48 protein-coding genes and 6 pseudogenes (1 of these 54 running past the window's edge) are annotated in these 57671 nt (G+C 60.0%); 32 read left to right on the forward strand and 22 right to left on the reverse strand.

Annotated elements, in window-relative coordinates; translation table 11 throughout:
* The 3 genes from C8J43_RS22220 to C8J43_RS19430 all read left to right on the forward strand — a co-directional run.
* Positions 1–189: hypothetical protein (locus tag C8J43_RS22220; protein WP_207893459.1), on the forward strand; the 189-nt coding region annotated here is incomplete at its 5' end.
* Between the two features lie 815 nt (positions 190–1004).
* Positions 1005–1688 (forward strand): ParA family protein, encoded by a 684-nt coding sequence (locus tag C8J43_RS19425; RefSeq protein ID WP_082451467.1) that lies wholly within the window; start codon positions 1005–1007, stop codon positions 1686–1688.
* Positions 1685–2035 carry a hypothetical protein gene (locus C8J43_RS19430; RefSeq protein WP_133032273.1) on the forward strand — a complete coding sequence of 117 codons (351 nt, stop codon included), beginning with the start codon at positions 1685–1687 and terminating at the stop codon, positions 2033–2035. The genes C8J43_RS19425 and C8J43_RS19430 overlap by 4 nt, the downstream gene beginning before the upstream one ends.
* Positions 2036–2118: 83 nt before the next feature.
* On the opposite strand, the gene C8J43_RS19435 is transcribed toward C8J43_RS19430, so the two are convergent.
* Entirely contained in the window at positions 2119–3210 is a 1092-nt protein-coding gene (locus C8J43_RS19435; RefSeq protein ID WP_133032274.1) for a hypothetical protein, read from the reverse strand.
* Between the two features lie 150 nt (positions 3211–3360).
* On the opposite strand from C8J43_RS19435, the gene C8J43_RS19440 reads away from it, so the two are divergent.
* On the forward strand, positions 3361–4596 hold the full coding sequence (locus C8J43_RS19440) for an integrase (RefSeq protein ID WP_133032275.1): 1236 nt from the start codon (positions 3361–3363) through the stop codon (positions 4594–4596).
* Positions 4597–5659: 1063 nt separating this feature from the next.
* Here C8J43_RS19440 and C8J43_RS19445 read toward each other — a convergent pair.
* Positions 5660–5948, reverse strand: a pseudogene (locus C8J43_RS19445) (L-rhamnose/proton symporter RhaT); the annotation flags it as partial.
* 143 nt (positions 5949–6091) lie between these two features.
* Positions 6092–7288, reverse strand: a complete 1197-nt coding sequence (locus C8J43_RS19450) for a GGDEF domain-containing protein (protein WP_133032276.1) — start codon at positions 7286–7288, stop codon at positions 6092–6094.
* Between the two features lie 309 nt (positions 7289–7597).
* On the opposite strand from C8J43_RS19450, the gene C8J43_RS19455 reads away from it, so the two are divergent.
* On the forward strand, positions 7598–8266 hold the full coding sequence (locus C8J43_RS19455) for an OmpW family outer membrane protein (protein ID WP_165899698.1): 669 nt from the start codon (positions 7598–7600) through the stop codon (positions 8264–8266).
* 529 nt (positions 8267–8795) lie between these two features.
* Here the strand turns inward: C8J43_RS19455 and C8J43_RS19460 are convergent.
* The 3 genes from C8J43_RS19460 to C8J43_RS19470 form a co-directional block, all read right to left on the reverse strand.
* On the reverse strand, positions 8796–9158 hold the full coding sequence (locus tag C8J43_RS19460) for a hypothetical protein (protein ID WP_133032278.1): 363 nt from the start codon (positions 9156–9158) through the stop codon (positions 8796–8798).
* Positions 9159–10188: 1030 nt separating this feature from the next.
* The gene (locus C8J43_RS19465; protein ID WP_133032279.1) at positions 10189–11115 is read right to left on the reverse strand and encodes a LysR family transcriptional regulator; all 927 of its coding nucleotides are present in this window, start codon (positions 11113–11115) and stop codon (positions 10189–10191) included.
* Positions 11116–11730: 615 nt separating this feature from the next.
* Complete coding sequence (locus tag C8J43_RS19470; RefSeq protein ID WP_133032280.1) at positions 11731–12210, reverse strand: hypothetical protein; 480 nt, start codon at positions 12208–12210, stop codon at positions 11731–11733.
* Positions 12211–14160: 1950 nt separating this feature from the next.
* Between C8J43_RS19470 and C8J43_RS19475 the strand changes: the two genes are divergently transcribed.
* The 4 genes and pseudogenes from C8J43_RS19475 to C8J43_RS19490 all read left to right on the forward strand — a co-directional run.
* A complete protein-coding gene (locus tag C8J43_RS19475) occupies positions 14161–15561 on the forward strand; it encodes a methyl-accepting chemotaxis protein (protein WP_133032328.1) in 1401 nt (466 codons plus the stop codon).
* A gap of 178 nt (positions 15562–15739) precedes the next feature.
* Complete coding sequence (locus C8J43_RS19480) at positions 15740–16276, forward strand: hypothetical protein (protein ID WP_133032281.1); 537 nt, start codon at positions 15740–15742, stop codon at positions 16274–16276.
* A gap of 26 nt (positions 16277–16302) precedes the next feature.
* Positions 16303–17511 (forward strand): HD-GYP domain-containing protein, encoded by a 1209-nt coding sequence (locus C8J43_RS19485; protein WP_165899699.1) that lies wholly within the window; start codon positions 16303–16305, stop codon positions 17509–17511.
* Between the two features lie 297 nt (positions 17512–17808).
* Positions 17809–17981: pseudogene (locus C8J43_RS19490) on the forward strand (transposase); the annotation flags it as partial.
* 67 nt (positions 17982–18048) lie between these two features.
* Here C8J43_RS19490 and C8J43_RS19495 read toward each other — a convergent pair.
* A pseudogene (locus tag C8J43_RS19495) lies at positions 18049–19182 on the reverse strand (IS3 family transposase).
* A 60-nt stretch (positions 19183–19242) separates the two neighbouring features.
* Between C8J43_RS19495 and C8J43_RS19500 the strand changes: the two are divergent.
* Together C8J43_RS19500 and C8J43_RS19510 are read left to right on the forward strand one after the other, a co-directional pair.
* A pseudogene (locus C8J43_RS19500) lies at positions 19243–19688 on the forward strand (IS5 family transposase); the annotation flags it as partial.
* A gap of 56 nt (positions 19689–19744) precedes the next feature.
* A pseudogene (locus C8J43_RS19510) lies at positions 19745–20698 on the forward strand (IS481 family transposase); the annotation flags it as partial.
* A 266-nt stretch (positions 20699–20964) separates the two neighbouring features.
* Here the strand turns inward: C8J43_RS19510 and C8J43_RS19515 are convergent.
* A complete protein-coding gene (locus tag C8J43_RS19515) occupies positions 20965–21435 on the reverse strand; it encodes a MarR family transcriptional regulator (protein ID WP_207893460.1) in 471 nt (156 codons plus the stop codon).
* Positions 21436–21497: 62 nt separating this feature from the next.
* Here C8J43_RS19515 and C8J43_RS19520 point away from each other — a divergent pair, with 62 nt between their 5' ends.
* From C8J43_RS19520 to C8J43_RS22045, 6 genes are all read left to right on the forward strand, one after another.
* Positions 21498–23000, forward strand: coding sequence for an FAD-dependent oxidoreductase (locus C8J43_RS19520; RefSeq protein ID WP_133032283.1), 1503 nt, complete (start codon positions 21498–21500; stop codon positions 22998–23000).
* On the forward strand, positions 22993–23499 hold the full coding sequence (locus C8J43_RS19525; protein ID WP_133032284.1) for a DUF4405 domain-containing protein: 507 nt from the start codon (positions 22993–22995) through the stop codon (positions 23497–23499). The genes C8J43_RS19520 and C8J43_RS19525 overlap by 8 nt, the downstream gene beginning before the upstream one ends.
* Before the next feature lie 78 nt (positions 23500–23577).
* Positions 23578–24030 carry a MarR family transcriptional regulator gene (locus C8J43_RS22595; protein WP_133032285.1) on the forward strand — a complete coding sequence of 151 codons (453 nt, stop codon included), beginning with the start codon at positions 23578–23580 and terminating at the stop codon, positions 24028–24030.
* A 107-nt stretch (positions 24031–24137) separates the two neighbouring features.
* Positions 24138–25514, forward strand: coding sequence for an FAD-dependent monooxygenase (locus C8J43_RS19535; RefSeq protein ID WP_133032286.1), 1377 nt, complete (start codon positions 24138–24140; stop codon positions 25512–25514).
* A 261-nt stretch (positions 25515–25775) separates the two neighbouring features.
* The gene (locus tag C8J43_RS19540) at positions 25776–26705 is read left to right on the forward strand and encodes an alpha/beta hydrolase (protein ID WP_207893461.1); all 930 of its coding nucleotides are present in this window, start codon (positions 25776–25778) and stop codon (positions 26703–26705) included.
* A 155-nt stretch (positions 26706–26860) separates the two neighbouring features.
* Positions 26861–27037 carry a hypothetical protein gene (locus C8J43_RS22045; RefSeq protein ID WP_165899700.1) on the forward strand — a complete coding sequence of 59 codons (177 nt, stop codon included), beginning with the start codon at positions 26861–26863 and terminating at the stop codon, positions 27035–27037.
* A gap of 185 nt (positions 27038–27222) precedes the next feature.
* On the opposite strand, the gene C8J43_RS19545 is transcribed toward C8J43_RS22045, so the two are convergent.
* Positions 27223–28137, reverse strand: a complete 915-nt coding sequence (locus C8J43_RS19545) for a LysR family transcriptional regulator (protein ID WP_133032287.1) — start codon at positions 28135–28137, stop codon at positions 27223–27225.
* A gap of 112 nt (positions 28138–28249) precedes the next feature.
* Here C8J43_RS19545 and C8J43_RS19550 point away from each other — a divergent pair, with 112 nt between their 5' ends.
* The 6 genes from C8J43_RS19550 (at position 28250) to C8J43_RS19575 (ending at position 32362) form a co-directional block, all read left to right on the forward strand.
* Entirely contained in the window at positions 28250–29077 is an 828-nt protein-coding gene (locus C8J43_RS19550) for an SDR family NAD(P)-dependent oxidoreductase (protein ID WP_133032288.1), read from the forward strand.
* An 81-nt stretch (positions 29078–29158) separates the two neighbouring features.
* Positions 29159–29587, forward strand: a complete 429-nt coding sequence (locus C8J43_RS19555) for a luciferase family protein (RefSeq protein ID WP_133032289.1) — start codon at positions 29159–29161, stop codon at positions 29585–29587.
* Between the two features lie 439 nt (positions 29588–30026).
* Positions 30027–30752: an HAD-IA family hydrolase gene (locus C8J43_RS19560; protein WP_133032290.1), complete on the forward strand. Its 726-nt coding sequence runs from the start codon at positions 30027–30029 to the stop codon at positions 30750–30752.
* 130 nt (positions 30753–30882) lie between these two features.
* Complete coding sequence (locus C8J43_RS19565; RefSeq protein WP_165899701.1) at positions 30883–31401, forward strand: GNAT family N-acetyltransferase; 519 nt, start codon at positions 30883–30885, stop codon at positions 31399–31401.
* Positions 31402–31514: 113 nt separating this feature from the next.
* Complete coding sequence (locus tag C8J43_RS19570; protein ID WP_133032292.1) at positions 31515–31997, forward strand: hypothetical protein; 483 nt, start codon at positions 31515–31517, stop codon at positions 31995–31997.
* Positions 31998–32089: 92 nt separating this feature from the next.
* A complete protein-coding gene (locus tag C8J43_RS19575; RefSeq protein WP_133032293.1) occupies positions 32090–32362 on the forward strand; it encodes a hypothetical protein in 273 nt (90 codons plus the stop codon).
* Positions 32363–32563: 201 nt separating this feature from the next.
* Here C8J43_RS19575 and C8J43_RS19580 read toward each other — a convergent pair whose 3' ends face one another.
* On the reverse strand, positions 32564–33430 hold the full coding sequence (locus C8J43_RS19580; RefSeq protein ID WP_133032294.1) for a LysR family transcriptional regulator: 867 nt from the start codon (positions 33428–33430) through the stop codon (positions 32564–32566).
* An 88-nt stretch (positions 33431–33518) separates the two neighbouring features.
* Here C8J43_RS19580 and C8J43_RS19585 point away from each other — a divergent pair, with 88 nt between their 5' ends.
* Complete coding sequence (locus C8J43_RS19585) at positions 33519–34493, forward strand: quinone oxidoreductase (protein ID WP_133032295.1); 975 nt, start codon at positions 33519–33521, stop codon at positions 34491–34493.
* A gap of 295 nt (positions 34494–34788) precedes the next feature.
* Positions 34789–35805 carry a hypothetical protein gene (locus tag C8J43_RS19590; RefSeq protein ID WP_133032296.1) on the forward strand — a complete coding sequence of 339 codons (1017 nt, stop codon included), beginning with the start codon at positions 34789–34791 and terminating at the stop codon, positions 35803–35805.
* Positions 35806–35873: 68 nt separating this feature from the next.
* Here C8J43_RS19590 and C8J43_RS19595 read toward each other — a convergent pair whose 3' ends face one another.
* Together C8J43_RS19595 and C8J43_RS19600 are read right to left on the reverse strand one after the other, a co-directional pair.
* Positions 35874–36374 (reverse strand): hypothetical protein, encoded by a 501-nt coding sequence (locus C8J43_RS19595; RefSeq protein WP_243645690.1) that lies wholly within the window; start codon positions 36372–36374, stop codon positions 35874–35876.
* A 338-nt stretch (positions 36375–36712) separates the two neighbouring features.
* A complete protein-coding gene (locus C8J43_RS19600; protein WP_133032298.1) occupies positions 36713–38902 on the reverse strand; it encodes a TonB-dependent siderophore receptor in 2190 nt (729 codons plus the stop codon).
* 341 nt (positions 38903–39243) lie between these two features.
* Here C8J43_RS19600 and C8J43_RS19605 point away from each other — a divergent pair, with 341 nt between their 5' ends.
* Positions 39244–40575, forward strand: coding sequence for a glycosyltransferase (locus C8J43_RS19605; RefSeq protein WP_243645691.1), 1332 nt, complete (start codon positions 39244–39246; stop codon positions 40573–40575).
* Here C8J43_RS19605 and C8J43_RS19610 read toward each other — a convergent pair.
* Complete coding sequence (locus C8J43_RS19610; protein WP_133032299.1) at positions 40493–41485, reverse strand: phosphatase PAP2 family protein; 993 nt, start codon at positions 41483–41485, stop codon at positions 40493–40495. The two genes, C8J43_RS19605 and C8J43_RS19610, sit on opposite strands and share 83 nt — an antisense overlap.
* 249 nt (positions 41486–41734) lie before the next feature.
* Between C8J43_RS19610 and C8J43_RS19615 the strand changes: the two genes are divergently transcribed.
* From C8J43_RS19615 to C8J43_RS19635, 6 genes and pseudogenes are all read left to right on the forward strand, one after another.
* Positions 41735–42757, forward strand: coding sequence for an IS110 family transposase (locus C8J43_RS19615; RefSeq protein WP_133032300.1), 1023 nt, complete (start codon positions 41735–41737; stop codon positions 42755–42757).
* 390 nt (positions 42758–43147) lie between these two features.
* Positions 43148–44278, forward strand: coding sequence for a serine hydrolase domain-containing protein (locus tag C8J43_RS19620; protein WP_133032301.1), 1131 nt, complete (start codon positions 43148–43150; stop codon positions 44276–44278).
* Between the two features lie 243 nt (positions 44279–44521).
* Complete coding sequence (gene istA, locus C8J43_RS19625; protein WP_133032302.1) at positions 44522–46033, forward strand: IS21 family transposase; 1512 nt, start codon at positions 44522–44524, stop codon at positions 46031–46033.
* Positions 46020–46748, forward strand: a complete 729-nt coding sequence (istB, locus tag C8J43_RS19630; protein WP_133032303.1) for an IS21-like element helper ATPase IstB — start codon at positions 46020–46022, stop codon at positions 46746–46748. Before istA ends, istB begins: the two co-directional genes overlap by 14 nt.
* A gap of 173 nt (positions 46749–46921) precedes the next feature.
* A pseudogene (locus C8J43_RS22600) lies at positions 46922–47026 on the forward strand (NAD(P)H-dependent oxidoreductase); the annotation flags it as partial.
* 246 nt (positions 47027–47272) lie between these two features.
* Positions 47273–47737, forward strand: coding sequence for a hypothetical protein (locus C8J43_RS19635; protein WP_133032304.1), 465 nt, complete (start codon positions 47273–47275; stop codon positions 47735–47737).
* Between the two features lie 332 nt (positions 47738–48069).
* Here C8J43_RS19635 and C8J43_RS19640 read toward each other — a convergent pair whose 3' ends face one another.
* The 9 genes from C8J43_RS19640 to paoC form a co-directional block, all read right to left on the reverse strand.
* Positions 48070–49425 carry a S41 family peptidase gene (locus C8J43_RS19640; protein WP_133032305.1) on the reverse strand — a complete coding sequence of 452 codons (1356 nt, stop codon included), beginning with the start codon at positions 49423–49425 and terminating at the stop codon, positions 48070–48072.
* Between the two features lie 278 nt (positions 49426–49703).
* Complete coding sequence (locus tag C8J43_RS19645; RefSeq protein WP_133032306.1) at positions 49704–50105, reverse strand: cupin domain-containing protein; 402 nt, start codon at positions 50103–50105, stop codon at positions 49704–49706.
* A 25-nt stretch (positions 50106–50130) separates the two neighbouring features.
* Positions 50131–50457: a carboxymuconolactone decarboxylase family protein gene (locus C8J43_RS19650; protein ID WP_132741184.1), complete on the reverse strand. Its 327-nt coding sequence runs from the start codon at positions 50455–50457 to the stop codon at positions 50131–50133.
* A 92-nt stretch (positions 50458–50549) separates the two neighbouring features.
* Positions 50550–51371 (reverse strand): glucose 1-dehydrogenase, encoded by an 822-nt coding sequence (locus C8J43_RS19655; protein ID WP_243645692.1) that lies wholly within the window; start codon positions 51369–51371, stop codon positions 50550–50552.
* A 109-nt stretch (positions 51372–51480) separates the two neighbouring features.
* Positions 51481–52389 carry a LysR family transcriptional regulator gene (locus C8J43_RS19660; protein WP_133032308.1) on the reverse strand — a complete coding sequence of 303 codons (909 nt, stop codon included), beginning with the start codon at positions 52387–52389 and terminating at the stop codon, positions 51481–51483.
* 48 nt (positions 52390–52437) lie between these two features.
* Positions 52438–52929 carry a cupin domain-containing protein gene (locus C8J43_RS19665; RefSeq protein WP_133032309.1) on the reverse strand — a complete coding sequence of 164 codons (492 nt, stop codon included), beginning with the start codon at positions 52927–52929 and terminating at the stop codon, positions 52438–52440.
* A gap of 14 nt (positions 52930–52943) precedes the next feature.
* A complete protein-coding gene (locus C8J43_RS19670) occupies positions 52944–55349 on the reverse strand; it encodes a membrane-bound PQQ-dependent dehydrogenase, glucose/quinate/shikimate family (protein WP_243645693.1) in 2406 nt (801 codons plus the stop codon).
* A 123-nt stretch (positions 55350–55472) separates the two neighbouring features.
* Positions 55473–56228, reverse strand: a complete 756-nt coding sequence (locus tag C8J43_RS19675; RefSeq protein WP_133032310.1) for an isochorismatase family protein — start codon at positions 56226–56228, stop codon at positions 55473–55475.
* Positions 56228–57671, reverse strand: partial view of an aldehyde oxidoreductase molybdenum-binding subunit PaoC gene (paoC, locus tag C8J43_RS19680; RefSeq protein ID WP_133032311.1) — the 3' portion only. It continues 773 nt past the right edge of the window; only the last 1444 of its 2217 coding nucleotides appear in the window; its start codon lies beyond the right edge, outside the window; the stop codon is at positions 56228–56230. Before paoC ends, C8J43_RS19675 begins: the two co-directional genes overlap by 1 nt.

Genomic DNA, 57671 nt, shown 5'->3' on the forward strand with positions numbered 1-57671 from the left:
ATGCTCGCGCAGCACGCCAATGATCTGATCCTCGGTAAATCGGCCTCGCCGCATCACTCGTCTCCATCTGACGAGCTAACTTACCAATGGCATGATTTATGGGGAGCAGGTCACCGGCCGGCAACCTGCATACCAGCATCAACTTTACGAACCCAAAACCGCTCAACTGAACAAGGGGAACACACATGAATCGGACACTCGCAATCTTTGGGATGCTTGCGATCGCCCTCCCCTCCCCTCGCAACGGCGCAAAAGCTCGTTAAGGGCGGCAGCGGCATGCTGGCGACATAGAGGTGCCTTGCGGCAACCGATCGGTAGGGACAACCGCGCTGAGCTAGAAGCGTACGCGGTGAACCCTGCCGACGGGCTCTTTGCCGTTATGGTGGCTCTGATTTGGGTGGCTGACGCACAGAGCGGTGGATGCCCGGGTGTTGCCCCCCCTCCCCCTTTGCTGAAGCTGTTGGTGTCATAGTCGGGCGATCCCCTGCTCGTCGCCTGCGGAGAGGATTTAGATGGCCTTCAGCGCGAGCGGCAGCTTGCTGCGGGTGGATCGGTCCCTGGCGCAAACAATCAGGCTGCGCTGAAGGCGGCAGATTACCTATTGCATGCAAAGCTGCTCTATTCGGACACCGATCCTGGTAGCAGCGGTGGTCGTCTAACTCCAGCAGGCCACAACGTAGGCCAGTGAGGATGGTGGATATCCACAGGATATCCATTTGATTTGGCTACCATAAGGATATCCAGTCAATATTCTTTGGTTTGCGATTATTCATCGGACACCATATCCATATGCCACCATATTCATATGCCAGCTATTGGCATAGGCTACCATATGCATAGGCAACCATATCGCTAGGCCATCCAAAGGCTATCAAAAGGATATCCATCGTATATGTATTGCGCTATTAATAGGGTTTCGATAGGCAACCAGCAGCCTATGCATGGCCAATCGATCGCAATAGGCAATTAGTAGCCTAGTAAAATGTTAATGAGGAAACGCAGGCATGCCAGCGATATCAGTAGCAAACCCGAAAGGGGGTGCCGGCAAAACGACCCTTACGTTCATTCTCGCTGGGGAGTTAGCTCGCAGCGGCGCGTCGGTTGTCGTCGTCGATGCTGATCCAAACGCGATCATAGCGAAGTGGGGCGCCAGGCGTACCGCTGAGGGGAGGGCACTTCCGTTTGAGATCGTAGCAAGCCCAAAAGAGTCAGAGCTAGTAAAAGTGCTCGACGCCCTCACAGAGAAGAACGACTTTGTTTTAATCGACCTTGAGGGGACTGCTTCGCGAATGACATCACGAGCACTTGCCCGCTCTCACTTGGTTCTGATTCCGTTCAATCTCTCGCCGATTGACGCAGAATTAGCAGCTAATGCCGTTGGTTTGATACACGAGGAGGCGGAAGCCTTAGGCCGCGTTATTCCGTACCGCCTCGTCCGGAGTCGTGACAACGCGGCGATTGAGACAAAATCTGCGAAACGAATTACCTCAGCAATCAAGGACGCTGATCTACCCTTGCTCAGCAAGGGACTGGTAGAACGAGCAGCTTATCGCGACGTATTCGATTTTGCATCAACTTTGGAAGAACTGACCGATGAAAAGACTTCAGGACTTGCGGCAGCCAAACGAAACGCATTCGAAGTTGCGTACGCAGTCGTAGAGGCTGTGCGTGAGGAGACTGACCGATGAGCGGTTATGGGTTCAAGAAGCCTAATGCGGCACCGGCTGACGAAGTCGCCGACAAACTCAATCTTTCCGGCCTCTCGAAAGCGCCCCTTCGTATCGATCGTGTGAGAGAAGAGGAGGCAGTTGCGCGTGGCGCTGCAATGGGATTCGTCGATCGCGCCCAGGGGGAGGGCGAGAGTGTCTCAGCTCGACCTAGCCGACGTCGGCGGGAAACCGTCGCTCAGGGAAATCTCTTTATAAAGGGTCCACAAGAAACACTCGACTGGTTCGTTGAATTCACCAACCAGCGTGGTCACCGTTCTTATTGGCAGGCACTTGAGGAACTGCGGGCACTTACCGCGAAGGGTTAGGATCCTTCTAGGCACCGAGCCTCCCGCAAGTAAGGCAAGCGAACGGGCTAATAATCTTCGTGGGTATCCAAAAATCGCACTGGCTAGTTTCGTTTATCGAGACCCCGTGTGAGGAGGCGGTCAATCTCTGCCATTGCGATATCAAGATCCGCAGCCGCTGCACAAAGCGGACCGTGATCGAGGGACGCAGACGGCGACGGAGACGAACCGGGGAGGGCAGGGGATACCAAACCTCCCGTTTCGAGCCCAACGAGTCTCGCAGCAGCAAGCGCGCGCGCCTGGATATCGGCACCGGCGCGCGACAAGCTAAGTGCGCGCATGAGCTGCTTGCGCGTGGTCGGACCGAGCGCCGCCAAAAGCGTCCAAGCCTCAAACGCACGGGCGTTGCGGGATAAGCCGGCGAGGGCCTCACGACCGCGACCCAACACCGACTCTATGCGCTCCAAGTTCGTGAACGCGGCCAACGCTTCATGCGTGCTATGGTCGACGAGCGCGGCAGCCCGCTGGGCATCCATGACATCGAGGCGAAAGACCGTGCGCGGGACTATCCCGGTAACCTGTGGGAGGATGCCGCGTGCAACAAGCACAAGGTTCAGGGCCCAGCATCCGGCCGGCTCGGACGCAATGTAATGCCGCATCGATCGGGAGGGCAGGGGGAGTAGCGCCTCGTGCCCAGAGCTCTCGGCGAAGTCCGGCGCGCGGATCAAAACGTCGACCGCGACCGCAGCGCGCGCCAGCCCATGGAGCGGATGATCCGGACCTGCGTCCGCCAGTCCGCAGGCACCGGTGAGGGGGCCACCAGCAGCCGCCTGCGCCAAGGCGTCCTGGGCGGCGTTGAGCAATGCCAGCGCATCGACCTCGAACCCGCGCGTCGCGTTGACCATGCGAACGACCATCATTGCAGCGTCGGCAATCGGCGGCACCCCGTGTGCAGCAAGCCAGAGCACGACGGCGTCGCGGCGGGGGTCGTCGGTCAGGAGGATCGAGAGGGCGTCAGTAGAAGGCTGGTGGGCAGGGCCGACGTTGCCAATGCCGGCATCGCGTCGATACGCGCGCCACGCGTCAGCCACGGTGGCGAGGCTCGCAACCTTGCGGATTTCTGGGGAGGCAAAGCGAATTGCACCCGCCAGTCGACCGAGCGCGTAGCCCAGCGATGTATGATCAGTGGATGTCATTGCGCCCTTCATATGCTAGCAATCACGCGATCACTAGCCAGCCCTACGTGTCATGTAGACGAACTTGTCATAATCGGACATTATGGTAACTATAGCGATGTGCTACACAGGTGGAATGCAGGGTAAATTGGACCAGCCGGCAGGCGCCGCATGAGCGAAATCATCGTCCATCGCACAGACGGGGAGGGGCTGCCGGTCCGGGCACGGCGAGGCCTCGTTGAGCCGATCGATGTCCGCGTTACCCGATTGCTGGGCCTTGCGCTGCCCGCTGATGCCGGCCCCGTCAGCGAGATCGGCTTTTCCGTGCAGCTTGGCGCGATGGCAGCGGCGAGCAAGGCGGCGCTGGCGTCGGACCTGGGCTGCTATCTGCGTTGGTGTGAGGACATCCGTGTCGCCCCGCTGCCCGCCGAGCCCGAAAACCTGGTCCGCTACATTGCCATGCTCGAGGCGCGGGGTGCCAAGCCCGCCACGGTCGCGCGGCGGGTTGCCAGTCTTGCCACCGCACACGGCCTGTCAGGCCTGCAGGAGAGGGGGCACGCGCCGACGAGCCACGTCATGGTCCGCGCTGCGCTCAAGGGCCTGCGCCGGCGTCGTGGCGCGGCCCAACGCCAGGCGGCCCCGTTGCGCTTCGGGGCCTCGCTAGATCCCCATACCAAGGGGTTCACGCTGACCGCGCTGCTCGGCGCCTGTGGCGGCGATCTGCAGGGCTTGCGCGACGCAGCGCTGCTCTCACTCGGCTATGACGCTGGACTGCGGGTCAGCGAGCTCGTCGCCGTCACCGTCGCGCATATCGATCCGCACAGCGATGGTTCGGCGCTCCTGTTCATTCCGTCGTCCAAGACCGATCAGGAGGGGCAGGGGGCCTGGGGCTGGCTGTCCGCGGACACGATGCGCCGGGTCGGCGCCTGGTTGGTAGCGAGTGCGATTACCGAGGGGCCGGTCTTCCGCCGCGTCGGGGTTGATCGACGCCGTCTGCGCGCCGCGGTTCCGCCGATGGCGTACGAGGCAATCCCGGGGCACACGCGCCACTGGCAGGAGAAGCTCAAGGGCAAGAACGCCGAACCGGCGCGGACGGTCTACACCGTCGGGACGGCCTCGCTAAGCCGGCAGGGTGTCAACGGCATCTATCGGCGTGTGGCGCTGCGTGCATTCGACCAGGGGCTGGTGGAGATGCCGATCGCGAAGGTCGAGGAGGAGGCGCGCGCGCTGTCGAGCCATTCGGTGCGCGTCGGACTTACGCAGGACCTGTTTGCGGCCGGCGAGGATGGCGTCGGCATTGCGCAGGCGCTGCGCTGGTCGTCGCCATCGACCGCGTTACGTTATGGGCGGAAGCTTGCAGCCAGGAGCAATGTCGCGGCGCGCGTGTTGTCGAAGATCAGAGGCTGATCACCGCCTTGCCCGGCGAGCCCTATGGCACTGACAGCGGCCCTGGCAGCTGCCGGGGAAACCACGTCCGAAGGGTGTCTGAGAGCGCCGCAGCGACAACAGAGGGATCGCCTGTTCGTGTGCCGCTAGCGCGGACCGTGGTCGCCTGTCCTGTCCACACGACGCGACTATCGCGGCGGAGCGACTCGGTCACCTTGAGACGGGTCACGATCAGGCCGTGCAACTGATCCTTCCCCGAGGGCAAAGTCAGCGACAGGCTCCCAAGTCCGGCCGCCATGCCCGGCCGATTCAATTCGTCGTTGCCGGACCGAACAACGCCGCGCTGGGTCTGCGATGTCTCAACCTTAGCGACGTAAAGGCTGTGGTTCGCGTGGGGCAGGGGCAGGAAAGGCGTTCGAAGGAGGGTTCGCTGAACGGCGTCCATGAACGTTTTCGTGATAGCGGGGGACGTGGTCGGACTATCGGCAGCAACGATCGCTATCGTGCCGGGCTTCACCACGGATCCGGCAACCGGAAATTGCACTAGCGCTGCGGCCGCGGCGAAAAGGAGAACGTACATCTGACAGGCGCCGATCAATCACAGAAGTGATGAGCGGAAACGGCATCGCACCGGCCCTCCGCGTCGAACGTGGGGATGGATCATGGTCGAATGACGATCGTGATGTTCCGCTCGACAGTACTTTAGCCGAGCTTCTCGACGTGTCGATCAGCCCCGCGGCGCCGTCACATTAAGCCATCGCCCTTTTCAGCGGGTCCGCTTGTCTATGCGCGCGGGGGCGGTGAACTCGGCATCCAAATTCGAGATCCGCTTCTCGAGGGAAATCTAATCCAGGCGCATATCGCTGACCAGCCGGTGGATACGAGATCCTAGCATTGGCAGATCGCCGTCGAGCATCTTACCCGCCCAGACGTCTAGCTTTCGGGCCTCGCGCCATAATGTCACCGCGCTTGGTGAAGAGGCGCTTGACTTGGTTCATCAGCCAGTACGATCGTCGACGAGTTGTTCCTCACTCCTCAATTCAACGAACCGTATGGCCGCTGAAAGCGCAGGTGCAAAGGTCTTTCATGACGCGAGGCTGTTGCCGTAGCCGATGATGACGGTGGCAAGGACGAGCAGGGCGACGCCCGCCCAGACGGTTGCACGAATACTGGTGGCCGCGTCGCGCCACTCACGCAGGGCAAAGCCCCACAAAGTGCCGAAGATGATGATCGAGGCCATGTGAAGTGTCCAAGACGAGAAGCCAAAGCGCCCCATCTGGCTTTCACCCATCGTGTAGAAGACGAACTGGAAGTACCAGAGCGTCCCGCCCAGCGCAGAGCAAGAAGTTGGCGAGCAGCGGCGGTCGAGTGCCTTCAATGGTAGCGGTCGCACGGCGCTGGACCGAAGCGGCCAACCCATTGGCCCGCCGAACGATTGCGGACGATTAGTGCGACTGCAAAATAGGCGACCGCCGCATTAGTCACAATTAAGGAGGCGGTATGCTGTCAGAAATCGTCATGCCGAACACCCGATCACTATTGGCATTCTTGTAATAAGCGATCCGTCACAGACCCTGTTGCGCCCTTCCGTCTTCGCCTTGTAGAGCGCGACATCAGCCTGTTGGGCCGCGTGTTCGAATTCGCGCGGCCCCCCGGTCATTGCGCTGATACCGATGCTGACCGTGATCGGGACCGATCGGCCGTTCGGAAGAGCGAATGGGGACACCTCGATCGACGCGCGCAGCCGCTCTGCGATCGTCGCAAGCCAGTCGATGTCGACGTCCGGCAGCACGGCAAGGAATTCTTCTCCTCCCCAACGGACTGCGATGTCCTCGGCTCGTAGCGCCGTACGAAACCGGCGGGAGAAGGCGATAAGAATCATGTCTCCCGCCTTGTGGCCGTAAGTGTCGTTAATCGCCTTGAAGTTGTCAATATCGGCGATAAGCACCCCAGTCGGGCGTCCCGAATGCGAGGCTCGCTCTGACCGCTCAAGCGCGACTTGCAAGCCGCGCCGGTTGGTGAGTTCGGTCAGGGTATCGGTTTCCGCCAAGCGGTGAACGGTGAGAACTGCGCGCTCGCCCGCCATCGCGATGTAGCCGAAGTAAACGAGGATGCCGGTCGCCTGATCAAGGATCATCGACCATTGCCCGCTCTCGGCAGAGTTCATCGGTATGTCGGTGCCTACCAGGACGCTGAAGGTCAGAACGAACACCATTAAGTAGAACACGAAGGTGGTCGCGATGATGTAGCGCGACCACAGGCGTATGCTTTGCGACCGGTGCACCGCCTCGAACCCGGCAAGGCCAGCGTATGCCATGCAGAAGACAAAGACTGACGCGAGTGCCTCCCGCATGGGTGCGCCAACGAGAAGCAACGCGACATAGAATGTGCTGGGCGCCGCAACCATCAGCGCGAGCGTCGAGAGTTTAACGGTGCGGCTATTGAAGACGCGCAGCCCGCTCCACGACAAGGCGAGGCTCGAGATATATAAGGTGTAGATGATGAAGGCTTCGCTGGCGGACAGCCACCGCGTGACCGGAACGCGGGCCATGATCGCGGAACCAATCATCGACGCCAGAATGGCGCCGATCCAATGCCGGAGGTAGGTCTCGCGCGGCAAACGAATCGCGACAATTACAAACACCACTAGGTAGGACGCTCGTCCGACGGCGCTTGAGAAGTGGAGCGTTTCGACGTCAAAGGTCACCGACATGACCGTGGCCGACGCCCAAACTTTGGATCGTTAGATAAACATAAGTTGGTTTCACAAGCGCTCACTGGTGACTCGCCGAATGGTGTATGGACCCTACTCATTCGGCCATGATAGCGTTCAAAGATGATGCGTGGTTCTGGTAACCATTAATCTTTTTCCAGGTAGTTCCGACCCAATCTTTTGGAATCTCATCAAATCTTTACCGGTGCCCATCTATAGGAGGATCAAAGGTAAAAGTTTTTTTCCGTTGAGATCGAAAGACGCCTTTCTGAAATGATGAAGCTTGGAACCGCAGTATACCGGACGTCTATGTCCGCCAACCTCATGGTGTCGGCTTGCCTCTGCTGCGCGAGGGTCGCGGAGGCGCAAGAGGTTGAAAGTCCACCTCTGGCTTCTCCCATTCAAGCGACCGCAATTGGCTTGCAAGCTGGCAATTGGCTGGTCCGCGCGCGCGTCGCTGGGGTATTTCCGGTTGACGAAACGTCCGTGATCGAACCCATCGGCGGTCGGATCGAGACGCCGCGCATGCTGCTTCCTGATCTTCAGATCGCTTGGTTCCTGACTGAGCACATTTCCCTCGAGGGACAGGGCGGTGTCGTGCGCACACGCCCCCGCATCCGGGATTCGATAATCGGCGATTTCAAGATTGGAACGATCGGGAGCGCAGCTGCTGCCGCGTCCCTGCAATATCATGTCCTGCCGGGACGGCGGATAAATCCCTATATTGGCGCGGGAGTCAGCTACTCGCACCCGATCTGGACCGAACCCGCCGATGGCATTTCCGACTTCAAGGTCAAGTCGCAGATGAGCGTCATGCTCCAAGCCGGCGTTGACCGCCAACTGGGCGCAAACTGGTTCAGCAATGCAGTGGTGAAATATCTCCTTGTTCCCGAGCAGGTCTATGAGAGCGGCAGCGCTAGGTTCACCTCCGGCATGGATATGGTCCTCGTCGGGGCCGGTATCGGCTATCGCTTCTAACGGATCGCTTTCGCGGGCAGCTTCAAATTTGACGACTCTGTCAGTTAGCCCAATTTAAGCTAGCACGCGGAAGCGACAGGTAACGAAGTACGCTACTTTTCCGCATGAATGTATTTCGCATTTGTCATCAAGCAAAAACGGGCGGCGTGACCGAAGCCGCGCCGCCCGTTTCCGGGGCATTCAGGAGAGATGCTGGACCAAATGGGAATCGGTCCAGTGCTTTCATTATAGGGTAAAACCACGTGAAATCTACGGTTTCCGAATAATATTACGAGAAATATTGGTTTTTGTCTGACTGACGGCAAATGCTAAATTAGGCACGCTTTGACGGACAGGCAAGGTCAGCTTCATCAGCGACATTCGATGACAGAGGGGACTGTGCCGCAAGGGCTGACTTTGGCGGCCATCTGGCTTTCGTGACTTGGTCTATCGGGAAAGACGATCTCTATATGCAGACACCACAGCGGAGTCGTATCGAACATGGGAAGCTACCTTCGTCGAAAGCGTTTCACTCTTCAGACGTCGCCGATTACCGTTGGTATAGGCGAGTAGCCTCACCCCGGCCGACCGCGAGCCAGGGCCGGGACGGTTGGGAGCCCGTCGCACCATCCAGTGCCCATTCCGTCGCGCCCAAACTCTCCTGACGAGAGGTCATCAGCACCTTTCGAGTCAACGGCGTGAACAGGTCTCGGGTTGCAAACAGCGTCAGCGGATCATGGACCATGGCGATGCGAGCCGTGAAGTGGCGATCGATCGCTTCCGCCTGCAACGGCCGGTCCATCATCAGATCGATTCGGTCACCCTCACTCCCAAGCCGCTCTATCGAAGCGAACCTGCCCGCGACCGGCCGCGCGGCTCGCTGACGCTGAGAATCCTCGCCGGTCCAGCCCATGCCGGAAATGCGAGAGCGTATCACGGCGGATACTGGCATGGGTGCCGCGACGGAGGAAGCGACATGATCGCCCAGCGGATAGTCCCCGGTCTGGGTCAGGGTAAACGCTGGCTCCCCGCGCTGACGTCATATCGCCTGTCACGCGCAGGAGATAGTGGGCGACGTTGAATGGCCGAGGAGCATCTGTGCGGCCTGCCGACTGGCTACGCCATCGAGCAGTGTAAGATCGGCATAATCTAGTTCGCCGAGCAGGACTGCTGCAGGGCCATCCGTGCTTCTGACAGCCACCGGCACACACCTGAAGCCGCGGCGCATCTGCAATGCCCAAAATAGTCCGCCTGTTCATCATCACGTTTAGGTTCTCGGTGCCGCTGAGAATGTGACTTTCAAAAGTTGGGGTTGAGAAGTGAGAACGAAACTGGAAGGGAGATTAGCACATACGGTCGTTCTAACGATTGTCATGGCACGATGGCTTATAGAACAGGCACAACCCCGATGGTTAGGGAACGTGGTTTTACAAGTGATCGCCTGCATGGTAGCCGTGGCCACGTACGGCGGTGAGGGGAAACCTAAACGATTTCAGAACCTCTTGATGCGAATAGCAATATCGATAGCGGGTAAGAAAACAGGCCTTATCGCGAATGCCATCAAATGTACGGGATCGTTAGACCGGAAGAACCGAAGTGTAAAAAGGCGGCATGCCGAAAGGGTGATATGATCGGACTAATTTGGATCAGATAAACCAGTGCAGGATTTAAAGCGCTCCAGGTCGTCAACGATGTTTCGAGTTAGTGCACGGATCACCATACTGGCAATTAGGTCGCCTTATAAGGAACCTGACAGGTCCCCGCTCTAGATAGAAATAGGGCATATGGGTGGCACTTCAGGGCGATAGGCTAATATTGCGTAGATAAGTCACTTCGACAATCCTGACCTTTTCCTCCAGTTTCAAGCGTCTACGGTGCTGAACATGAAAGAGGAAATATCCATCATTGTAACGCCTGCTCGTACCGTCAATTATATGACTCAGTCAAGCATAGCTGCTCGTCATTATAAGATCATCTAAAACGGCTCTAAGCCAGACATGCCCAGAATCAGTGTCAAAGCGATGACTCCAGTACTTGGTGAGCTCATAGTAGACGGGAATACCAGGAATTTTAATGATGAACATTTGCCGGTCTTTTGCAGCATTGAATGCGATTGGCTGTGGAACAATAGCCATACTATTCGTAACATCGGCCAAAGCGGGAAGGAGAGATAGGTGCGTTGTACTGAACTCGATTTGTGTTCGCGATGAACCCATTAATTCTGACAATTTCGATAAATCCGGCTTCACGAGGGCAGCAGGTATCTTGAGACCCATGCGCGCCTCGGCGGCAAACTCCTCATAGGTTTGCGGCGGCTTAGTCACGAAACGGTGGCCGGAAGACACGACGCCTTCTAGCGGATGGCGGGCTATCACTTCAACATTCAGGCCTTGGGCTAGTACCTCCGAATACCCGAGATATGCCATGTCTACGGTGCCTGATGTCAGTTCGCCAGGAAGTGCTGGACCGATAGCGCCGAATCGAACGGTAACGCTGGGCGCCTGTTCAGTCAAAATCGTCTGGAGGGCTCCGGCGATGGACAGCATAAGAAAGTCTGTCATTACAATGACGAAATTCCTCCGTACTGTGGCTGGCGACCACACCTCGAAAACAAGCAAGCGCTCCAATTCAGCGCATGCTGCATCGAGGGCGGGCAGCAGATCGTCGGCGAACGGCGTGCAAATCATCGCCTTTCCGTTTTTGACCAAGAGGGCATCGCCGAAGTGGCCTCTTAATCTGGCCAGTGCGCTACTGGTCGCCGGCTGAGACAAACCTATCCGGCTTGCTGCACGGGTAACGCTTTTTTCCGCCAGCAAAGCACGCAGCACGGGTAATAAATTGAGATCAATAGATCGAAGGCGCTTACTCATGGGCTATCCGCCAATTCACTACCGCACTCCTTAAAGTTCGAAGAAAGGGACTAAAAGGGTGGTCGGCAAAGGCCATTATCACCGCCCCCCGCCCCCTGCGAGGCGTTCTAACGATAGATCGTACGTTACGCTTACTGAGCGCATCCCTCTCAAACTTAGATTACGATAAAATGAAATTCATCTGACAAATGAGTGGGTTATCATTTATGAATTTTCGGATCGATGCGTGCCCCGCCATACTGATTCCAAGGCCGGCCGATCGACATTTTGCATAATTTTTGCGCAGCACTAATGTTTTTCAGCCGCCAAACCAGTCAATGCAGCAAAATGGCCAAAAATGTCATGTCAATAGAGAATTATAATATAGTACAAAATAGGCTCTACGAGTTATTGGCTATACTTGACGCTTTAAACGAACCACTCGCCGCCGTACATGTTAACCAAGCTATAGAAGTCATTAAATTGCACGCGCAGAATATAAAGTTTTCGAATAATGCAATAGAAGAAGATGTAGCGCAAGTCCGGCCTAAAAGTCATACCTAACATATATTGCCATAATTCATTTATCAAGCTAGCCACTCGGCAAGTAAAAAATGCGATAAAAGATAGTTCTATCTAGACCATGCTAATGTCTATTAGGCATCTATCCATGATAGATCGTCCATTGTCACTGATTTTCAAGGTAGTCTTTCTCTTGTCCCTTGGGTCGACAGTTGAACTAATTAAACCTCTACCCTCAAGGATTCCAATCCAACGTAGACCTGTTGTGCGAGGTACGCCAGCCGCCTTGCAGCAAGCGCCTGCAGATAATGTCGCCTTGCTATCGCCGGTATCGCCGCCGTATACGAACAGCATGAGGTTCGTTGCCGGATCCACAAAATCATTTGCACCAAGATGAGCGGCGATGATGTTTCGCTGCCGCAGTAATTCTTTTGCCGAAGCTCGCAGCATCTGACGATTATCCGCCAATAATGGAGCTTCACTAGGATCTCCGACCTGAAGTGCAAGGAGATCGAGCTGGTCACGGATAGAACGAATACGGTCTAAAGGCGGTATGCTATCATCGTATGTGCCGGCATTATTCGATCTCTTCATTCGTCGTTATCTCGTTTATTATGTTGATGATTTTTGATAATCGGCAATCAATCAAAGCCACTTGCGATTCGCCACCGGCCCCCAAGGATTGAGACTAGGCTCCAAGCGCGCTAACTCGTTTAGCGGCTGATTTTCCCGTTCAGAGCGACTTCCCAATTAATAACTACGCTTTGTCAAAATGTCGATCAAATGCCTGATTTTCTCCAGCACGCAGGCCTATATGCCTCTTCAAGGGCGACGTGCTGGTGGATCACGCCGACTGACTTTTTTGGTGCGTGCGAGTTGCGGCGTGGGTGAAGAGTTCACCTTGTCAACGACCATGTGGCTCAGTTTGCTGCTTGCAAGATGGGCTTTGTCCTTCAATTAGTGTCGACCTCAAATGGCTTTATAATCCTAGCAGGTTTAGCCTCGCTCCAGCGGATGTTTCAACCGGGCAAGCCTGAACCAACACCGTAAAGTTCTTGCAGACGACGTGGTGAGACGCAACCGAGCGTCACACCTCGTTAGCGCGGACCCTGGCATCCGCCTTTGCCAACGGCACGAGGCCCTGGAACAGCATCGGTCCGTGGTTCCAAACGTGTGCACGGCGCCTCCCATGCGTCCATCCGGATCAAGGCGACGATCCGCGCAGCGATTTTTTTTGCGATGCCGACAAGATCGAAACGAACTAATTAACATTTTTTTATTTATGTCCGTTATCGACTAGCCGGGCCTGAAAAGACGTTGTAATCGATTGAAATACGAGGGGAAGCTAGGTTAATGCCGTACCAACGTATGATAATTTTAGGCGGCGCATTGAGCCGGGCGTTTCCCATAACCGATGATTGCCCGTTCGAGGATGTCATCGCTCGGCTGGACAAAATCTCGGCAAACCAAGTCATTCACCGAGTGCCACTACGAGAAAACGATAATCATAAAATTGACATTGACTAAACGTCGAAAATTAATTCACCGAATCTATCAGTATTTTATGAAAAGAGGAATCACTAGATTACCGATCTTGCGTAGGAGGGCGCGGTATTTTGTGGATTGGCTTAGCACTAGCACCCTGATATCTGGAAATATGGATGTTGTCGACTGTTCAGTATAAGCTAGGCTTAAATATATACGTAAATGACTCAGACCTGTTGTGGCACTGCGCTTTAAAGAAAGCTTTAACGTATCCATTTGCAACATTAGAAACCGCGCTGGAGATGATCGGGCCACGTGAAGATCCAGACATTCCCGAATGTCTGCTTTTGCTGCTTTATCCGAGCGTGTCCGGATGCAAATTAACTAAGCTGAGTTTCAGTTGCATATCGCAGAGTGAGAATAAATCGATCACTTGACTGGGGTTAACACGACGGTGGCTGTGGACGTGCTCCCTGCTTGCAGTGCGCTGACATCTTAGCTCCGATGCCATATGCACTTGGCGGGTGGCAGTCCGTCAAGGGTGCTGTATGGACGCACGGTATTTCGTCCGTCGGTTATGACCCGTATTGCCGTAGCCGACGATGGAAGAGCATGTCATCGAGTCCGATACGAACCTGGGCGCTCGCCGTGCGCATACGGTTTCCGCGCTTGCGCATCGTCAGTTGCTTTTCGTTGCACCGCCGATACACCTTTTTCGGGTCCTCTTGTCCTTGCGCTTGTACGGGACATCCAGCCGTTGTTAGCCGAACAGACGACGCTCTATAGCTATTCGCGCATCTGTTCGCAGACAGCATTATACTGCCGACAAAGCGGCGCCCGGCCCCCGATCTGTCTGCCAGTGCGACGCTTGGAGGGGCCGTATGAAATTGCGATATACTATAATCTATTACCATGAGTATAGCCTAGAAAAAACGTCCATAACGGACCGAGCTAAACCATTTTGGCCTATAAGTCAGAGAGACAGCACCGGTTTATCAAGGCGGTGAAACCTGCTGAAGCCGTTGAGGAAACGACTTCTTTTTAGGAAAATGTGACGTGATGTGGTTCAAAGAAACGGCGCCGATCCGGGAAAAGATGTCCTTCGTTGTAAGCTTCATGACCGGAATGGTCTTGCTTACCGCGTTGGTTGCGCTTGGCGGTTTTGCTATCGGTCATCCCTACATCGGCCTAGCTTTAGGTATTTTTCTCGTCCTAGCCACTGCTTTCGCGGGTCTATGGATCAGGGAGGCGATCTGCGGTCCCTATGTGTCGACAGTAGTTCGAATGGAAGCGTTGGCTTCGGGTGATCTGGCAACGCCGATCGAGTTCACGCACTACAAAGATTGTGTTGGACGCATGACCAAGGCAATGTTTACCTTCCGCGAGACAGCCGAGACCAATCGCCAGCAGGCGGAAGCCCAAAAACAATTAGTCGAGGTGCTGAGCTTGCACCTTTCGCAGTTGCGCGATGGCGATCTGACGTCGTCGATTACAGTCGATGTGCCGCGTGAGTATGCAGCCATCAAAGCAAATTTTAACGATGCGATTGACTCGATGCGTGATTTAATTGCGGCCGTTTCGGAGAGTGCGATGACGATCCGGACTGGGTCGGGCGAAATCGCGCAGGCGTCGGAGGATCTGGCGCGTCGTACTGAGAGTAATGCTGCAGCGCTGGAGGAAACCGCGGCGTCTGTGACCCAGATGGACGGTCGCCTGCGGGCGTCGGCAGGAGCAGCCGCACGAACCGTAGAGCGCGCGGATCGGGCAATCACGACGGTCGGCGGTGGCCGGGCAGTCGCGGACGAAGCAGTAATGGCTATGGGCCGGGTCTCAGAAAGCGCCAAGGGCATCGACTCAGTCATCGAAGGCCTCGACAAGATCGCCTTCCAGACGCGGGTGCTGGCAATGAACGCAGCAGTCGAAGCGGGGCGAGCAGGTGACGCCGGCCGCGGGTTCGCGGTGGTTGCCGACCTGGTGTCGGCCCTTGCGATGCGTGCTGAAGAGGAAGCCAAGCGCGCGCGCGATCAGTTGACGGTGACGCAAATCGAAATCGTCACGGCGGTCGATGCGGTGACAAAGGTCGACGGGGCGCTAGCCAACATCTCAGGCGACGTGGCGCAGGTCCACGAGCTGCTGGCAACCATGGCGGCGGACAATCAGGCACAGTCGTCGGCAATCACGCAGATCTCCGTTGCTATCGGCACAATGGATCAATCAACGCAGCAGAATGCCGCTATGGTCGAGGAGACCTCTGCAGCAGCTCGAAATCTGGCTAGCGAAGTGGGCAACCTCGCCGATCAGGCGGGGCGATTCAAGACCGCACAGTCCGGTGGTCGTTCCACACAGGTGTGCAAGCCTAATTACATGACGCCGGCGGCCTACACATCACAAATTCGCCCTCTGCCGGCTGCCGCCAGATCGGCGATGGTACGCACGGACGACGACTGGACATCGTTCTAGGGGCACGTCGTCCCACTGAGCCCCATGCTCGCGACCCAAAGGGCGGGGCGCTTTATCCTATCCAAGTGGCGCCTTTCTGTCACCCATTTGGCGACCGTGAATGGCCGCCCTTGGGTGCCATTGATCCGGAGATCGTGTGTATTATCCCCCTTTCCTGTTTGAGGGTCGCGAAATCGGCATGCTGCGCGATCTTTCGACTTATCAGAATCTGGATACTTCGTCAGAGCCAGCATTCGACACGGTGTGTCTCGCACAAAGCCTATTCGATGTGGCGACCAGCACCGTCAGCCTGATCGATATTGAGCGGCAATGGTTCAAAGCCCGGTCTGGCCTGGACGTAAGCGCAACCGTTAACGCCGAGGCATTCTGCTCACAGGCAATCACCGGCAGTGATGTTCTGACAATCTTGGATGCAGCGAACGATGAACGCTTCGCCAGCAATCCATTGGTGACCGGCGTGCCGTACAATACCTGCCGGATCAGGCTAGTCGCTTCAAAGTGGTCGAAGTCGGCAGTCGCTACTGGCCGCCAGCCTCCTGCGAGCCGAACGGCGCAAATTCCGGATTTTATAGATCGTCGTTCAAATCGCTTCCCAGCGCTGCCGTTTCGACGCTCGTTCGCGTCGATACTAAAGATTGGAATGCATTCTAGTAACACGCAAAACGGCGGAAATAGCAAGAAATCAGCTGCCGCTACATGGGATTTGTCATGCTGAAACGGATTCGGTGCGAAGACGCGACGATGGGTATGTTCGTTCGAGGATTTGAAGGTAAGTGGCTATCACATCCATTCTGGAAAAATCATTTCTTAATATCTTCGGAAGAAAAATTGGCGAGGGTGCGGACAGGCCAGATTGCTGTTATTATAGATACCTCGCGAGGGCTCGATGTAGCGGTGCCGCAGGGCGAGTCCGCTGCCACAAAGCAGATGGCAACAAAGGGCCGGTTTGGGCGCGCTGACACGACGCGTGCCGCTGAACTGGCGCAGCGCTGCACCGGTGTTGTCAAAACCCTGTTCGATGATTGCCGTCTGGGCAGGACTATCGACACTGCTGCGATCCTATTGATGGTTGACGAGATTTCAGGTGAGCTCGTTCACAATATGCCTGCCTTCCTGGCGGTAACTCGCTTGAAGGCCAAGGACGAGGCGACGTACACCCACTCCGTAGCTGTATGTGCGCTGATGATCAGCCTTGCTCGGGAGATGGGGGTACCACCGTATGAGGTGCGCGAGCTCGGCATGGCAGGCCTTCTTCATGACATCGGCAAAGCCATCGTGTCTGACGACATCCTGCATAAGCCGACGCCGCTGACCCGAGAAGAGTGGGCCCAGATCAAGCGCCACCCCACATTCGGGTATGAAATGTTATCCCGAACGCCGGGACTGCCGCCGGTAGCATTGGATGTCTGCCTGCATCACCACGAACGACTGGATGGGACCGGATATCCGTCTAGCCTCATAGAGGCAGATATCAGCCGTGCAGTTCGGATGGCCAGCGTTTGCGATGTGTATGATGCGATGACATCTATTCGCTCGTACAAGAAAGGGATGTCGCCGCTGGAGGCAATCACGGCGATGGACGCCGTAGACGGCCATTTTGACCGCACGATCCTCTTCAGGTTCATGCGCAACATCGGCGTTTATCCAGCGGGTAAGCTAGTTCGGTTGGGAGGCAATCGGTTAGCTATTACGCTGCCCCCGCATCCAAACGGCCTGGGTTGCGTCTTTCGAGCCTTTTATTCGACCACCGATACGAGATTTACTCGCTACGAGGACATAATCTTGGCCGAGCACGTGTCTTGCGACGACGCTGTCGCCGCAGAAGATCCAATAACTTGGTTCCACGCAGACTGGAGCACTATTGGTGCTGCCATCATGGCTGGCCGACGAGTAGACTGTAACGCACTTTTTACCAGGAATTTGCCGCCCGAGATTGCAACGGCGTCATAATGACAAGGCATGTGCGCAGAGCCATAGCCGGCCGGTCGCCGTCGATGTATCGACGGACATCCTCACACTGGATGCGTACCGCGGCATAGAGCCCGGCGCACTCGGCAAACGTAAGCCGTCGCGCTTCGCTTGGTTGTAGATGGCTTCGAGCACATGGAGAGAGAATTTCAGGTCGTTCATGCTTGCCTCGCCATTTGCCCTTCGTAGAACATACGGTGAATACTGTTCTCGAGCTTGGGTCAGGACCCATTGATGTAACAGGTACGATCTGATTCAGGCTCCGTGAGGAGACTGAGGATGAGCGACCTGTACTGGCTGACAGACGAGCAGATGGCACGCCTGCGGCCATATTTCCCAAAGAGTCATGGCAAGCCGGGAGTTGACGACCGGCGGGTGTTGAGCGGCACCTTTTCGTGAACCGCAATGGGCTGCGCTGGCGTGATGCGCCCAGCGACTACGGTCCGCACAAGCCTGTCCTGAGCCTGCCGAAGGGACGCTCTACAATCTTTGGAAACGGTGTGGTGATGTTGTTGCCCCCTAAAGGCCTGACAGAGCCTCGCAGGTTTGCGCGATGAACTCGCGTGGGGATCGATAGCGCAAAGCGCGGTGCGGATGCACCTCGTTATAATGGGCGAACCAGCCGGGCAGTTGGTCGATGACACTCTGCGCATCTGGCCTGGGGTTCACGCGGACATAATCGCGCTTGAGGGTGCGAACGAACGCCTCGGCCATGCCATTCGATTGGTTCGGGCACGCGGTTCACCTGGCCGTAGCGATGCTCGACCGTGGCGACCATCAAGTCCTGGACGTCCTCAGCGGTGATGCCGCCCCTCGTCGCCACGTGTCCCATGGCCTCCCGGTCGCAGCAGTCGAGCGCGAACGCGACACGGACCTTCTCGCCATTGTCGCAGGTGATCTCCAACCCGTCGGAGCACTAGCGGGTGTTGCGAAGGTCGACGGCGACCCGGCCGTCGTGACGCCGTTCCTCGCGGCGTTCGCCGTCCCGTTGTAGCAGCAGACCGTGCACCTTCATGACGCGGTAAACGCGTTTCGGATTGGGCGCTTCGCGCCCGGTCTTTTCGGCTTGCCGGCGCAGCAAAGCATGAACGCGGCGATAGCCGTACGTTGGCAGATCAGCGACGAGCGCACGGATGTCGGCAACCAACTCAGCATCCGGCAGCGGCGGTCGTCCGCGTGGTCGGGACGCTGGATGATGGTGCCTTGCGGACAGGTGTGGTCGAGTGATGCCGACCGCCTTTGCGACCGCGCTCACCGTCCATCCCGCGGCAACGAGGTCGAGCGCAACAGCAATTTTTTTGGGCCTGCGGCCCGGGACACGGCCTCGCGGAGCAGCTCGTTCTCCATGGCCTTCTTGCCGAGCAGCCGGTGTAGTTCGCGCACCTGCGCCTCGAGCGCACGGTACTCGGACGCCGGCACCACTTCCTCGCCCGCTGTCGCGGCGGTCAGCGCACCCTGCGCCATCAGGCGCCGCCAGGTGAAGATCTGATTGCCACCGATGCCGTGCCGGCGGGCGACGAGCGACACGCTCATGCCCGGCAGATACGTCTCCTCGACGATCCGGACCTTTTCCTCCGGTGTCCACCGCCTCCGGCGCTGAACACCGGAGAGAACCTCGCCATCGTTGTAACGCCTGGTCGTACCGTCAGTCATATGCCTCACTCTTATCTAAGAGCGGGGCCCTGTCAGGTCATTTAGGGGGCAACCTCAGGTGAGATGGGTGTGTTCTTGCGCATGATGGAGAGCTTGGCTGCCACTGATACCGACCCAAAGACCGTCATGATCGACGCGACGTATCTGAAGGCGCACGGCATCGAGTCTGCGGGTTGAAAAGGGGATCTCGGGCGCCTGATTGGTCGCACCAAAGGTGGCATGAACACGAAGCTCCATGCTGTGACCGACGCAAACGGCCGTCCGCTCAGCTTCTTCATGAGGTCAGCGATTACACCGGTGCGGCCGCATTGCTCGACGATCTGCCCAAGGCGCAATGGCTGCTCGGCGACCGCGGTTACGACGCCGACGGGTTCAGGGATGCCTTGCAGGCCAAGGGAATCCAGCCATGCATCCCAGGTCGGAGGTCTCGGCTCGAGCCCATCAAATCCGACAAACGCCGCTACAGGCGCCGTAGCCGTATCGAGATCATGTTCGGGCGGCTTAAGTGTTTGATCCCACGGTTTGATGGTGCGATCCTTTCGTTGGAATGGAAGGAGGCCGTATGGGACAGGTACGTCATGGGTGCGCCACGACCACGCACGCCGTCCGAGCCGCAATACAGCGATCGCAAGCTTCGCTCGCGACGCTGAGCCGGGAGCTGGGGATCAACCCCAAGACGGTGGCAAAGTGGCGTAAAAGGGCGACGGTTGAGGATCTGAAGACTGGGCCGAAGGCCCCTCATTTAACGACCTTGTCCGAGGCTGAAGAGGCAATGGTTGTGGCGTTCCGCCGGCACACGCTGCTACCACTCGACGACTGCCTCTACGCGTTGCAGCCATCGATCCCGCACCTGACCCGGTCAGCGCTGCACCGCTGCCTGCAGCGGCATGGTATCTCCCGCCTGCCGGACATCGAAGGCGACAAACCGAAGCGGCAACGCTTCAAGCGTTACCCAATCGGCTTCTTCCACATCGATATCGCCGAGGTGAAGACTGCCGAAGGCAAGCTCTACCTGTTCGTCGGCATCGACCGCACCAGCAAGTTCGCGGTCACCCAGTTGGTCGACAAGGCTGATCGCCGGACAGCATGGGAGTTCCTGGAACACCTGCTGAAGGCTGTGCCTTATCGCGTCCACACCCTCCTCACGGACAATGGCATCCAGTTCGCCGAGCAGCCGCGTAACCGCAACACCGCCTGGTCGCGCCAGATGCGCTTCGACATGATCTGCGAGGCGAACGACATAGAGCACCGGCTCACCAAGCCGAACCATCGCTGGACGAACGGTCAGGTGGAGCGGATGAACCGCACCATCAAGGAGGCGACCGTCAAACGCTTCCACTACGAGAGCCACGACCAGCTACGAACGCATCTCGCCGACTTCATGGCGGCCTACAATTTCGCTCGCCGGCTCAAGACGCTCAGCGGTCTCACACCCTACGAATACATCGCCAAGATCTGGACGTCAGAGCCAGACCGGTTCATCGTCGACCCGATCCACCAGATGCCGGGACTAAACAGTCCGCCGATTTTGATTTTTCCTGGAGTGCTTTCAGGGTGGGCAGCCTCCAGCATCTTACGACACATCCGCGGCAATTCGGGTACAGCACGGTCGGATAGCTTTCCTGTCCGATAGCTGCCGATCCGGTTTCGGGTAGGTCGGGCCAATCGCCAGCGCCGGAACGACGATGGTGGGAGATATCAGCCGCGCAGACCTTCTCACAAACGAACGGCGATTGAGAAGGCGCAGGTTTTCCCAAAAGGATGGTTTTCTGAGAAACAGCGTCAGCCTTGCTCAGCGGGGTCGTTCTGCACCGCATCTGCGAAACGGCGCATCAAGCGGGTAAGGTCAGAAACATCTTGTTTCTTCCAATCGGCAAAGATCCTTCGTGCCATTGTCTCACGCGTCATGTCGATCTTGTCGGTCAAGGCTTTGCCACTGGCAGTTATAACTGCTGCGCGCACCCGCCCATCCGTTGCGCTTGATCGACGCTCCACGAAACCGAGGCCCTCAAGCTTTGTGACCTGTCGGCTGACGGTCGTATAGTCGCGCCCCACCCGGTCGGCGAGGTCGACGATACCGATGGGTTCCAGCCTTTCCACCATCACAAGCAGTGGGAATAGCGCGCGGTCGAGCGCGATCCCCGCTTCACGCACCATCGCCTCGTCGCGCTGCGGCTGGTTCATGACGCTGACTATGTCGATCAGCGCCCTGTGAAGTTCGCGCAACAATGCCGAGTTGAGTGTATTATGCACTTTTATATTTGACTCCTATTTATTGCTCATTCTATATGCATATTACACATATGGAGTATGACATGACAAACGATTTCGCAGCGGATGTGCTTATCTGCGGCGCTGGCGCGGCTGGCCTGACGCTGGCGATCGACCTTGCCCGGCGCGGCGTCTCGTTCCGGCTGATCGAGAAGCTGGACGATCCCTTCCGCGGTTCACGCGGCAAGGGTATCCAGCCCCGGACACAAGAAGTGTTCGAGGACCTTGGTATTCTCGACCGGATCGTGGCGGTGGGGGGGGTCTACCCGAAGCAGCGCGAATATGCCGACGACGGTAGCTTTACCGATGCCGATGTGGTGGAGGCGGAGCCCGCAACGCCGGCGGAGCCCTATCACCTGCCGCTGATGGTGCCCCAGTTCCTCACCGAACGCGTACTGCGCGAGCGGCTGACGGAGTTGGGCCACGCTCCCGAGTTCGGCTACGAACTGCTCGGCTTTACGCAGGACGACGGCGCAGTGACCGCGCGGATCGCGACCAAGGCCGGCGAGGAGACGGTCCGCGTCGGCTGGCTCGTCGGTGCGGACGGCGGACGTTCCTTCGTTCGCCGCGTCCTGGACATTGGCTTTCCAGGCAAGACGCTGGGCGTACGCGCCATAGTCGCAGACGTCATGCTTTCGGGTCTGTCACGCGACGTGTGGCACCGTTTCGGCGAGGGCGACATGCGACGACAGATTTCCGCCTGCCCGCTCGCCGGCACCGATCTCTTCCAACTCCAGGGACCGATCCCGTTGGAAGGCGAGGTCGATCTATCGGCCACCGGGCTTACCGCGCTACTGCGCGAGCGGACCGGGCGGGATGATCTCCTCGTCCACTCGGTATCCTGGGCATCCGCCTTCCACATGAACGCGCGTCTTGCCGATCGCTACCGGGTCGGCCGCGTCTTCCTCGTCGGCGACGCAGCGCACACCCACCCCCCGACCGGCGGGCAGGGTCTGAACACCAGCGTGCAGGATTCCTATAATCTCGGCTGGAAGCTCGGCGCGGTCCTGCACGGTGCTCCCGGTGCGCTGCTCGACACCTACGAGACGGAGCGCCGCCCCGTTGCCCAAGCCATGCTTGGCCTTGCAACCGGCCTGCTCGACGCCATGAAGCGCGGCGAGATGCGACGTGGTCGCGACGTGCATCAACTCGACATCGGCTATTCCGAATCCTCCTTGGCCGTAGAAGCGCCTGAACGGCACGGCATCCTGCTCGCCGGTGACCGCGCGCCCGACGCCCGGGTCCGGGGTGCGGCCGGACAGTCGCGGCGGTTGTTCGACCTGTTCAGAGGTTCCCACTGGACGCTGCTGACCTATGGCGATGCCTCCATGGGAACACGGCCGGGGCTACGCGTCCATGCCATCGACCAGCACGGCGACCTTGCGGACGATGCGGGAGAGTTCCGGGCTGCCTATGGCGTCGCCGCTGGTGACCGGGTGCTGGTGCGACCGGACGGGTACGTCGGCGCGATCGTGTCTGTCGACGATGATGCTGTACTCGATGCTTACTTTCTTCAGGTCGGCATAGTGGGCAGAGTCGATGGCTAAGCCCACCACCGTTCGCTCTTGGGCCACCCCGCTCACGATCGGCGCCTTCCTGATGATGGCCGCGACCGGCATGCTGATGTTCTTCGGCTGGAACACCGGGCTGACCACCGTTGCCCACCAATGGCTGTCCTGGTTCTTCTTGCTCGGCGCGGGCGGGCACATCGTGGCCAACTGGCGTCCGTTCAGGAACCATCTGAAAACCAGGTGGGGCTGCATCTGCCTCCTGTGCTCCGCGGCTCTGCTTGCCGCGTCGCTGTTCACTTGGGGGCGGGTAACAGGGCCGCAATTGGAACGCCCGATCATGACGGCGCTGGTCGACGCTCCACTATCTTCCTTGGCTGGCGTTGCCGGCATGTCGCCGGAGGACATGGTACGACGTTTCAACGCGCATGGCATTCCGGCCGAGCAAAAGCGATCGGTCCGCAAGCTTTCTATTCAATACCATGTCGGGATCAACCGGCTGCTCGGCTTGGTTTTCCTGCCTGACACGCCAGACTAGTCGTGTTGGGACGCTAGCCCTGATGGTTCCTTGATATGCGTCCTAGCGGTTCAGTCTAATTTAACGCACTCAGCTTTGATGGAACGCCACGAAGACGATACACATCCGGAAGCTGCGGTCGCGCCGGGCTATCTTGCCAACCATGCGGCTCGCCTGTTCAACCGTGGTGTGGATGCGACCCTGCGTCCACACGGTCTAACCCTGGCACTGATCGGACCGATTCTTCTGTTGTCATGGAAGGGGCCGATGCTCCAGCGCGACATTGTCCGCTCCTCGGCCGTCAGGCAGCCGGCGATGGTGGCGCTCCTTGATAAGTTGGAAGCTATGGGGCTGATCGTGCGCACGCCGTCGGCCACTGATCGGCGCGCAGCTATGGTAAATCTGACTGATGAGGGGCGCGAAGCAGCGCGGATAGGAGGCGCGGCGCTGACCGATGCCAACACAAGGGGGCTTAACGGATTCTTGCCCGAAGAAGCCGCCAATCTGGTGGTGCTGCTGCAACGCCTCATCACCAATTTTGAACACCATTAGCAATTATACATCATACGTGATATTCATGTTGGAAAGGAGTTGTCCAACATGTCCCATCGTATCCCTATTTCGGATGCCGGTGTCGTCGGCAACCAAAGGCTTGATGTATGACACGTCGCATTCTCGTTACCGGTGCCAGCATATCCGGCTGCGCTGTCGCTTGGTGGCTAGGTCGGCGCGGCTTCGAGGTCACGGTTGTCGAGCAGGCATCGACATTTCGCGACGGCGGGCAAAACGTCGACGTGCGCGGGGCAGCTCGCGACGTGCTGCGGCTTATGAAACTCGAAGATGCCGTGAGGGATCTCAATACAGGCGAACGTGGGATCGCGTGGGTCAATGACCGCAACAAGACCGTCGCTCAAATCGATCTGGATGGCTCAAAAGGCGACGGTCCAACGGCGGAACTGGAGATCCTGCGTGGTGACCTTGCCCGCCTTCTACACGACGAAGCTTGCGGACATGCTGATTTCCGTTTCGGTGACCGGATTGTCGGTGTCGATAGGAAGGAAGAACGGGCTCATGTGACCTTCCAAAGCGGACGTGCGGAGCAATTCGATCTGGTCGTGATTGCAGAAGGCGTGGGCTCGAAGACACGCGACCTTCTGTTTCCGGGCGAAAACCATCCGCGCTGGATGAACCTCGCGACGGCGTTCTTCACAATAAAGCGCGCCGAAACCGACAGCGACATTGCTCGGTGGTACAACGTCATCGGTGGGGCCAGTGCCGGCGTTCGACCTGATAATACCGGCACAACGCGCGCGTTCTTTAACGTGCAGGGGCCGCGCCGTCCCACGCCCGGCGAAGGCGTTGAAGATCAGAAGGCGTTCTTGCGTACCCGATTTGTGGGTGCCGGATGGGAGATTCCTCGCCTTCTCGCGGGCATGGCGGACGCTAAAGATTTCTGGTTTGACGATTTGCGACAGGTCCGCATGCAGCGTTGGTCCCGTGGCCCTCTGGTCCTGACCGGCGATGCGGCGTGGTGCGTCACTCCGTTGGGTGGTGCGGGGGCATCGTTGGCGCTGATTGGAGCCTATGTCCTTGCCGGCGAACTTTCCCGAACGCAGGACATCGGTGAAGCGCTCGACGCGTACGAACGAAAGTTACGAGCTCTTGTGAATAAAACGCAGAGCATTCCGAAGCTGGTGCCGAGACTGGCCCATCCGCATAGCCGTGCCGGCATCTTCGCCTTGCAAACCGTTCAGAAAATCATTGCGCTGCCCGCCCTGCAACGGTTGGCGATCAAAGCGGTAACGCCTGCGGTGGAGACGTTTGTGCTGCCGGAGTACAGCGGGGGCTTTGGCGACCTGCTGACGATCGATGACCTTGCCTCGTCGCCCGCTGATCTGTCCAAGCCGTCAACGGCGCGGCCGATCGGCTGGGCGATCGTAGCGGGTGGTGTTGGTCTCGCGCTGGGTGCTGCGATCCTGCGGCATCGCAAGGTATCGGGGCTTCACGCACCGGGGCCGCGCTTGCCAGAACAGTGAAACGAGATGGAACATTGGTGTAAAGGCGCGCCATGTGGCCGCTACGTAATCGCGCTGTTTGTCGTCGTGACGTGTGCCACCTCTCTCACCGAGGATGACAGAACGGGAAAAGCCCCCGCGTCCCAGAACTAGCCGCTCAGCGTCTTACTGCAAAAGCCTATGAGCCGACGGGTGGCGTGCTGTCGGTAAAATAACGCCTTGTTGAGCACGGCTTACCGTTATCGCGACTACCCCACGACGGCTAATTGAATGGAGTACCAAATGTTCGAACCTAGCCGCCGTAGCCTCCTCATGGGTGTTGGGGCGCTGTCGTTGCCGTTGGTTGATGGTGCCTGGCGAGGCGCAATCGCCGCGACCGTCTCCGAGCGCCGGCCTTTGTGGCGTGGCGACGCGCCGGGTGGCGGTGGGCCATCAGGGCCGATAGCGGTCAGTGACAAAGGCGCGGTGTCGAATGTCGCGGTGCCGATGATCGAAATCGTCCGGCCCGCCCGCCCTAACGGGGCAGCAGTGCTGGTAGCGGGTGGTGGCGGCTACAAGCGGATCGAGATGGCATCGGAAGCAATGCCTGCCGCCCACTGGCTTGCCGCACACGACGTCACCGCCTACCTCCTGACCTACCGCCTTCCCGGTGAGGGATGGCGCAACGGCGCGATGGCCCCGCTCCAAGACGCGCAACGCGCCATCCGCTTGATGCGGGCGGAGACGCGGGGTCCTGTAGGCCTGCTCGGCTTCTCAGCCGGAGGTCACCTGCTTGGGCTTGCCGCGACCCGCTCCGTCTTCGCCTCTTACCAGCCACAGGATGCGGTGGACAAAACCTCGGCCAGAGTGGACGAGGTAGCGCTGATCTATCCGGTCGTGACGCTGGAACCGCCGTTCGATCACACGTCGACACGCGTCCAGTTGATTGGGCGATACCCCTCGGTTGCCGATGCCGCCAAGTGGTCGGTCGAGACGCACGTGCAAGACCACTGCCCGCCGATGTTCCTCGTCCAGGCCGAGGACGATCCGATCTCCAATATCGTCAATACGGCAATGCTAGCGGACGCCTGCCGTGCCGCTGGCGTGCCGGTCGAGCGCCATGTGCTACCAAGCGGCGGGCACGGGTTCGGCATGGGCCGTCCGGGCAGCCCGACTGCCGCCTGGCCTGGTTGGTACAAAACCTGGCTGCGCGCGAATAGTATGCGAGTATAGAACCGGTCGAGTTGAAGTTACGATGGGATGGGCCTTCGCGATCGAGGGTGAGGCATTCCAGTCTGGCCCATCAGCCTTGGGCGAGTTTGCGCACAGTTTGGAAGAGCTAGCGAGAAGGGTGACGTTCCCGGTATCGATCATTTTAGGAAAGTACCATGCTGACCGCGATGCCGGACTCACCAAGTGCTTTAAGAGCTTTTACCGCTCGCGCTGATGCCTTCGACGACGACAATCATGACAATATCATATCACCGAATGCAACGACTTCCGCCAACGCAAGATCCCAATTGAGTTCAGTTGCTCAGAATGATGAGCACCCAGGACCGCAATAAAGGGCTGTTTTAGGCTCACATTGCGTGAGACCGATCTGCGCGGCAGGCGTAGGATCGTTGAGACACAAGCCACTATCGTTGCGACTGACGCAAAATGCGGATTTGTCCGTTGGCGAACGGCCAACATATGCTGGCTAGCCATGCTCCCTATCGGAATGGCGTTTGGGGAATGTCGTGAACTCGCTTCAAACAACGTTCGACATACTGATATCGTCGGCGTGCACGCGTACATGATCCACAAAAGCCCGCAATTTGGGTGCCATATGGCGGCGCGCCGGAAAGTACAGGAAGAAGCCGGGGAATGGCTTGAGATAGTCCCCGAGGATCGAAACAAGCTCGCCTCGATCCACGTAAGGCTGGAACGTCTCTTCAGTCGTGAACGTGATCCCTGCGCCGGCAAGTGCTGAGCGCAGCATGAAGCGCGGATCGTTGGTGGTGATCTGTGGGTCCACTTGGACGCTAAAAAGTTGTCCCTTTTCGTAAAACTCCCATCGATACGGGGCGGCGTCGGGCGACGGTCGCCAACCTATGCAGGGAAAGCGGGTCAGATCACGTGGGTGCTCCGGGCATCCGTATCTCGCCAAAAATCCGGGTGCGGCGACTGCCATCTCGCGTATCTCGCCACCTACCGGCACCGCGATCATGTCCTGCTCGACCACTTCCCCCAAGCGGACACCCGCATCGAAGCCATGCTCGACGATGTCGATAACGGCGTCCGTCACTGTCACGTCGATCATGATTCCTGGATATGCTTCAGCGAAGCTCGCGATGAGCGGCCCGGAAAGGATGCGCTCCGCGATCGAGGCGACCGCAAGTCTGAGAAAACCGGTGGGCGTTGCATCGCCCAGAATTGTATCAAGTGATTCGTTGATCTCAAAGAACGGTCCCGATAGCCGATCGCGCAACCGGACGCCGGTTTCCGTCAGCCGGGCGGATCGCGTGGTGCGCACGACCAGCGCGGTCCCGAGCCGGTCCTCCAGGCGACGGAGCGACTGGCTGACAGCGGACCGGGTGACGTCGAGATGGCTCGCGGCAGCACTGAGACTGCCACGCTCGGCTACCGCCAGGAAGACGATCAACAGGTTGGGGTCGACGCGCATTGTCCAGCTTACCTCTACAAGGTGTCCAGATTGCAGCGTCTACACGCTACAGCGTTCCTGCTCCATCTGCGCTTCAGGGCGCTGGTCGCCTGACCACTCAGGAGCAATCGACATGCCTTCACCCGAACAATCCAAGACCTGGTTCGTCACGGGATCCTCCCGCGGCTTCGGGCGGCACTGGGTCGAGGCCGCACTGGCTCGCGGCGACCGCGTGGCCGCAACCGCGCGTGACGTGGCTGACCTTGCCGATCTGGTCGAGCGTTATCCTCAAACCGTCGTCGCCCTTCCACTCGACGTGACCGATCGTGCGGCCGTGTTCGCGGCAGTCGAGGAAGCCCGTTCACGGCTCGGACGTATCGACGTTGTGGTGAGCAACGCCGGCTACGGCTTGTTCGGTGCGATCGAGGAAGTGTCTGAAGCGGATGCCCGCAAGCAGATCGACACCAACGTCTTCGGTGCTATCTCGTTGATCCAGGCCGCGATGCCCGTTCTGCGTGCGCAGGGCAGTGGGCATGTTCTCATCACCTCCAGCTTCGGCGGCCTGATGAACTTCGCCACCGCAGGGCTATACGGCGCGACGAAGTTCGCGCTCGAGGCAATTGGCGAAGCGCTTGCGCTGGAGACGCAGGACTTTGGCATCAAGGTGACGTTGATCGAGCCGGCTGCCTACGACACCGACTTCAATGGCTCGTCAAGCGCCAGCGCGGATCAGATTTCGGCCTATGACAAGGCGCGCAAGCGCACGATGAAGGTGTTCGAGCAGATGCCGCTCGGCGATCCCCGCCACACGTCCGACGCTATTCTGCAACTCGCCGACATGGACCAACCGCCATTGCGGATCCTCCTTGGCCAATATGCCCTCCCTATGGTGCGCAAGGCCTATGCCGAAAAGCTCGACACGTGGGAACGTTGGTCGTCACTGAGCGACACTGCCCAATAATTGCTGGAAGGCGACGCACGGTCAGCTCGCACCGTACAGGCGTTGACCGTGCGCCGCTGATAACAGCCGCAGGAGAGGACGATGAAGCTTAGAAACCAGGGACCTGTACAGCCCGCGCCGGAGATGACGGATTATGCTGGCGCGCTGGTCGGAATTATCGAAAGCTGGCCGGGGGTTGCGTCCTTCACCCATTGGCGGCTCGGATCGCCGGGAACGGTCGACGGCGCCGAGTTTCACGTCGCCGACGGCGAATTGGGCCATATCCATCTCGACGCCACCGGACATATTCTCCTCAACCAAAGGATTGCCGCCCTTGTCGTGCAGAAAGGGTTGGGCAGAACGCCAAGCTGGAGCAACACCTGGATCAGCCAGCCCGTACGGTCGTCAGCTGACGTCTCACATGCCGCATGGCTGTTCGGGCTGGCGTATGGTCGTTTACGGGGCGTATCCGACGACGAAGTGATCGAGCAGCTAGAGTTAGCGAATGCCCAGACTGACGTGCGCCTGTGAACTAGCAATCTTCCATTTCCTCCTGACGATCGGGTTTAGCCAAGGTATCTGGTACCATATTCTCAGCTTCGATCAGTCCGCGTGACGCCGTCAGTGTCATAGATCTTGTCGGCCAAGACTGCGTGCGGGGCAAAGAGGATCGGAAGGTATGCGACTGGGGCATTGGCTCAATTTCAACAGTGACAAAACCATGCGGTTATACAGGTAGGTAGTTGCGAATACTGTAATTCAAGGCTGATTCAGTCCCGAAAACGATTTTGTCTCGAGAGGCGGGCTTGCGCTGGCGTGCCTATGCGCGTCGCTGCCGTTCCATCTACTGGGCGGCGCGACGCCCTCTACCGCCATCGCTTCCTTCCCATTTGCCTCGACGCGGTGGGCGTATGGGCGGTGGCGAAGTGCCGGCCCTGCAAGCTTGCCAAACCGCTCTGCCGCTGCATCAATGAGCATCATCATGGGAGAATGTTGCATTCTTACGCTCGAACCGCTGCCTAAGGTCATCACCTTTGATTGCTACGGCACTTTAGTCCAGTGGCATCATGCCATAAGGCAGGCCGCTCGCGTGATCCTGGATAGGCACATGTGGGCCAGTGCTTCGCATGACCGGGTCGTCGCATTGGCCGATCGCGTGCGCAGTATCGCGATGGAACACCAGCAGCAACGGCCCTTCCGCGGCTACCGGACGGTGCTGCAATCCAGCTTGAACCGGGCGCTGTCTGAAGCCGGCTACGTAGCTTCGCCAGAGGATCTTCAAACGTTGCTGGCGACCCTGGGCAAGATCGATCCCCATCCCGAGGTGCCCGACGTGCTTGCCCGCCTGCGCGAACGCTACCGGATCGCCATCATCAGCAACACCGGGGACGACCTCATCGCCGGCACCGTGAGCGCGATCGGCACGCCCGTCGATTTTGTCATCACGGCTGAACAGGCTCAAGCTTACAAGCCGGATCACCAGCTATTCCTTCACGCTTACGAGACGATGGGCATTTCCAAGGACGAGACGATCCACGTTGGTATGGGTCAGTTTACCGACCTGAAAGTATGTCAGGAACTTGGCATTCGTTCCGTCTGGATTGATCGGGAAGGTGAACCCCTCGATTCCGCCTGGCACCCCGATGCCGTCATGAAAGACCTCTCCGGACTCTCTGACCTGCTGCTTCCGGGGTAAGGACGTCGGCCCGTGTCATCAGTTTCGGTTCTAATTTGGAACGTTAAGCGTAAACGCCAGAGCTCGCTAGCAAGGAAACAACGAGCTCGATCGATCACGCGTCTTGTGCATACACTAGAGGATAACTGGCTTGGAACACCCCTTGATAGAAACTGATCGGCTGTTCCTGCGGCCCCACGTGGCCGATGATGCCGAGGCGGTTTACACTCTGGCAAGGGACCAAGCCGTGCTCCAGTTCATTCGAGGACTACCGACCACGCGGGAGGACGCTTGGCATCGCCTCCTCCGCTATGCAGGTCATTGGAGCCTTCTTGGTTTCGGCATGTTCGCCGTCTTGGAACGGGAAACCGGCTGCTTTATCGGAGAGGTCGGCCTCGCGGATTTCCGGCGCGGTCTCGGGTCCGATTTCGATAGTGCGCCGGAGGCAGCATGGCTGTTCACCGGCACTGTCCATGGCAAAGGGCTTGCGGGAGAAGCCATGCAGGCGATGTTCAACTGGTTCGATCGTGAGCGCCGCCATACCCGCTGTGTCTGCATTATCGATCCGGGCAACCTTTCCTCGGTAAAGCTGGCGACCAAGCTAGGTTTCACTCGGTATGGAAACGGTCGGTACCGTGACGCGGCTGTGGAAAAGTATGAGCGTGTCTAGCGCGTCGCAAAAGGGGGCCCATTTGCGACGCTGGAACCGCCCATTGCCAGACATTGATGGAATCGCGCATGTTAGTAATAGTCAGACGGCTTGCCGTCGTACGAAGGATGCCCGTGAAAATCTTGTATGGATGGCTGATTTTGGGCCTCACAGCGTCTGCAGCGTCAGCTGATACGCTTCCCGCAGCTAAAACGCCGGAGGTCGTAAAGGGCCTCCAGTCTTGCCTGACAGCGGTTGATAGTCATCAGGTGAATGTCGAAGATCTGAAGAAAGATGGGTGGAGCGCAGTGTCGGCTTCCGAGGCTGGAAAGCCGGTGGGGTTGCCCATACCGTTATTTTCCAAAGCAAATCTTCTACTTCTGCATAAATCTGACGCAGAAAATCCAATTTGCGCTATCATGGCAAAGGTTCCTAATGTCTCCGCCGTTGGTGATATTGCTAATGCGATTGACCTTGCGCTTAAAGCCGACCGGAAGATAAAGGATGGTAAGTCCATACCTGCCTATTGGTTCCCCACCAAACACATTGTTGAACTTTCAACAACAGGTAGCGTCGACGCACCAGGCGTTCGGATCGTCGTGGGATATCGTAAATAGCTTACGGTCTAACTTTATCATCGATGATCGGTGACTGCCACGGTACCTCCCGTTCAGGTTTATAGCTCCTTTGTTAGGTGCCTGTCACGAATATGATGCTTGCTTACGTCTCGCTGCTCTTGGCTGCGCCCCAGTCGAACGACCACGCGGCTCCCAATGTCGCTCAGCATCCTTGGTTTGACAGCGAGCGCTACTATAAAGCCATCGCAGCTAATGGCGGCGGGCAGCCCTCAGTAATTCGTGGATGTTTGGAACATGAAGCTCTGGCTCGCACGAAAATGAAGGTCGGCGTTGCTGAGGCTATTCGCCTCAAATGTATTCAACAGGGGGAGGAGAAGATGCTATCGATCGTCATCTTTGCCTGATGGGATCGAATTTCGGGAAAGTGCGCTAACCGGGCCGTTATGGGGGAGGGAGCATAGAATGGTCCAGATATACGCTAACGGATTCCCGACCATCACGCTGATCACGACTGTTCCGTCCAGTTTTGCTACTATCAGTATCAGCGTAGTATTCCTCGCGTGGCCTGTACGGTTTGTGGTGCACATCGAGGCAAACAATCCGGACTAACGGTCGTGGATGGGGCAAGTCTTCACAATGGTCGTTGCCAGAAAGTCCAGCACGATGCGGATCGCGGCGGAACGGCGCAGGTCTGGGTAGGTGGCGATCCATATATCACGCGTCGGCGGGGCGAGTTCGACAGGCAGGCGGACGAGAGCGGCATCGCGATCTCCCATGAACACTGGCAGCACCACCGCGCCAAGGCCAGATCGGGCGGCTTCCTGCTGTCCGAACAGATCGCTCGCCTGAAAGATGACCGGACGACCGGCCAGCAACGACCGCAACCAGATCTGCTGCGTCACATGCTCCAGCGCCGTGTCGTAACCGATAAAGGTCCATTCGCGCGCCGGCTTCGCCGCATTCTCCGGCGTGGCATACAGCGCAAAGCGCATCACACCGATCCGCTTGATGACCAGTTCGGCGTCTTCCGGGCGCTGAAGCCGCACTGCGATGTCCGCCTCACCCCGGTCGAGCGCGGCGTGATGAGAGACGCCGGCGAGCGCAGGGATGATCGTTGGATGATCCCGATGGAAGGCGCGTATCTCCGGGGCGATGGCACGCGCGGCTAGGGCCGGGGGCGCACTGATCCGGACGGTCGTTGCGATCGGATCGGTCAAAGCCCGTGCACGCCGCTCAATCGCGTCGGTCGCATCGATCATCGATCGTGCCAGCGCGGCGATCCCTTCGCCCTCGGGGGTGAGGTTAATGCTGCGGGGAAGACGGGTGACAAGGCGAAGCGCCAAAGCCTTTTCGAGCGCCGCGACCCGCCGACCGACAGTCGCGTGATCCACCCCCAGTAGCCTGGCCGCGGCGGACAGCGATCCCGCACGGGCCAGCACTGCAAAATAGTGGATGTCCTGCCAATCGATCATCCGTGCATAATTGCACATATGCCGAGCGCAGACAGGGAATTTCAGCGCATCCTCTAATCTGCTTTGGTTGCGCGGGAGGAGACAGATCATGCCGTTCGTAATTGCTATGCGCAGCCCGGGTGGGCCGGCAGTCCTGCACGCCATAGAGATCGCATTGCCGGATCCGGGTCCTGACGAGGTCCGCATTCGTCAGACGGTGATCGGGGTCAATTTCGTCGATATTTACTTCCGCTCCGGGCTGTATGCGCTGCCCGAATTGCCGGCGGTTCTGGGCTTCGAGGGCGCGGGCGTCGTCGAGGCGATCGGCTCGCGTGTTACCAATCTCGCTGTCGGCGACCGGATCGCCTATCATGGCATGCCTTTGGGAGCGTATGCCGAGGTCAGGCTTCTGCCCCAGCATCGGGCAGTGAAGCTGCCGGATGCGGTCTCAGATCGAACGGCCGGAAGCACCATGTTACGTGGCCTGACCGCGCATATGCTGCTGCACAAGGTCCATGCTGTTCAGCCAGGCGACTGGATATTGGTCCATGCCGGCGCGGGCGGCCTCGGTCAGCTGGTGACTCGATGGGCAAAGCGCCCTGGCGCGCATGTCGTTGCGACGGTCGGTTCCCAGGCCAAGGTGGCGCAGTCGATCGCCGCTGGCGCCGATGAGGTGCTGTTGCACAGCGACGCCGACTGGGTGGAGCGAACGCGGGCGATCGCCGAAGGGAAAGGTGTGCACCTCGCTATCGATGGCATTGGCGGTAGCATGTTGGGCAGGACCCTCGGCACCGTCCGGCCGTTCGGCGTCGTCGCCAGCCTCGGTCAGCCGGCGGGGCCGATCCCGCCGGTGCCAGTCGAGAATCTGGGCTTTGCCCGGTCGATCGCGCTCATGCGGCCCAGTTCCATCCTCTATGCGGACGACCCCGATCTTTATCAGCGCGGCGCCGCGGACCTGATGGCGGTGCTGCAGGACGGCCTCATCAACCCGATCGGTGCCGAATACTCCCTCAAAAACGCAGGCGAGGCACATGCCGCACTCGAAGCAGGCCGCACGACCGGGAGCGTAATCCTGACGGTTTGATATACTAGTTTAACCCCTGTCGCTGGCGTATCGAATCGTGGTGCAAAAATTGGCCGGATCGTAAAAAATAGCAGCCACTCCCATACGTTCCCGATTGGGAACGGCCAGCGAGACGACGCGGGCGTTCTCGGAATCGATCGAGAAACGAGACGGCAGAGACGTTCTCAAATCTGGTCAGGAAGGCTGTTCTGAGAAGATGGTGACGCTGGCGGTCACTTGCAAAATCATCGTATAAGCACGGGCGACGCTGCGCCAGACCAGCACCGGTCATCCGCGCAGGCGAACGGGGGTCTCTATGGTAGCCCAGACCAGTGACGGCATTGTTCGCCGACATATCGCCGCAAGCATCGCACCCGTCATCATCGTCGCGCTGGCTGGAATGGCGGTACGGACGCCGTTGGCGACTGCCTATCCGTTTGCAGCGCTTTTGCTGTTCCTGTGGGTGGTCGCGGACACGCTGCTGCTGTCGCTGATCGCCCGATCGGTCGGAAAGCCGGTATGGAGCGCCGTGCTGGGCGTGCTGGCCGGCGCCAGCCTCACCGTCTGGTTTGGTTCGCCATCGGCGATGCGGGAGGCGCTGTTGGAGACGCCGGTCCTGCTGGTAACGATGGCGGCCGTTGTTCTGGGCCATGTCGCCTGGGCCTCGGTCCGGGCGCGCCAAGCGATGGTCATGGGAGGCATCGATCGGAAGGAGCGGTGGATGTCAGCCACGTCAGAGCTACTTCCGCCGGCGCTGGTCCGCTTGGCCGTGGCGGAGATGACGGTGATCCACATGGCGCTGTTTCGCTGGGGCGGACCGGCAGATGTGCCGGCCAACGCCCGCGCCTTCGCCTATCACAAACACCTGATGCCGATGTGCGCGGCGCTGCTGATCCTGTCGGCGATCGAATTCGCCGTCTATCATCTGCTGGTGGGGCACTGGAGCCGCACCGCCACGCTGGTCATGTTCGTGCTGAGCGACGTGGGCTTCGTGTACCTGGCCGGGCTCATTAAGTCATTTCGTTTCAGGCCGGTGCTGTTGACACCCGAGGGTGTGCGTGTGCGAGCCGGCTTCCTAATCGACCAGCTCGTGCCGCTCGACGCGATCGTCGCGATCGAGGGCGGCTTCACCGGCAAGGAGGTACGCGATCCCGCGACCCTCAACGCGGCGCTGCTTGCCTGGCCCAACATCATGCTGCGCTTGGGTCGCCCTCTGCCTCGTCGCTCACTTCTGAAGAAGCGAGATCCGTTCGTGCGCGTCGCCTTCCGTCTCGATGAACCGGAGCCTTTCATCCGACTTATTGCGTGGCGGTTAGGTCACCGTTCAAGCTGATCACTCTTTCCACGAGCGGCGCGCGAAACAGACGCAGCCTTCCGTGCGAGATCGAAAGGCGAGAAGGTCTAGACGATGGCGGTCTCCTCTCGTCTCGCCAGACGGTCACGCCGAATGGCGAGAGCTGATGCAATCCAGAGCGCACCAGCAGCCGTGAACCCCACTACGTCGCCGCCTGTGGGTGCTCCGACGACGAAGCCGGCAATCGACGCAATGATTAGAGCCGCGCCCAGAACGTAGAACGGACGAAAGCCGGCAGCGAAAGCGATCGGCAGGAAGTGCAGTCCGACGACCAGCGCCATCGAGGGCAGGAGAAGATCTGGCCGGTGCAGGTTTATGACGATGTTCGAAGCGAGGAACAGGCCGACACCTTCACCGATCGTGCTCCACATGATGGCACGTTCTTCCTTTGGCGATGGCTTGATCCCTGCTCCGGGTGAACGGATCACGTAGGCCGAGGCCAACCCAATCAGGATGAACCCTATGAAGGGTAGTGCCAGAGCGACCCCGATCAGGTGCCACTGCCAATACAGAGTCAACGAAGCGAACACCGCTCCGAAAAAGCTCATGATAAGCGCGCCCCACGCCCCCATCGACTGTCCCCTTACCACCTGTGTGGCGGCATAGCTACGCCAACCCTTCCTGATTAGGAACGGCCAACGAGGCGGCCGGCTCATTCTCATTAGGATCGAGAAGCAGGAAGGCGAATACCTTCTCGAAAACCCAATTTTGGGCTGCAAAGCGACAATTGCAGGATGCTCTTCCCCGCCGGCAGCCGCTCTATCGCAATCGTTCCGACTGCATCGGCGCAAGCCCGAAAACGGTAGTTGTGAGCAATCCGCTTTTCCGTTCACCATGTGCATAGGTGGATACCGTGAGCTTACGAGCAGCCTGACGCCCTGCACTACTAAAAGTTGTATCGAACGCTTCCAAGAATAGTACGCCGGGCACCGAAATAGCATCCCGCCGCCGCGATGCATGTCTTCAGGTAGCGCCTGTCGAACAGGTTGCTGGCATTGACCGCCAGATTGATCCCGTGGAGCGACGGCACGAGCACGCCGAGATCGTAGCGCAGCGCGGCATCGAAGATGATGGCGCCAGGAATGCGATAGAGGTTGGCCGCATCGCCGAAGAGGCGGCCGAAATAGGTGCCGCCGAAGCCGAGGCCCAGACCGCGCAGCGATCCGGCCTGAACCGTATAATCGGCGCGTGCGGATGCCTGATGGTTCGATACGAAGGGCAGTTCGTTGCCGAGGATGCTGAGACCGCTCGCATTCGGGTTCGCCTTCAGCACCTTCGAACGGCTGTAGGCGTAGGAGCCGATCAGGTTGAGGCCCGTAACCGGCGTCAGCTTCGCCTCGAGTTCGATGCCGTGCACGTGTCCCTCGCCGGCCTGCGTGTTGTAGCGGATGTTCGCAGGGTCCGGTGTCAGGACGTTGGTCTGGTGAAGGTCATAGGCGGCCAGCGTGATGAGCCCGAGCCCGTGGGAAAGCTGATATTTCGTTCCCGCCTCCCACTGTTTGCCCGTCGTGGGATCGAATGTCGCGCCGAGCCGGTCGGTACCGGCAGTCGGCTGGAAAGAGGTGCCGTAGGCCGCGTAGGCCGAAAGCCTGTCCGTAACCATGTAGGTCACGCCCGCGCGACCGGTGAACTTGTTGTCCTGCTGCCGCACCACGACGGATTGTCCGGTGGCGGCGGTGGCGGTCACCGTGCTGGAATCCGCCATGTCAGATCTTCCGCTCGCGACCAGTGAGAGCCTGCCCCATCCCAGGATATACTGCCCGTAGATGCCGGTCTGATCGCGCTTCTGGGCAATGATCGTGGCGGCCGCAGGGCGGACGATCCCGCCGGTATAAACCGGATTGAAGATGTCGATCGAGGATACCAGCCGCAACGCACTCTCTTCATAGCGGGCACGCTCGAACTGGTAATCCAGCCCCAGCAGCAGGTCGTGGGTCAGCGTCCCGGTCGCGAATTTGGCGGTGAGGCGGGTGTCGGACGAGAATACGCGGCTGGTTTCCGGGAAGGCCCAAGCATAGCGGGAAAGCGTGCGCCCGTCCGCCGCGAGGGCTATCGCCTGTACCCGCTGGGTGTCGGTCCTGACGCTGGAATAGCGGACGTTCTGCTGGAAGCTGAAATGATCGTCTAACGCATGTCGGAGCTCCGCGCCCACGGACCATTGCCGGTTGCTGAAATGATCATAATCCGGATCGCCGATGAAGACGCTGCGCGGGATCTTGCCATTCCTGTTGGGATACAGCGTACCGACGGTCGGCAGCGCTGCAGGGGCGCCGCCACCGTTGGAGGATATCTTCTGATATTCGCCCAGCAAGGTGATCGAGGTGCGGTCGTCGGGCTGGAGGCGCAGCGCGGGCGCGATGAAGACCCGTTTCTCGTCCAGATAATCGATCGGCGTGTTGCTGGTCCGAGCAAGTCCGGTCAGCCGATAGCTGATCCGGCCGTCCTGGCCGAACGGGCCGCCGAAATCGATACCGGCTTGATAGCGGTCGTAGCTTGCCGCCTGTAGCAATATCTCGTGCAACGGGATGTCGGTCGGCCGTTTGCTGACCATGTTGAGCAGACCACCCGGCGCGCTCTGCCCGTAAAGGGCGGACGCCGGCCCTTTGAGCACTTCGATCCGCTCCAGCCCATAGGGTTCGATCCGCATCTGCGAATAGCCGCGCGCACCGAAAGGCAGGCGCAGGCCATCCAGATACCGGCCCGGATTGAAGCCGCGGATGGAGATCCAGTCATAGCGGACATCGGTATCGCCATATTGGGTAACGACGCCGGGCGTGTTCTGGATGGCCTGCGCGATGCTCTGCACCCCCCGCACCGCAATCTCCTCGGCGGAAACCGTATTGATTGCCTGTGGTGTCTTGAGGATCGGCAGGCCCGACTTCGATGCGTTGGCGGTTTCCGTGGGATAGCGGCGGGCGGTGACGACCACATCTGCCTGATCGTCCACAGTAGCCAATGCCCCGGAACTCCCCGTCGCCGCCGCACCGGTCTGCGCCGCCGCGATCGCCCGGCTCGATGGCAATATGCCGCCCAGCGCGGTGCCCGCGAGCACCGCGACCCAAACCCGTCGCCCCATTTCATTCCCCTACCCAAACAATCTGAACGCCGCTATTCAAGCTGATGATGCGAGTCAATAGCACTAGCAACATCTCCTTAGTAGATTCTCTTGCGGGCACCTTTGTTGCGATCTCGATGCCTACGCCATTCCCGCAAATGAAGGGCGGGTAAGAAGGCACCGGCGTTCTCGGAAGCGATCGAATTTCGGGAATGTCTGGGTTGGGAAGGGAAGCGGACCGTCCGCTAACGCGCTAGCGCTTGCCAACCAAACAGTTAGTCGAACACGACCCACGCTATCATCTGGCAAGGTGATGGAACTATCGCCAGACGCGTTTGCTGATAGGAGCCGGTGATTACCTGATGGCGATGGAAAGCTATAAGAACGTGACCTTTGGAAGGCGACATATCGCGATCATTGCGCCGCCGACCGCCGGGCATATCAATCCTTTGGTAGCTCTGGGTTCCGCCCTTGCATCGACCGGATCCCAGATCACCGTGGTCCACATGGCTGAGGCGGCATCGCTCGTATCCAGTTCGGCAGTGCGCTTCGCGGCGATCGACCATCCTGCGGACCGGGAAGGTTCGCTGGCGAAACACATGTGCACGCTGGCAAACCCTTCAGGATTTATCGGGCTCCCCAGGATGATCCGCAGCACTGCCACGATGACCCGCCTGCTTCTCGAGACCTTGCCATCAGCTTTGTCTAGGCTCGGCATCGATGCGGTAATTGCGGACTCCGTTGAGCCGGCTGGTGCGCTGGTGGCTCGGCATCTTCGTTTGCCATTTATTACCGCAGTTACCGGATTGCCCCTCCTCAGGGAGGCAACGGTCCCGCCACCGTTTCTTGGGTGGGCGTATCGTCCGGATGCGATCGGTATCAACCGGAACAAGGGCGGTTACGCGGTAAGCGATCTGCTCATGAGACCGATCACCGGCACCGTTTCAACCTACGCCCGTCGTTGGGGTCTTGATCCAGACCCAAAATATCAATGGTCGGAGCGATTGCAGATCGCCCAATGTCCAGCACGCCTCGACTTCCCCCGCGCCGCGCTTCCCGCAAGTTTCCGATATGGCTCACCATGGCGGCTTAGTGAACCGGCAGAAACCCTCCCGGTGGAGGACGACCGGCCGTTGATATTCTGTTCGCTTGGATCCTTGCAAGGTGCGCGGCGAGCGCTGTTTGCAGCGATGACGAACGCATGCGCCGCAGTTGGTGCTCGTGCGGTGGTAGCGCATGGCGGCGGGCTGAGCCAAATTGAAGCCGCCTCCCTTCCCGGTGATCCGTTGGTCCGGGCGTTCCTGCCGCAGACCCAGATCCTGCACCAATGCTCGGCCGCGATACTGCACGGCGGCTTCAACACCGTGTTGGACGCTTTGGCTGCCGGGATTCCGATCGTGGCCGTGCCGCTGGCGTTTGAACAACCAGCGACGGCGGCACGTCTTGCGCGAATCGGCGCCGCCTGCATTGTGTCTCCGGCGGACGCAGGCCGAGGCGGCCTCGAACCGGCGTTGCGACGTCTGTTGACGAACCCGACTTATCGCCGCGTCGCTCGCCAGTTCGCCACGGATATTGCTTCCGGCGGAGGCGTAACCGAAGCGGCGTCGCTAGTTAATGCCGCCCTTCGCGATCAAGCGGACCTGCTGCCGATAAGGCGGAGCTCGGCGGACAAGGAGACGGCCTGCGCCGCGTGAGGCGATGGGCAACGATGATCGCAGGTGGCGCCAATATCAGACCCATAATGACGTCGGCCCCATAATGGCCGCCGAAAACTGGCGTCGCAAGAATGGTAAGTACCGCCCATGCCGCACCTGGAACCGTCAACACGGGCATGGCTCGGAACGACCAGATGAAGATCGCGGCGAGCGTTGCATGGAAGCTCGGGAAGCTGACTATTCCCATAAGCATCGTGAGATCGAGTACCTTGCGCGATCCATCGCGAAGGCCAGCGATCAATCCTTGCTCGAGCCATGCCACGGACGGCCAAAGATGCCGGTAGTGGGAAGGATCGAACAGGTTGCCCATTGCGGGCGTCAGCCCCGAGATCAGGATCGTGACGAACCCGGAAAGGATCGCTGCGCACACGGTAGTCCTGAGCACGTCGAACTTCGATACGCTGCTCAGCGCCACGATCACGACGATCATCTGCACGGTTAGACTGTGATAGGCCAATCCTAGCACCCAGATCGCTGCTGGAACCTTGTCGAGCAAAGCCAGCACTGCTGGCCAGTTGAACCCGATCACGCGGTCTGCCACTGCCAGACGGTCGTCCCACAGGACTCCCGACTTCGCGGCCAGCGCATAGGCCAAAACGACGCCCAATAACGTAAAAAGCGTCATTTGAAGGAAGGCCGTTGCGCCAGCAGCGAGGCGAGGTCGCGCGGTTCGTCTGCCAATGATGACGGCCACGCTAAGTGCGATTAACGCCGAGGCAGCAGGTACCGCCCGGACCCAGTCAATTGAAAACGCATGTGGATATTCCGCAGCAATGAAGCTCAGCAACATCGCCGCAATCAACACCCATGACGGTATGTCTCGACGGTCAGCGGGCAGTGTCGGCGCAGTCATTGCGGTCGAACGCAGATTGTACGCCTGCAGTGCCATCGACGTTGCGATCCGCTACCGATGTATAGTTGATGTGCATTCCCGAATGACCGGAAAACAACCCGGTATGACGCCTTGTGGCCCCTTCCCTCGTTGCCACGTCAGTTGCCATCTAGCCAGATGAACATGGGGTAATCGCGGGAGCGAAGCCCTAGCGTTCACGATGGAAGCTAGTGGCTGTTCCCCGATAAGATGGAAGTACGGGCTCACGATCCGAAGCCGGGCCCAAGCATCTGATGGAGAGCAGCCATGGACGAGTATATCGGGCTAGACATTTCCTTGAAAGAGACTGCCGTATCCATTCGGCGTGACGGCAAGCGTGTTTGGCGTGGTAAGTGTTCCTCGGATCCACAGCTTCTGGCGGCATTGATCCGCAAGCATGCGCCGGCACCCAAGCGGGTAGTATTCGAGACTGGCCCGCTCTCGGTCTGGTTCTTTCACGCGCTGGCGGCCGAAGGGGTGCCGGCGATCTGTATCGACGCACGCCATGCCAAAGCGGCTCTCGACATGGCAGCGAACAAGACCGATGCCAACGATGCCGACGGACTGGCGCATCTGGCTGAGGTCGGGTTCTACAAGGAAGTGCGGGTCAAGAGCTTCGACAGCATGCTCACTCGCACGCTGGTAGCAGCACGGACTCGTCTCGTGCGAATTGGTACCGAGCTGTCGAACCAGATCCGGGGCCTGATGAAGACGTTCGGTCTCGTCGTTCCCGCTGTGACGGGCAGCAAGTTCGAGCATCATGTTCATGCGCTGCTGGCCGACAATACAGACCTGGGGCAGATCATCCGTCCGCTGCTTGAAGCCTGGCACGCAGTTCGCCTCCGCTCCGCAGAGCTCGGACGCAAGCTTCTCGCGGATGCGCGGCGCAACGCTGCCTGCCAGCTGCTGATGTCGATCCCCGGTGTCGGTGTTGTGACCGCCACGTCGTTCGTTAGCGCGATCGAGGAGCCCGCCAACTTCAAGCATTCGAGATCGGTGGGAGCGTTCGTCGGGCTGACGACGCGGCGCTATCAGTCTGGCAAGATCGACTATGACGGTCACATCTCCAGGCGCGGTGATAGCCACCTGCGCGGACTCCTTTACGAGGCAGCAACAGTCCTCCTCACGCGCAGCCGATCCGAATGCGATCTACGCAAATGGGGGCTACAGCTGCGAGAAAGGCTTGGCTTCAAACGCGCCACGGTCGCAGTTGCCCGCAAGCTTGCCGTCATCATGCATAGCATGCTGATCACCGGTGAACCGTTCAGGGAGAAATCCGCCGCAGCTTAAATTCCCGAGCTCGTCCGCGTCGCAAGGCGCCACGACGTCCTGCCGGGACGTAGGCTGATCCATTCCGCGACATTCGTTGCACCTTATGCCTTCATGGCAATGAAGTGCGTGATGAACCTTGGAAGGGTTACCCGCGAAGCCCCATCATGCGGCGGCATATGTCGACCGCGAAGACGACCATGCTCTCGGCAACGACATCTCAGAAACCTCTTGCAACCAACGCGATTAGACGACGAACGTCTGAAGTTGGGAAGCGAGGGAAAGGGCGTTAGCGACCGATTATGGGTCGTCGCTGACGGATCGGTGGACGGTCTACCGCGCGGTGGTATCAGCTAGCCTAGTCACGCCGAACCTGTATGGCGATAAGTAGGTCGCTGACGGGAGTTGATAATGGATTTGGTGTCCAGGCGGACGATGCTCGCGGCCCCTTGCTTCGGGACGCTCGCCATAGCCGTGGCGGCAGATGCAACAACCGCGAGGACGCCCGGCACCCTTGCCAACTTGTCGACCTGGATGGACCTGGCGTCAGTACCGGGCGCGAGCTGGGCAATGCTGAACGGGTCCGGCGCCATCTCGGGCGGTGCGGTCGGCTATGCAAAGGCTAATGCGGTGCCCGCGACACCCGATACACTGTTCGAAGCAGCATCGCTGTCGAAGGTGGTTCTTGCGGTCGCGGTCCATGACATGGTGCGGGAGGGCATGATCGGCCTCGACCGGCCGGTGGCGGAGCATGTCGCGTTCACGGATGATGCTGCGACGCGATCGATTACGCCTCGCCACCTGCTCTCCCACTCTAGTGGCCTGCCTAACTGGCGCGACGAAGCGGGCGAGCCGTTAACAGCCGCGTTCCCTCCCGGCACGCGATTCCGCTACTCTGGCGAGGGCTTCGTACTGCTCGGCCGGTTGGTCGAGGCAGTTACTGGGCAGACCGCCGCGCAGGTGGTGGAGACGCGGGTCCTGCGACCGGCGGGAATGAGCCGAAGCACCTATGGATGGGCAAGGGGCACCGAGCCAGCAGTCGCGTGGGCGCACGACGGAGGCGGAGGTGTACTCATCGACAAAGGCCCGGCGGGCTATGCGATGCGTCGCGATGCTGGCCCGCCGAAACCAGTCGACCGGTGGATGCTAGGCGAACGGGCGAAAGCGGCCGTCGCACTTGGCAAACCGGCGATGCCAATATTCATGACGCCCAACATGGCGGCCGGATTGTGGACCACCGCCAGCGACTACGCGCGGTTCCTGGCTTTCGCACGGCGCTATCCGGGACTCTCTACAAAGACCACTCGAGTGAAGGGAACACTCGACTGGGGGCTAGGCTGGGGAATGGAGAGTGACGGTGGGCGGCGTTTCGCTTGGCACTGGGGTGCCAACGACGGCGTCGCGAACCTGTTTGTCGTGGACCTCGTATCGGGCGCAGCGGTTGTGGTGCTCACCAACGGCGACGCTGGGCGCAAAGTTTACGAGCGTGCTGCCCGCACTGTCTTCGCACGCGAGTTCGATGCGTTCGCTTGGCTGAAGTGACCTCCGCCGGCCCATCCGGGTCTGCTTGCGATATGGGAAGGCAGCCGCTTTAAGGTCGCAACCCTGTCACCCGACGCGTCTCAGTCGGCTTCTGGAGTATGAACGAGACGCTCTCAATGGCCCGGGATGTGGATCGGCGTGGAAAAAGGACCCCGGTAGCGGGGTGATCGGCGTCGAAAAAGGACCCCTCATTCCGTTGGTCTAAGGCTGTCCGCTTGGCAGATGTCAGGCGGCGAGATCGGGATGTTGGTATTGGAGACGGTATTGAGGATCCGGCGCGAGCACGCGTCGGGCAAAGCCATCAAGGCGATAATGCGGGACCTGCATTTGTCACGCGGGGTGGTGCGCAGGGCGATCCGGGCGCCGGAGGCGGACACCAAGTACCGGCGGGAAGTACAGCCGTTGCCAAAATTGGGGCCGTTTCAGATGCGGCTCGATGCGCTGTTGGAAGAGGATGAGCCACGACCGCGGCGCGAGAAGCTGCGCATTACGCGTGTCCATGATCTGCTGCTGCGCGAGGGGTTCGACGGCTCGTACGACGCGGTGCGCCGCTACGCTACCCGCTGGCGGCAAGCTCGACGTCGCGACGTAATGGACGCGCCAGCGTTCATCCCGCTGCTGTTCCGGCCGGGCGAGGCCTATCAGTTCGACTGGAGCCACGAAGACGTCGAGATCGCGGGCAAGCCAATGCGGGTGAAGGTCGCACATGTGCGGCTATGCGCATCGCGGGTGATGTACGTGCGAGCCTATCCGCGCGAGACACAGGAGATGCTGTTCGACGCCCATGCGCGGGCATTCGCCTTCTTCGGGGGCGTGCCGACGCGCGGCATCTACGACAACATGAAGACCGCCGTGACGAGCGTGTTCACAGGCAAGGAACGGGTTTTCAACCGACGTTTTCTGGTCATGGCGAACCATTACATGGTCGAGCCTACGGCTTGTTCGCCGACAGCCGGCTGGGAGAAAGGCCAGATCGAAAACCAGGTCCAGACGGCACGCGGTCGGTTCTTCCAACCGCGCCTGCGTTTTGCCAGTCTCGAGGAGCTGAACGGCTGGCTGGAGGCGGAATGTCGCCGCTGGGCCGACCTGCACCAGCACCCTGAGCAAAAGGAACTGACGGTTGCCCAGGCATGGGCTGCCGAGCGCGGTGTGCTCCAGCCGGTCGCCGCGCCCTTCGACGGGTTCTACGAGAGTGAGCATGCGGTGAGCGGCACGTGCCTGATAAGCTTCGACCGCAACCGCTATTCCGTTTCGGCCAAAGCCGTGCGGCGCACGGTTCAGGTGCGTGCCTATGCTACGCGCATCGTCGTGCGCCTCGGCGGTGAGGTACTCGCCGACCATCCTCGGTTCTTTGGTCGCGACCGCACCATCTACGACCCGTGGCACTACCTGCCGGTGCTCGTGACCAAACCCGGCGCCTTACGTAACGGCGCGCCGTTCCAGGACTGGGAGCTGCCGCCTGCGTTGTCACGACTGCGGCGCAAGCTCGGCGCTGGCGATGATGCCGACCGGCGGTTCGTGCGTGTGCTTGCAGCGGTGCTCGACGACGGGCTCGATCTCGTCGAGGCGGCCGTCCGTGAAGCACTGCTGGCGGGTATCACCAGCGACGACATCATTCTCAACATTCTCGCCCGTCGGCGCGAGCCGCCACGACCGTTGACCATCGCCACACCCGAGGACCTGGCGCTGCGCCATCCACCTCGTGCCGACTGCGGTCGCTACGACAGCCTGCGAGGTTTCCATGCAGCGGCATGAGATGATGACGGCCATGGCCGAGTTAGGGCTCAAGGGCATGGCTGGTGCCTTCGACGAGGCGGTCACCACCGGCCTGCAGCGCAAGCGTATGACAATGGAAATCCTGACGGACTTGCTGCGGGCAGAGACGGCCCATCGCCATGCAGCGTCGGTCCGCTACCGGATGTCAGCCGCCAAACTGCCGGCGGTAAAGGACCTCGACGCCTTCGTATTTGACGGCACGCCCATCAACGAAGGCCTGGTGCGCTCGCTGCACAGCGGCTCCTTCCTGGCCGGCCAGCGCAACATCGTGCTCGTCGGTGGTACGGGCACTGGCAAGACGCACCTCGCCAGCGCCATTACCGCCAACGTCGTGCGAAACGGCGCCCGCGGCCGCTACTTCAACACGGTCGACCTGGTGAACCGGCTCGAGGAGGAAACTCGCCTCGGCAAGGCCGGCGCGCTTGCAGCTCAGCTGTCACGCCTTGAGGTCGTGGTGCTCGACGAGCTTGGTTATCTGCCGTTCGCCCGCTCGGGCGGCCAGCTGCTCTTCCACCTGGTCAGCAAGCTCTACGAGCGGACCTCGGTCATCGTCACTACGAACCTTGCCTTTGGCGAATGGCCGACTGTCTTCGGCGACCCCAAGATGACCACCGCGCTGCTCGACCGCATTACGCACCACTGCGACATCGTCGAAACCGGCAACGACAGCTGGCGCTTCAAGCACCGCAGCTAGCCCCCGGGAACCCGACAGAGGAACGCTTCGCGCTGGTTACGCCTCCGGACGGGCTACGCCCGCCCTACGCCGCAACCAGCGCGAACGGCGCGTCCGTTACCGTCACGCCGCCCAACGAAGGGGGTCTCTTTTGGACGCCGATAGGGGGTCCTTTTTGGACGCCGATTGACAAGACTGGATCGCCGGGTGCGATTGGCGGGGCGCGGGCACAGTATCATTTGCGCCAGGTTCTAGTCTTCCTCGACGCTCATGTGCTCAACAAGCCCGAGGTAATGATCGGTCAAATCGCCGGTAAGGTCGATCCCGCGACCGGTGAGATCACCGACGAGGGTACGGCGACGTTCGTCGGCCAGCAAATCGCTGCACTCGCCGCGCTGGCTCGCCGCTAGACTGGAATATACCAGTCCGATCTACACTGCTGCCCGAGTTCATGCCTCCAGATAAGCTAGTCGACCTTCAACTCGGGCGGCTCGGACCGTCTGTGCCGCGTGATTGTTTACGAGTAATTATTAGGAGTTACTTCCATGCAAAAATACAAGGCAGCAATCACGGGGGGGCTAGTGGCTGGGTTGGTCACGACGGCCGTTATGGTCGCGGGTCGCAAAACCGGCTTGCTTACCAAGACGCTGGATCGCGATGCAGTTGATTGGATCGACGATGTAAGCAACTCTCGCGCCGTTATCGGTGAAGCAGGCACCAGCGCCGTTGAGTTCGCCAACCACCTTGGTGCCTCGGCCGCCTTCGCCGCTGCGCTGCCAACAATCCGGCGCGTCGTTCCATCCCTTTCGCCTGCCATGATCGGTGTGATTTACGGGAGCGTTTTATACGTCGTGAACATTGGTGGCATCGCGCCAGTTTTGGGCATCACGGAAGGTGAGGTACAAGCTGGCCCACGTAAGGCAGGGGAGCGATGGGCGATCCATGTGCTTCAAGCCGTCGTCACCGCCCTTGTCGCTGAGCGTCTGGCGTTCGATGAACCAACCGCCTGATGCTCCTTACGGGTACAGTATTGTGCCCCTTAGCATTCAAGGCGCCGCATCTCCAAAGAACATTGCGTCTCGCTACAATCTGATCAGGTCAGAACGCTTCTGATGTAACGCGCGCATCAAGCCTCCATAACGTCGGTATTGAGCAAATCGATCACACGCTGGCCTGTCGTAAACCACACGATAGTCGCCAATCGGGGTTGGCGACCGCGTTTTGCGACGATCGGGACGATACCGTCCGAAATCACCCGTTTGTCGCACAAGGGTGATTACGACTGGGTTTTTCACATATCGAGCAGCGTCGAACCAGCATAACTGCGCTCGGCGCCAGATGATTAGCTGCCGATCGCTACATAGTGCGTTACCCATCGCTCAAGAGCCCCATCGTCACGAATATCGCCGGTGAAGCGACGGGAGGGAATCTGCGGCACGTTGTCGTCCCGTTCGCGCCCGTCACGGGTCATAGCGGCAAAGTGGGCGACCGCATTGCCACTAGGCAATGGGATCGCGACGGACGACCCCGAGCGCCTGTCCACAAACGTTGGCAGACCTATCTGGAGAACGCCGGGAAACTTCTTCATTTCGTCCACGAAGGCAATACAGGCACTCGCACAGCCATAATCTGTAAGTACATAGACCTGAGCGCGGACCGGACTGGTCGGCGCCTTACCGCGCACGATCGGGATCGAAGCCGCCCTGAACAGTGGCTCCCCTGCAGCCTTCGCGCGTTCCTGCTCCCGGTCGTCTTTCACCCTATAAACGTCGAGTGTTGTATCGACAGGGGTCTTGAATGCGTCGGCTGTCTGTTCGGCCTCACCGTCCAGCGCGACGTAGGCCGGCGACAGGCGATAGACTCCGCGGATGTGCAGCCGAGCCGTTGCGTAATAGTCCGCGTAAGCCTGTCCATACAGCCCGCGCAGGTATCCCATGAACCAGTCATAGGGTCCGCCACTGTTGCCGCCAACATCGAGTACGATGAAGCGCTTGTTCCGTAGTGAGGGCGCTGCTGCGATCGCTGCATGGAAGTCCGACGCTTGCCGTGCGGTTTCCGGAGCAAAGTATCCGAGCGTCACCCACGCGCCATCGGCCCCGATCAGTCGCGTGGTCACGCCACGCTTTCGTTTGCCCTGCCATGACAGCATGATCGGCTGCAGCTCATCTAACGGTGCGGGCTTCCAGTCGAGTCCGACGGTACGGCCGTCGATCACGCACTGGGAGGGCCGTGAACGCAGCGGGCTGTCCTGATCCATCAGAAGCCGGAGAGCCGCTGTCATTCGTGAGTTCTCAAGCGCGATCGGGGTGCTGATCTCGTATTGCCCGATGGTATCGATCCACCATGACACGGGTTTCCCATCGCACGCAGTCAGTTCGGCATCGTCCCTGACGCCAGCCAGGCGCGATGACGTGACGCGATATCGTCCATTATCGAAGCGGACGAGGAAGCCCGGCCATTTAGCGTCAATCGGCGCCATCTGGAATTGCACGCCCGTATGCGCATCGCGGAAAGTCGTGGCGAGGTGGCGTAAGACCGCTTGATACCCAGCAGCGTCGCGAACGAGGGGTATTTCCGCCTCAGCCTTCGCCACCGCAAGGTTGAACCGGGCACCCCACGCTGCCGGGTCGGGATAGGCTGCATAGATGTAGTTCTGCCGCGCGCCGCTCGCGAACGCGTGGACGTCACGTCGCGTCATGTCCTGCCATCCGGATATGGTCGCAGGCGTTTCCCCTGCCCCGGGGGTCTTCGCGGGCACCGACGGCATACCATCCGGCGTAGAGGCCCGTGCTAGCCGACCTGGCGTAGCCGCAGTGCCAAGGATCATCAGCACTGACAAACCTGGGCGGATGGCTCGTGGGAAACGCATAGCAGACCTTAACGCGCCGGATGGGGCGGTGATTGCACCACCCCTACATTACGGAGACGGTAGGGCCGTCATGATCCGCGGGGTAGCAATACCTCCCGAGGAAGCAACTACGATCTACCCTGATACTGATCGTCCGTTACCTTCTCCAGCCACACGACGTTCTTGCCGTCTAAAGCTTCGGTTATCGCGAGGTGAGTCATTGCCGAGGTTGGCGTCGCCCCGTGCCAATGCTTGTGGCCAGGCGGGCACCAGACGACGTCACCTGTCCTGATCTCAACAATCGGTTCGCCCTCGCACTGTGTCCATCCACACCCTGTGGTCACGATCAGCGTCTGACCGAGCGGGTGCGTATGCCACGCCGAGCGAGCACCTGGTTCGAACGTGACGTAGGCGCTTGTAGCACGAGCGGGCTCCGGCGGACTGTTCAGCGGATCAATCCGGACGGTACCGGTGAAAAACTCCTCCGGACCTTTCTGTGAGGGCTGCGATCCCGCACGCATGAGTTTCATAGTATTTCTCCTATCCTCAATGACATCAGATGCCGGCTTCCTCGAACACCTTCTTCACGATCGGCAGAGCGGTCATGGCAGGCGGCCACCCGGCGTAGAAGGCAATCTGAGTGATTGCCTCGACGATCTCGCTGCGCTTCAAACCGTTCTCCAGTCCCTTCTTCACGTGGAAGGCCAGCTCGTTGTGTCGGTAGCCCGCGACCAGGCAGGTGATCGTTGTCAGACTGCGGTCGCGCGGAGAAAGCGCCGGGTTCGCCCACACGTCCCCGAACAATACCTTGTCAGTGATCTCGGCGAGATGGGGCGCGATGTCGCCGAATGATTTGCGAGCGTCGGTCGGTTCGGTAGGCAAGATTGTTTCTCCTGATAAGGCCGGCCACGGGGCAGAGGCGACAAGCGCCCCAGCGACTGCAGCCCGACGAGTGATTTGAAAGTCCATCAGCTTCAGTGAGCCGTAAAACCGCCATCTACTGGCAGGGCCACGCCAACGACGAAGCTGGCACCTGGGCTGCACAGCCATAAGACCGTCTGCGCGATCTCTTCAGCGGTACCGAGACGGCCAATTGGCTGCTGCTTCAGGAAGTCGTCCATCGCCGCCTTCTGTGTCTTCAGCATATCGGCGACCATCGGGGTTTCGATGACACCCGGGCAGATTGCGTTGATGCGGACTCCACGAGGCGCGTATTCAAGCGCGGCGCTCTTGGTGAGACCGATCACGCCATGCTTTGAGGCATGATAGGCGACACGCTCCGGCAGTCCGACAAGGCCTCCCAGCGAAGAGCAATTGACGATCGCGCCGGATCCCTGCGTGCGCATCTGCTTCAGCTCGTGCTTCATGCAAGTCCAGATGCCACGCAGGTTCACTGCGTGCACCTTGTCGAACTCTTCGGCTGTCTCGTCAGCCGCGTCTGACGGTTGAGCCTGGATACCAGCATTATTGTAGGCAAAGTCGAGGCGACCGAACTTGGAAACGGCTCGTTCGACGAGTGCCGCGGCCTGTGCTTCATCCGAGACATCGCAGGCCATGCCGATCGCAGTGTAACCGGCAGAGGTGAGCTTGTCCGCAGCCTCCTGGATTGCGGCTTCGTCGACGTCACCAATGACGACTGCGGCACCGTTTTTCGCAAAAGCCTCGGCAGTTGCGTAGCCCATACCGCCTTTGGCGCCCGTGACGACGGCGACCTTGCCGGAGAAGTCGTAGGTGGGGTTCATATCAGATCTCGCTGTTTGACGGTCGCGCCCGTCTTCAGCCAACAAGATATTCATCAGAACGTGCTTGGATTACCCCAATCCAAGTTCATGCCACCTTGAGGACGGCTCAACGTAGAGCCGTAGCGCCGGTAACGGCTAAGAGCCGACCCGATGATCCATGCGGTCACAGTCCAAGCGGCTTCAACTCCCTTACGAGATCGATCAGGAGACGAAGCCCGGTCGGTAATTGACGCCGGCTCGAATAATAGGCGTAGAAGCCCGGGCCCGACGCTGCCCACTCATCCAGCACCTGCCGTATGGCGCCGCTGGCGAGCAGCGGTGCGACCAACGGCTCGGGGGCATACATCAGGCCAGCACCGCCGATGAGCGCCTCCAGGATCGCGCGACTGTCGTCGAACGTCAGGGAACCCGGAACAGCGACGGCAATCTCTTCATCTCCACGCTCGAACTCCCAGCGGTAGACGCTGTCGTCCCCGATCCGGAAGCGCAGGCAATGATGGGCAGCAAGATCATCGGGGTGAGCCGGCGCACTATAGCGTTCGAGGTAGTCGACAGAACCGACGACGATCCAGCGGATCTCCGCCGACAGTCGCTGCGCGATCATGTCCTCAGGAACCGTACCGCCGTAGCGTATGCCAGCGTCGAACCCACCGTCTGTCACGTCGACCAGATGATTGCTGACGGCCACATCGAGTTCGACATCCGGGTAACGCGCCACGAACGCGGGCAGCACGGGGCCAATCAACAGGCTTGCCGCATCGCTTGGCACGTTGATGCGGATACGCCCCGTCGGAGCATCCCGAAAGCGGTTGAGCCGATCGACGGCTTGCTCGATCTGATCGAATGGGCCGCTGATCGCAGCTTGCAGCTCTTCTCCTGCCGCCGTGAGCGTAACGCTCCGGTTGGTTCGGTTCAGCAGTCGGATACCGAGGCGGGTTTCCAGCCCCTTCAACGCATGGCTCAGCGCCGAAGCGCTGACGCCGAGATCAAGGCCGGCACGACGGAAGTTGCGGTGTCGGGCGATCGCGAGGAAGTAGTTGTAGTCGGCGAGATCGGTACGGCTGATGGGCATGAGCGAACATGACCCATCAACGGCAAACATTGCAAATTGAACCGCTTACTATCTCGACGGGCCGTGAAACTGTACGTCCGTTACTGGCTCGGCCCAATCCACGTTGCGCCCGCCGACAGTCTCGGCGATCGACAGATGAGTCACGGTCGTCTGGTCGGTAGCACCGTGCCAATGCCGCTGACCTGCCGGCACATAAACCGTGTCCCCCTTGCAGATACGTTGCACCGGCCCCCCTTCGCGTTCCGTCCAGCCACAGCCCTCCGTTACATAAAGGGTCTGGCCTGCGGGATGGGTATGCCAGTTGCTGCGCGCACCGGAGTGGAACGTTACCAGTCCGGTGCCAGCACGGCCGGGCGCCAAAGGCTTCACCAGCTCGGCGACCGTCACCTTGCCCGTGAAATACTTCGCAGGGCCAGGCTTTGGGGACACCGTCTTGGCCCTGACCACGCCGGGCGGGGGCGCAGGTGCTGCCTGGCCGAGGGCGGCACCAGAGCCGTTAAACAGCAGTGTCGCAAGGAGGGGTGCTTTAAGCGATGTCATATAGATCCTCCTGACTATCGGGTAGCGTTGGCGGTCGGCATAGCGAAGGCGACGAGCCTGGTACCCTGGGTCGTCTTGAGCGTCGGCTTGCCCCCTGTAGCAATCACGACAAACTGGTGACCGCTCGGAGCGCGATAGGTCATTGGCGTCGCCTGTCCGCCGGCGGGCAACCTCGCCTTCCACAGCTCCTTGCCGCTCGACACGTCATAGGCGCGGATCGCCTGCTCGACCGAGGCGGCAATGAACGTCAGTCCGCCACGGGTCGTGATGCCGCCTCCCGAGAAGGGCACACCCATAGTGAAGGGGACGTGGCTGTGAATACCGAGCGGCCCTGTGTCAGCGCCGGTGCCGAACGGCTTTGACCAGATCACGCGACCGGTGGCCAAATCGACTGCCGACATGTTGCCCCAGGAGGGTGACGTACAGGGGACGCCGAGGAACGACTGGAATGGACCATTGGCGGCGCCGTATGGCGTGTTTGCCATCGGGTTCTTGGTATTTGTCGGCCCATGTGTTGGCTCAAGTACGTTTCCGCGGCGGTTCGCCTCAGCGCGAGTGATGAGCTGCGACTTGGTCGGCAGGTTCATCCACGGCACGATCATGATGCCGCGCTCCGGGTCGACCGACACGCTGCCCCAATTAACACCGCCACCATAGCCGGGCTGGACGATGGTTGGACGATCAAGTCCGATGGGCGTCAGCGGTCCCTCGTACCGCGCCTGTTTGAACTGGATGCGGCACAGCATCTGGTCGATCGGCGTCAGCCCCCACATGTCGACCTCGCGAAGGTTGGCACCCCGGAACGACGGCATTCCGACCGAGAAGGGCTGGGTTAAAGACAGCCGATCGCCTGGCCCATTACCGCCTTGCGGAACCGTCACTTCGCGCACCGTCTTGATCGGTCGGCCCGTGGCGCGGTCGAGCACAAAGATCTCGCCGCGCTTCGTTGGCGCGATTAGCGCAGGACGCATACCGCTGGCGCTCGGCACATCGACCAACGTGGGCTGCGACGGCATGTCATAGTCCCAGAGATCGTGGTGAGTGGCCTGAAAGCGCCAGCGGACGTTGCCGCTGTCGGCTTCGATCGCGATAATCGAGCTGCTATTGGCATCGTCGAACGACCGGCGCTGCTTGCCGTAGAGATCCGGCGTCGAATTACCCATTGGGAGGTATATGAGGCCCAGCCGCTCGTCTGCGCTGAGCGGTGCCCAACTGTTGGGCGTGGATCGCGTGTAGGTATCGCCGACGGGTGGCTCGCCCTTGCGGTTTGGTTGCCCGACGTCGAACGCCCACGAGAGCTTGCCAGTGACGGCATCAAAGGCACGGATCACGCCCGATGGCGCGCCCCAGAACTGATTGTCGAGGATGCCGCCTCCGACCACGAGCTTGCCGCGGACCAGCTGCGGCGCCGAGCTGACATAGTAGATGCCAAATGGCGCCGGGCTCATACCTCGCCGCAGATCGTAACGCCCCGCGGTGGCGAAGCCCGAGCAAAGCCGGCCGGTGCGGGCATCAAGCGCGACGAGATCAGGCACCTGACTGACAGCGTAGATGCGCTCGGCGCACGCGCCGGTCGCGCCGGGGACGCGGTAGTAGGTGACCCCGCGACACGGCTTGCCTGACGCGGAATCCGTCATCTGGAAGGACCAGCGCCGTTTCCCCGTCTCGGCATCGTAGGCGATCACGCCGTCATAGTTGTTACAGATGTAGAGGCTGTCGCCGATCATGATCGGCGTCACCTCGAGCCCACCGGTATATGCCCCCTTCGGCTTGGGGCCGGTATCAGCCTCCCACGCGACCTTCAGGTTATGGACGTTGCCGGCATTGATCTGATCGAGCGGGCTGAAACGCGAGCCGCCTTGATCGTTGCCATAGGCTTGCCACTCGGCCGTCGCGGCCGTCGTCGCCTGAGCGAGCCGGGCGGGTGCTGCGACGGGACCGCCCGTCTGCCAGATCGGATCAGCCGGCGTTCCTGGACCTGCTGCATTGAGCGCAATCCCGACCACGAGCGCCGCTACCAGCGCTGCACCGAACGCCGGCAAACCGCCGATACGGGCCGACACTGGCGCATGTCGAGGTGCACGACGCACACCGGGCAGAAGCAGTCCCAGCCCGAGTACAAATGGCGCTGTCAGACGAGGCACGAGTTGCCAGACGTTGCCGCCCACCTCCCATACCGACCAGGCCAGAGTGACAGCCAGCAAAGCACCATAGACCCAGGCACCACGTCGATCACCGCGCCAAATCAACACGCCGCTTGCAAGTGCCATTGCCCCGGCAATGAGGTAATAAAACGATCCGCCCGCCGTCGTGAGAATGATGCCACCCACGAACAGAACTGCGCCGACGATCGCAAGCGCAACGGCATACATACCGGCGAGCCATCCGCCATTTGGTTTTATAAAGTCGGGAACTGACATGGGTCGCCTCTCGCAGCTACTGGGCAGCCGTTCGGTGATAGTTGTAGAATGTAGATAACGATGCGCGCGGTACTTTCCGTCTTGAGCTTTGCTCAACGGCCACTCAACCTCACGTCATCACGTTCATTGGCCGAGGACTGGCTTCAGGGCCGCGAACACCTGTTTTCCGGGCGTTCCGACAAAATCGGGTACGAGCCTGGTTGCGAAGCTTAGCACCGACGTTGGCTTTGCCCCTGCCATCTCCATCTCACGGAACGCTGCGTTCTCCGTTCGCTCGAACTGGCTGCCGATCGTGTCCGTCACGAAGTAGACCTTGTGACCGGCAGCTACGGCGTCGAGCGCTGTCTGCAGGACGACAACCTCGGCTGCGAACCCGGCGATAACGAGGATGGGGCGACGCTGTCCGGTGATCGCCGCGACGGTTGCCCGATCGTGAAACGGTGCGACGGGTATGCGCAGAAGTGTGTTCGCTGGTCGTGCATAGGGCTTGAGCGCCGGGAGCAAATGCGGAGGCGACGTTCCCTCCATGACCACGCTGAACAGCATGGGCAGGGAGAGGATCGTGCCGACCTCTGCCAGCACGGCCGCAGCGCGTTCCAGACGATCGGGCGGCTGTGTCTTTGACCCCGCGACGAGCGGCCCTTGAAGATCCGCGAACAGTATCTGCACGAGGGCGGAATCAATTCGTGATCCCGCCGTTGCGTGATGGTCCGCCTCACGACCATTCGCAGCCGACGGCATTCCTGTCGCGACCCCGGCCGCAACTCCCAGTCCCATCAGTCCGCGACGGCTTAACGACGCGAACGGGGACTGTTCGCCTCGATGGTCGCGGCCCACGTTCGGTTGCATCCCCGACGGCATGTCTGACGAGACCGTCATCACGTCAGTCCTGGCAATGCGTCGAGATGCTTGTCGAGCGTGATCGGGTATTCGCGTACACGGACGCCGGTGGCGTTGTAGATCGCGTTCGCAACAGCTGCGCCGACCCCGCAGATGCCAAGTTCTCCGACGCCCTTCGCTTTCATTGGCGATGAGATCGGATCGACTTCGTCCAGGAACACAACCTCCTGGTGCGGGATGTCGGCGTGGACCGGCACTTCGTACGTCGCCAGATCGTGGTTGACGAAGAAGCCGAAGCGCTTGTCGACCGCCAGCTCCTCCATCAGTGCGGCACCTGCGCCCATTGTCATGCCTCCGATGACCTGGCTGCGTGCGGACTTCGGGTTGAGGATGCGCCCGGCCGCGCAGACTGCGAGCATCCGGCGGATACGCGTCTGGCCGGTGAACGAGTCCACCGCGACCTCGACAAAGTGACCGGCAAAGGTCGATTGCTGGTACTTCTTGGCGAGGTCGCCATACTCGATGAAGTCCTCGGCGGTCAGCGGACCGTTGCGGGCTGCGTCGGCGATCTTGGCACTGCGGCCTCCTGCACGGACTTCCCCGTCCGTGAACTGAAGGTCGCTGGTCATGCCGAGCCGCTGCCCCACCTGCTCGCGCAACTTGATGCAGGCCGCATAGACGCCCGCAGTCGAGTTGTTCGCACCCCACTGGCCACCCGAGCCTGCTGCGGCTGGGAAATCGGAGTCGCCGAGCTGCACCACGACCTTGTCGAGCGCGACGCCCATCATCTCGGCCGCGGTCTGCGCGATGATCGTATAGCTACCGGTGCCGATGTCGGTCATGTCGGTTTCGACCGTTACGATGCCCTTGCCATCGAGGCGAACCCGCGCGGCTGACTTGGTCAGCTGGTTGTTACGGAATGCCGCGGCCATTCCCATGCCGATCAGGTAGCGCCCCTCGCGCACTGATGCGGGCTTCGCGTTGCGTCGGTTCCACCCGAACCGGTCAGCGCCTTCGCGCAAGCACTTGATCAGCTGCCGCTGAGAGAACGGCCGCTGCGGCTTCTCAGGATCGACCTGCGTGTCGTTGACGATGCGGAACTCAACCGGGTCCATGCCCAGCTTCTCCGCCATCTCGTCCATGGCCATCTCAAGCGCCATCAACCCCGGTGCCTCGCCCGGTGCACGCATGGCGTTGCCTTCGGGCAGATCCATGACCGCGAGCTTCATCAGCGTCATGCGGTTGGCACCGGCGTAGAGCAGCTTGGTCTGCGCGACGGCAGTCTCGGGCTTCCCCTCGGGCAGGTTGCCAGATGTGCTCTCGTGCGCGATCGCGGTGATCTTACCGTCGCGGGTGGCACCCAGCCGGATGCGCTGGATGGTGGCAGGACGGTGCGTCGTATTATTGGCGATCAACGGCCGCTGCATTGCCACCTTTACCGGGCGACCTGCCGCCCGCGCGCCCAGTGCGGCAAGCGGCACG

The sequence above is a fragment of the Sphingomonas sp. PP-CE-1G-424 genome (assembly GCF_004341085.1).
In the GTDB taxonomy this organism is placed as follows: domain Bacteria; phylum Pseudomonadota; class Alphaproteobacteria; order Sphingomonadales; family Sphingomonadaceae; genus Sphingomonas.

Bases quoted from the DNA above. Each gene is read 5' to 3' on its own strand.
- C8J43_RS19465 (WP_133032279.1), bottom strand. From the start codon at position 11,115: ATGAGTAAGCGCCTTCGATCTATTGATCTCAATTTATTACCCGTGCTG.
- C8J43_RS19615 (WP_133032300.1), top strand. From the start codon at position 41,735: ATGGACGAGTATATCGGGCTAGACATTTCCTTGAAAGAGACTGCCGTA.
- istB (WP_133032303.1), top strand. From the start codon at position 46,020: ATGCAGCGGCATGAGATGATGACGGCCATGGCCGAGTTAGGGCTCAAG.
- C8J43_RS19460 (WP_133032278.1), bottom strand. From the start codon at position 9,158: ATGGGCTGGACCGGCGAGGATTCTCAGCGTCAGCGAGCCGCGCGGCCG.
- C8J43_RS19610 (WP_133032299.1), bottom strand. From the start codon at position 41,485: ATGGCACTGCAGGCGTACAATCTGCGTTCGACCGCAATGACTGCGCCG.
- C8J43_RS19470 (WP_133032280.1), bottom strand. From the start codon at position 12,210: ATGAAGAGATCGAATAATGCCGGCACATACGATGATAGCATACCGCCT.
- C8J43_RS19550 (WP_133032288.1), top strand. From the start codon at position 28,250: ATGCCTTCACCCGAACAATCCAAGACCTGGTTCGTCACGGGATCCTCC.
- C8J43_RS19525 (WP_133032284.1), top strand. From the start codon at position 22,993: ATGGCTAAGCCCACCACCGTTCGCTCTTGGGCCACCCCGCTCACGATC.
- C8J43_RS19635 (WP_133032304.1), top strand. From the start codon at position 47,273: ATGCAAAAATACAAGGCAGCAATCACGGGGGGGCTAGTGGCTGGGTTG.
- C8J43_RS19670 (WP_243645693.1), bottom strand. From the start codon at position 55,349: ATGTCAGTTCCCGACTTTATAAAACCAAATGGCGGATGGCTCGCCGGT.
- C8J43_RS19430 (WP_133032273.1), top strand. From the start codon at position 1,685: ATGAGCGGTTATGGGTTCAAGAAGCCTAATGCGGCACCGGCTGACGAA.
- C8J43_RS19475 (WP_133032328.1), top strand. From the start codon at position 14,161: ATGTGGTTCAAAGAAACGGCGCCGATCCGGGAAAAGATGTCCTTCGTT.
- C8J43_RS19520 (WP_133032283.1), top strand. From the start codon at position 21,498: ATGACAAACGATTTCGCAGCGGATGTGCTTATCTGCGGCGCTGGCGCG.
- C8J43_RS19575 (WP_133032293.1), top strand. From the start codon at position 32,090: ATGATGCTTGCTTACGTCTCGCTGCTCTTGGCTGCGCCCCAGTCGAAC.
- C8J43_RS19620 (WP_133032301.1), top strand. From the start codon at position 43,148: ATGGATTTGGTGTCCAGGCGGACGATGCTCGCGGCCCCTTGCTTCGGG.
- C8J43_RS19455 (WP_165899698.1), top strand. From the start codon at position 7,598: ATGTCCGCCAACCTCATGGTGTCGGCTTGCCTCTGCTGCGCGAGGGTC.
- C8J43_RS19590 (WP_133032296.1), top strand. From the start codon at position 34,789: ATGGTAGCCCAGACCAGTGACGGCATTGTTCGCCGACATATCGCCGCA.
- C8J43_RS19675 (WP_133032310.1), bottom strand. From the start codon at position 56,228: ATGACGGTCTCGTCAGACATGCCGTCGGGGATGCAACCGAACGTGGGC.
- C8J43_RS19545 (WP_133032287.1), bottom strand. From the start codon at position 28,137: ATGCGCGTCGACCCCAACCTGTTGATCGTCTTCCTGGCGGTAGCCGAG.
- C8J43_RS19480 (WP_133032281.1), top strand. From the start codon at position 15,740: ATGCTGCGCGATCTTTCGACTTATCAGAATCTGGATACTTCGTCAGAG.
- C8J43_RS19535 (WP_133032286.1), top strand. From the start codon at position 24,138: ATGACACGTCGCATTCTCGTTACCGGTGCCAGCATATCCGGCTGCGCT.
- C8J43_RS19645 (WP_133032306.1), bottom strand. From the start codon at position 50,105: ATGAAACTCATGCGTGCGGGATCGCAGCCCTCACAGAAAGGTCCGGAG.
- C8J43_RS19640 (WP_133032305.1), bottom strand. From the start codon at position 49,425: ATGACGCGACGTGACGTCCACGCGTTCGCGAGCGGCGCGCGGCAGAAC.
- C8J43_RS22595 (WP_133032285.1), top strand. From the start codon at position 23,578: ATGGAACGCCACGAAGACGATACACATCCGGAAGCTGCGGTCGCGCCG.
- C8J43_RS19560 (WP_133032290.1), top strand. From the start codon at position 30,027: ATGAGCATCATCATGGGAGAATGTTGCATTCTTACGCTCGAACCGCTG.
- C8J43_RS19450 (WP_133032276.1), bottom strand. From the start codon at position 7,288: ATGTCGGTGACCTTTGACGTCGAAACGCTCCACTTCTCAAGCGCCGTC.
- C8J43_RS19585 (WP_133032295.1), top strand. From the start codon at position 33,519: ATGCCGTTCGTAATTGCTATGCGCAGCCCGGGTGGGCCGGCAGTCCTG.
- C8J43_RS19605 (WP_243645691.1), top strand. From the start codon at position 39,244: ATGGCGATGGAAAGCTATAAGAACGTGACCTTTGGAAGGCGACATATC.
- C8J43_RS19595 (WP_243645690.1), bottom strand. From the start codon at position 36,374: ATGAGCTTTTTCGGAGCGGTGTTCGCTTCGTTGACTCTGTATTGGCAG.
- C8J43_RS19555 (WP_133032289.1), top strand. From the start codon at position 29,159: ATGAAGCTTAGAAACCAGGGACCTGTACAGCCCGCGCCGGAGATGACG.
- C8J43_RS19485 (WP_165899699.1), top strand. From the start codon at position 16,303: ATGGGTATGTTCGTTCGAGGATTTGAAGGTAAGTGGCTATCACATCCA.
- C8J43_RS22045 (WP_165899700.1), top strand. From the start codon at position 26,861: ATGCTGACCGCGATGCCGGACTCACCAAGTGCTTTAAGAGCTTTTACC.
- C8J43_RS19540 (WP_207893461.1), top strand. From the start codon at position 25,776: ATGTTCGAACCTAGCCGCCGTAGCCTCCTCATGGGTGTTGGGGCGCTG.
- C8J43_RS19580 (WP_133032294.1), bottom strand. From the start codon at position 33,430: ATGATCGATTGGCAGGACATCCACTATTTTGCAGTGCTGGCCCGTGCG.
- C8J43_RS19425 (WP_082451467.1), top strand. From the start codon at position 1,005: ATGCCAGCGATATCAGTAGCAAACCCGAAAGGGGGTGCCGGCAAAACG.
- C8J43_RS19655 (WP_243645692.1), bottom strand. From the start codon at position 51,371: ATGAATATCTTGTTGGCTGAAGACGGGCGCGACCGTCAAACAGCGAGA.
- C8J43_RS19600 (WP_133032298.1), bottom strand. From the start codon at position 38,902: ATGGGGCGACGGGTTTGGGTCGCGGTGCTCGCGGGCACCGCGCTGGGC.
- C8J43_RS19665 (WP_133032309.1), bottom strand. From the start codon at position 52,929: ATGACATCGCTTAAAGCACCCCTCCTTGCGACACTGCTGTTTAACGGC.
- C8J43_RS19435 (WP_133032274.1), bottom strand. From the start codon at position 3,210: ATGACATCCACTGATCATACATCGCTGGGCTACGCGCTCGGTCGACTG.
- C8J43_RS19660 (WP_133032308.1), bottom strand. From the start codon at position 52,389: ATGCCCATCAGCCGTACCGATCTCGCCGACTACAACTACTTCCTCGCG.
- C8J43_RS19440 (WP_133032275.1), top strand. From the start codon at position 3,361: ATGAGCGAAATCATCGTCCATCGCACAGACGGGGAGGGGCTGCCGGTC.
- istA (WP_133032302.1), top strand. From the start codon at position 44,522: ATGTTGGTATTGGAGACGGTATTGAGGATCCGGCGCGAGCACGCGTCG.